The 57,671-nt window shown below is 68.6% G+C and carries 49 protein-coding genes and 1 pseudogene (1 of these 50 only partly in view); 33 read left to right on the top strand and 17 right to left on the bottom strand.

What is annotated here, in order from left to right:
- The first annotated feature begins 141 nt into the window (after positions 1 to 141).
- Positions 142 to 2,730 (top strand): ATP-binding protein, encoded by a 2,589-nt coding sequence (locus LI336_RS17105; protein WP_227134378.1) that lies wholly within the window; start codon positions 142 to 144, stop codon positions 2,728 to 2,730.
- A gap of 786 nt (positions 2,731 to 3,516) precedes the next feature.
- Here LI336_RS17105 and LI336_RS17110 read toward each other — a convergent pair.
- Positions 3,517 to 4,917 carry an ATP-binding protein gene (locus LI336_RS17110; protein ID WP_227134379.1) on the bottom strand — a complete coding sequence of 467 codons (1,401 nt, stop codon included), beginning with the start codon at positions 4,915 to 4,917 and terminating at the stop codon, positions 3,517 to 3,519.
- Positions 4,918 to 5,461: 544 nt separating this feature from the next.
- On the opposite strand from LI336_RS17110, the pseudogene LI336_RS17115 reads away from it, so the two are divergent.
- Positions 5,462 to 5,920: pseudogene (locus LI336_RS17115) on the top strand (RNA-guided endonuclease InsQ/TnpB family protein); the annotation flags it as partial.
- Between the two features lie 11 nt (positions 5,921 to 5,931).
- Here the strand turns inward: LI336_RS17115 and aglM are convergent.
- Entirely contained in the window at positions 5,932 to 7,230 is a 1,299-nt protein-coding gene (gene aglM / locus LI336_RS17120; protein WP_227134380.1) for a UDP-glucose 6-dehydrogenase AglM, read from the bottom strand.
- A 117-nt stretch (positions 7,231 to 7,347) separates the two neighbouring features.
- On the opposite strand from aglM, the gene aglF reads away from it, so the two are divergent.
- From aglF to glmS, 4 genes are all read left to right on the top strand, one after another.
- Positions 7,348 to 8,100, top strand: a complete 753-nt coding sequence (gene aglF / locus LI336_RS17125; protein ID WP_227134381.1) for a UTP--glucose-1-phosphate uridylyltransferase AglF — start codon at positions 7,348 to 7,350, stop codon at positions 8,098 to 8,100.
- A gap of 316 nt (positions 8,101 to 8,416) precedes the next feature.
- Positions 8,417 to 9,628, top strand: a complete 1,212-nt coding sequence (gene glmU / locus LI336_RS17130) for a bifunctional sugar-1-phosphate nucleotidylyltransferase/acetyltransferase (protein ID WP_227134382.1) — start codon at positions 8,417 to 8,419, stop codon at positions 9,626 to 9,628.
- Positions 9,629 to 9,785: 157 nt separating this feature from the next.
- A complete protein-coding gene (locus LI336_RS17135; RefSeq protein WP_227134383.1) occupies positions 9,786 to 10,943 on the top strand; it encodes a sugar phosphate nucleotidyltransferase in 1,158 nt (385 codons plus the stop codon).
- 3 nt (positions 10,944 to 10,946) lie between these two features.
- Positions 10,947 to 12,968 carry a glutamine--fructose-6-phosphate transaminase (isomerizing) gene (gene glmS, locus LI336_RS17140; RefSeq protein ID WP_227134384.1) on the top strand — a complete coding sequence of 674 codons (2,022 nt, stop codon included), beginning with the start codon at positions 10,947 to 10,949 and terminating at the stop codon, positions 12,966 to 12,968.
- A gap of 122 nt (positions 12,969 to 13,090) precedes the next feature.
- Here glmS and LI336_RS17145 read toward each other — a convergent pair whose 3' ends face one another.
- Entirely contained in the window at positions 13,091 to 13,504 is a 414-nt protein-coding gene (locus LI336_RS17145) for a JAB/MPN domain protein-containing protein (RefSeq protein WP_227134385.1), read from the bottom strand.
- A 90-nt stretch (positions 13,505 to 13,594) separates the two neighbouring features.
- Here LI336_RS17145 and LI336_RS17150 point away from each other — a divergent pair, with 90 nt between their 5' ends.
- Positions 13,595 to 14,422: an undecaprenyl-diphosphate phosphatase gene (locus LI336_RS17150; RefSeq protein ID WP_227134386.1), complete on the top strand. Its 828-nt coding sequence runs from the start codon at positions 13,595 to 13,597 to the stop codon at positions 14,420 to 14,422.
- Positions 14,423 to 14,449: 27 nt separating this feature from the next.
- Here LI336_RS17150 and LI336_RS17155 read toward each other — a convergent pair whose 3' ends face one another.
- Both LI336_RS17155 and LI336_RS17160 read right to left on the bottom strand, forming a co-directional pair.
- The gene (locus LI336_RS17155) at positions 14,450 to 15,118 is read right to left on the bottom strand and encodes an MBL fold metallo-hydrolase (RefSeq protein ID WP_227134387.1); all 669 of its coding nucleotides are present in this window, start codon (positions 15,116 to 15,118) and stop codon (positions 14,450 to 14,452) included.
- A 97-nt stretch (positions 15,119 to 15,215) separates the two neighbouring features.
- A complete protein-coding gene (locus LI336_RS17160) occupies positions 15,216 to 15,428 on the bottom strand; it encodes a hypothetical protein (protein WP_227134388.1) in 213 nt (70 codons plus the stop codon).
- Between the two features lie 177 nt (positions 15,429 to 15,605).
- Between LI336_RS17160 and LI336_RS17165 the strand changes: the two genes are divergently transcribed.
- On the top strand, positions 15,606 to 16,112 hold the full coding sequence (locus LI336_RS17165) for a hypothetical protein (RefSeq protein WP_227134389.1): 507 nt from the start codon (positions 15,606 to 15,608) through the stop codon (positions 16,110 to 16,112).
- A 31-nt stretch (positions 16,113 to 16,143) separates the two neighbouring features.
- Here LI336_RS17165 and LI336_RS17170 read toward each other — a convergent pair whose 3' ends face one another.
- Complete coding sequence (locus tag LI336_RS17170) at positions 16,144 to 16,521, bottom strand: DUF7969 family protein (protein WP_227134390.1); 378 nt, start codon at positions 16,519 to 16,521, stop codon at positions 16,144 to 16,146.
- 209 nt (positions 16,522 to 16,730) lie between these two features.
- Between LI336_RS17170 and LI336_RS17175 the strand changes: the two genes are divergently transcribed.
- The 4 genes from LI336_RS17175 (at position 16,731) to LI336_RS17190 (ending at position 19,583) form a co-directional block, all read left to right on the top strand.
- On the top strand, positions 16,731 to 17,915 hold the full coding sequence (locus LI336_RS17175) for an MFS transporter (RefSeq protein WP_227134561.1): 1,185 nt from the start codon (positions 16,731 to 16,733) through the stop codon (positions 17,913 to 17,915).
- Between the two features lie 85 nt (positions 17,916 to 18,000).
- Complete coding sequence (locus LI336_RS17180; protein ID WP_227134391.1) at positions 18,001 to 18,852, top strand: eIF2B alpha/beta/delta subunit family protein; 852 nt, start codon at positions 18,001 to 18,003, stop codon at positions 18,850 to 18,852.
- Positions 18,853 to 18,934: 82 nt separating this feature from the next.
- The gene (locus tag LI336_RS17185) at positions 18,935 to 19,318 is read left to right on the top strand and encodes a DUF7522 family protein (protein ID WP_227134392.1); all 384 of its coding nucleotides are present in this window, start codon (positions 18,935 to 18,937) and stop codon (positions 19,316 to 19,318) included.
- A 121-nt stretch (positions 19,319 to 19,439) separates the two neighbouring features.
- Positions 19,440 to 19,583, top strand: a complete 144-nt coding sequence (locus LI336_RS17190; protein WP_227134393.1) for a hypothetical protein — start codon at positions 19,440 to 19,442, stop codon at positions 19,581 to 19,583.
- Positions 19,584 to 19,665: 82 nt separating this feature from the next.
- On the opposite strand, the gene LI336_RS17195 is transcribed toward LI336_RS17190, so the two are convergent.
- The gene (locus tag LI336_RS17195) at positions 19,666 to 20,757 is read right to left on the bottom strand and encodes a DUF7350 domain-containing protein (RefSeq protein WP_227134394.1); all 1,092 of its coding nucleotides are present in this window, start codon (positions 20,755 to 20,757) and stop codon (positions 19,666 to 19,668) included.
- Positions 20,758 to 20,792: 35 nt separating this feature from the next.
- Here LI336_RS17195 and LI336_RS17200 point away from each other — a divergent pair, with 35 nt between their 5' ends.
- From LI336_RS17200 to LI336_RS17210, 3 genes are all read left to right on the top strand, one after another.
- Entirely contained in the window at positions 20,793 to 21,287 is a 495-nt protein-coding gene (locus tag LI336_RS17200; protein ID WP_227134395.1) for a halocyanin domain-containing protein, read from the top strand.
- 87 nt (positions 21,288 to 21,374) lie between these two features.
- Entirely contained in the window at positions 21,375 to 22,685 is a 1,311-nt protein-coding gene (locus LI336_RS17205) for a right-handed parallel beta-helix repeat-containing protein (protein ID WP_227134396.1), read from the top strand.
- A complete protein-coding gene (locus tag LI336_RS17210) occupies positions 22,685 to 23,131 on the top strand; it encodes a hypothetical protein (protein ID WP_227134397.1) in 447 nt (148 codons plus the stop codon). Before LI336_RS17205 ends, LI336_RS17210 begins: the two co-directional genes overlap by 1 nt.
- A 160-nt stretch (positions 23,132 to 23,291) precedes the next feature.
- On the opposite strand, the gene trmB is transcribed toward LI336_RS17210, so the two are convergent.
- Complete coding sequence (gene trmB, locus LI336_RS17215) at positions 23,292 to 24,356, bottom strand: HTH-type sugar sensing transcriptional regulator TrmB (RefSeq protein ID WP_227134398.1); 1,065 nt, start codon at positions 24,354 to 24,356, stop codon at positions 23,292 to 23,294.
- Positions 24,357 to 24,512: 156 nt separating this feature from the next.
- On the opposite strand from trmB, the gene LI336_RS17220 reads away from it, so the two are divergent.
- A complete protein-coding gene (locus tag LI336_RS17220) occupies positions 24,513 to 25,064 on the top strand; it encodes an HAD family hydrolase (protein WP_227134399.1) in 552 nt (183 codons plus the stop codon).
- Between the two features lie 7 nt (positions 25,065 to 25,071).
- Here LI336_RS17220 and LI336_RS17225 read toward each other — a convergent pair whose 3' ends face one another.
- Positions 25,072 to 25,563 carry an Lrp/AsnC family transcriptional regulator gene (locus LI336_RS17225; RefSeq protein ID WP_227134400.1) on the bottom strand — a complete coding sequence of 164 codons (492 nt, stop codon included), beginning with the start codon at positions 25,561 to 25,563 and terminating at the stop codon, positions 25,072 to 25,074.
- 223 nt (positions 25,564 to 25,786) lie between these two features.
- On the opposite strand from LI336_RS17225, the gene LI336_RS17230 reads away from it, so the two are divergent.
- Complete coding sequence (locus LI336_RS17230) at positions 25,787 to 26,869, top strand: CNNM domain-containing protein (RefSeq protein WP_227134562.1); 1,083 nt, start codon at positions 25,787 to 25,789, stop codon at positions 26,867 to 26,869.
- 37 nt (positions 26,870 to 26,906) lie between these two features.
- Here the strand turns inward: LI336_RS17230 and LI336_RS20440 are convergent, their stop codons facing one another.
- Positions 26,907 to 27,263: a DUF5822 domain-containing protein gene (locus tag LI336_RS20440; protein ID WP_368408397.1), complete on the bottom strand. Its 357-nt coding sequence runs from the start codon at positions 27,261 to 27,263 to the stop codon at positions 26,907 to 26,909.
- A gap of 114 nt (positions 27,264 to 27,377) precedes the next feature.
- Here LI336_RS20440 and LI336_RS17240 point away from each other — a divergent pair, with 114 nt between their 5' ends.
- Together LI336_RS17240 and LI336_RS17245 are read left to right on the top strand one after the other, a co-directional pair.
- Positions 27,378 to 30,248, top strand: coding sequence for a penicillin acylase family protein (locus LI336_RS17240; protein WP_227134401.1), 2,871 nt, complete (start codon positions 27,378 to 27,380; stop codon positions 30,246 to 30,248).
- Between the two features lie 134 nt (positions 30,249 to 30,382).
- Positions 30,383 to 31,165 carry a M14 family metallopeptidase gene (locus tag LI336_RS17245; protein WP_227134402.1) on the top strand — a complete coding sequence of 261 codons (783 nt, stop codon included), beginning with the start codon at positions 30,383 to 30,385 and terminating at the stop codon, positions 31,163 to 31,165.
- A 36-nt stretch (positions 31,166 to 31,201) separates the two neighbouring features.
- Here the strand turns inward: LI336_RS17245 and LI336_RS17250 are convergent, their stop codons facing one another.
- Entirely contained in the window at positions 31,202 to 32,026 is an 825-nt protein-coding gene (locus LI336_RS17250; RefSeq protein WP_227134403.1) for a hypothetical protein, read from the bottom strand.
- Between the two features lie 157 nt (positions 32,027 to 32,183).
- The gene (locus tag LI336_RS17255) at positions 32,184 to 32,633 is read right to left on the bottom strand and encodes a UPF0179 family protein (protein WP_227134404.1); all 450 of its coding nucleotides are present in this window, start codon (positions 32,631 to 32,633) and stop codon (positions 32,184 to 32,186) included.
- 134 nt (positions 32,634 to 32,767) lie between these two features.
- Here LI336_RS17255 and LI336_RS17260 point away from each other — a divergent pair, with 134 nt between their 5' ends.
- A complete protein-coding gene (locus LI336_RS17260) occupies positions 32,768 to 33,973 on the top strand; it encodes a sensor histidine kinase (RefSeq protein WP_227134405.1) in 1,206 nt (401 codons plus the stop codon).
- Positions 33,974 to 34,079: 106 nt separating this feature from the next.
- On the opposite strand, the gene LI336_RS17265 is transcribed toward LI336_RS17260, so the two are convergent.
- Positions 34,080 to 34,511, bottom strand: coding sequence for a DUF5820 family protein (locus LI336_RS17265; protein ID WP_227134406.1), 432 nt, complete (start codon positions 34,509 to 34,511; stop codon positions 34,080 to 34,082).
- A 447-nt stretch (positions 34,512 to 34,958) separates the two neighbouring features.
- Here LI336_RS17265 and LI336_RS17270 point away from each other — a divergent pair, with 447 nt between their 5' ends.
- The 5 genes from LI336_RS17270 to LI336_RS17290 all read left to right on the top strand — a co-directional run bounded on the left by LI336_RS17270 (position 34,959) and on the right by LI336_RS17290 (position 43,104).
- Entirely contained in the window at positions 34,959 to 37,028 is a 2,070-nt protein-coding gene (locus LI336_RS17270; protein ID WP_227134407.1) for a PrkA family serine protein kinase, read from the top strand.
- A complete protein-coding gene (locus LI336_RS17275) occupies positions 37,028 to 39,325 on the top strand; it encodes a PrkA family serine protein kinase (RefSeq protein ID WP_227134408.1) in 2,298 nt (765 codons plus the stop codon). The genes LI336_RS17270 and LI336_RS17275 overlap by 1 nt, the downstream gene beginning before the upstream one ends.
- Positions 39,316 to 40,629, top strand: a complete 1,314-nt coding sequence (locus tag LI336_RS17280) for a YeaH/YhbH family protein (protein WP_227134409.1) — start codon at positions 39,316 to 39,318, stop codon at positions 40,627 to 40,629. Before LI336_RS17275 ends, LI336_RS17280 begins: the two co-directional genes overlap by 10 nt.
- A 37-nt stretch (positions 40,630 to 40,666) precedes the next feature.
- Positions 40,667 to 42,661 (top strand): SpoVR family protein, encoded by a 1,995-nt coding sequence (locus LI336_RS17285; RefSeq protein WP_227134410.1) that lies wholly within the window; start codon positions 40,667 to 40,669, stop codon positions 42,659 to 42,661.
- A 149-nt stretch (positions 42,662 to 42,810) separates the two neighbouring features.
- Positions 42,811 to 43,104, top strand: a complete 294-nt coding sequence (locus tag LI336_RS17290; protein WP_227134411.1) for a hypothetical protein — start codon at positions 42,811 to 42,813, stop codon at positions 43,102 to 43,104.
- A gap of 48 nt (positions 43,105 to 43,152) precedes the next feature.
- On the opposite strand, the gene LI336_RS17295 is transcribed toward LI336_RS17290, so the two are convergent.
- Both LI336_RS17295 and LI336_RS17300 read right to left on the bottom strand, forming a co-directional pair.
- A complete protein-coding gene (locus LI336_RS17295) occupies positions 43,153 to 44,823 on the bottom strand; it encodes a DUF7827 domain-containing protein (protein WP_227134412.1) in 1,671 nt (556 codons plus the stop codon).
- Positions 44,824 to 44,992: 169 nt separating this feature from the next.
- Positions 44,993 to 46,999, bottom strand: a complete 2,007-nt coding sequence (locus LI336_RS17300) for a hypothetical protein (protein WP_227134413.1) — start codon at positions 46,997 to 46,999, stop codon at positions 44,993 to 44,995.
- Between the two features lie 115 nt (positions 47,000 to 47,114).
- Here LI336_RS17300 and LI336_RS17305 point away from each other — a divergent pair, with 115 nt between their 5' ends.
- Entirely contained in the window at positions 47,115 to 47,504 is a 390-nt protein-coding gene (locus LI336_RS17305) for a secondary thiamine-phosphate synthase enzyme YjbQ (RefSeq protein ID WP_227134414.1), read from the top strand.
- Between the two features lie 110 nt (positions 47,505 to 47,614).
- Positions 47,615 to 49,108, top strand: a complete 1,494-nt coding sequence (locus LI336_RS17310; RefSeq protein ID WP_264475525.1) for a DASH family cryptochrome — start codon at positions 47,615 to 47,617, stop codon at positions 49,106 to 49,108.
- Between the two features lie 141 nt (positions 49,109 to 49,249).
- On the opposite strand, the gene LI336_RS17315 is transcribed toward LI336_RS17310, so the two are convergent.
- Complete coding sequence (locus tag LI336_RS17315; RefSeq protein WP_227134415.1) at positions 49,250 to 49,954, bottom strand: glycerophosphodiester phosphodiesterase; 705 nt, start codon at positions 49,952 to 49,954, stop codon at positions 49,250 to 49,252.
- Positions 49,955 to 50,014: 60 nt separating this feature from the next.
- Positions 50,015 to 50,680: an SdpI family protein gene (locus LI336_RS17320; protein ID WP_227134416.1), complete on the bottom strand. Its 666-nt coding sequence runs from the start codon at positions 50,678 to 50,680 to the stop codon at positions 50,015 to 50,017.
- 165 nt (positions 50,681 to 50,845) lie between these two features.
- Between LI336_RS17320 and LI336_RS17325 the strand changes: the two genes are divergently transcribed.
- From LI336_RS17325 to sod, 6 genes are all read left to right on the top strand, one after another.
- A complete protein-coding gene (locus LI336_RS17325; RefSeq protein WP_227134417.1) occupies positions 50,846 to 51,907 on the top strand; it encodes a phosphotransferase family protein in 1,062 nt (353 codons plus the stop codon).
- 327 nt (positions 51,908 to 52,234) lie between these two features.
- Positions 52,235 to 52,813, top strand: a complete 579-nt coding sequence (locus tag LI336_RS17330; RefSeq protein WP_227134418.1) for a hypothetical protein — start codon at positions 52,235 to 52,237, stop codon at positions 52,811 to 52,813.
- Positions 52,814 to 52,897: 84 nt separating this feature from the next.
- Positions 52,898 to 54,322 carry a cryptochrome/photolyase family protein gene (locus LI336_RS17335; protein ID WP_227134419.1) on the top strand — a complete coding sequence of 475 codons (1,425 nt, stop codon included), beginning with the start codon at positions 52,898 to 52,900 and terminating at the stop codon, positions 54,320 to 54,322.
- A gap of 170 nt (positions 54,323 to 54,492) precedes the next feature.
- A complete protein-coding gene (locus tag LI336_RS17340; protein ID WP_227134420.1) occupies positions 54,493 to 56,184 on the top strand; it encodes a histidine kinase N-terminal 7TM domain-containing protein in 1,692 nt (563 codons plus the stop codon).
- Between the two features lie 256 nt (positions 56,185 to 56,440).
- Complete coding sequence (locus LI336_RS17345; protein ID WP_227134421.1) at positions 56,441 to 57,328, top strand: UbiA family prenyltransferase; 888 nt, start codon at positions 56,441 to 56,443, stop codon at positions 57,326 to 57,328.
- Between the two features lie 153 nt (positions 57,329 to 57,481).
- A protein-coding gene (gene sod, locus LI336_RS17350; RefSeq protein ID WP_227134422.1) for a superoxide dismutase [Mn] crosses the window boundary here: on the top strand, positions 57,482 to 57,671 show its 5' portion. The gene runs 422 nt beyond the window's last position; 190 of the gene's 612 nt are visible here — the first part of the coding sequence; it begins with the start codon at positions 57,482 to 57,484; its stop codon lies off the right edge, out of view.

Genomic DNA, 57,671 nt, shown 5'->3' on the forward strand with positions numbered 1-57,671 from the left:
GATCTTGCTGGCGCGCTCTCACAGGTCAGTCGGACGACCTACGAAGCCACAGGCCGCGTCCTGACGGGATCGAGCGCACAACGTGCCCTGGGAGACGTCCGGGAGCGAGAGACACACGAGCCGGCGTACAGTCGCTTCGGAGTGCGGCCATGGGGGCGTTCGGAGAGTCGCGGGCTCGTTCTCGACGACCAGGAACTCGGGGGGCTCACCGTCGTCGACGGGACGGCGCTCACGGACGCCGGCGAGCGGACAGTCGAACCCACGCCTGGTGAGAACCACTCCATCCAGCGACCACCACCCACCATCCTCGAACAGTACAGACAGACCGGGCTCACGCTCGGGCACCCACTCACCGAAGACAGGGACGCCGAGACGGAACCGATCGCGCTCCCGGAGGACTTGCAGCCGATGCACGTGGCGTGGTTCGGGAAGACCGGGTCAGGGAAATCCACGGCGTTGACGTCGGCGATGCTCGACAACCACCAGGCGACAAACGGCGCCAGCATCCTCATCGACCCGAAGGGTGACGGGATGGCCACAGACTACATGCGGGCACACTACGCGACGTACGGCCACCTCAATAACGTCCTGTACTTCGATTGTGCACGGACGCTCCCCGCGTTCTCGTTCTTCGATATCCGCGACCAACTCGACGCAGGCGTCCCACGGACGACCGCGGTCGAGGATAGCGTCGACCACTACATCGAGATCCTCGGCCAACTCATGGGCACGGACCGCTTCGAGCGCGCCGTCCGCTCCCCGGACATCATCCGGTACATGGTCAAAGCCCTCTATGACCCCGTCAGTGGCGACGACGCGTTCTCCCATAGGGACCTCCACGACAGTATCAGGAAACTCCACGAACGCCAGAGCGCCCCCGCGGTCTCGGACGACCACCTCGAACGCATGCTCGCGGGCGTCACCGCGAACAGCGCGCGCTCGTTCGACGAGATCATGCAAGGCGTCGCCAACAGAATAGAGAAGATCCCCATCGACCAACGCTTGGCCGCCATCTTCGACCACGTCCCGCGAGAAGAAGACCCACACTTCGACCTCATCGAGTACCTCGACGAGAACGTCGTCATCATCCTCGACACCGGCAGTCTCCGCCCCAGCGCACAACGCGCCCTCACCCTCGTCGTCCTCTCGAACCTCTGGACCGCACTCAAACGCCGCCGCAAACACACCGACGGGGAACTCTCACTGGTGAATCTGTACGTCGAAGAAGCCGCGAGCATCGCCGCCTCCGACCTCCTCAGCGAACTCCTCGCCCAAGCCCGGAGCTTCGGGTGCTCACTCACACTCGCGATGCAGTTCCCCGCCCAACTCGAACACGAAGACAGAATCTACGACGAAATCCTGAACAACGTCTCAACCATCGTCACCGGGAACGTCCCGAGCGACCGCGAACTCGCCATGCGACTCGCCACCGACGACATGAACGCGAAACAGGTCGGGAATCGACTGCGCGCCCTCCAACGCGGGCAATGGCTCGTGAAACTCCCGAACGCCTACGGCCAGCCCGAACCACGACCATTCAGTATCGAATCCGTCACCCCACCCGCAGGCCACCCCGCTCACGACCACACGCCACCGCGCACCGACGAATGGGCGTTCCAGGACACTCTCCTCGACGTCCACGAACGAACCACCGAAACGTGTGGACTCACCCTCGACGCACCCACCACGACGAGCAACGACGACAAGCCCACAAGCGACGACCCCTCCGACGACGCGGACGACACAGAAACCAGTCCCGACCGCGTGCGCGTCGACTCCGCCCTCCCACACACGAACCGCATGCCCCCGACGGTCACCTACGAGCACACCACCCACGCACTCCGCTGTACTGAATGCGAGAACCGCTACAACCCCACCATCACGGGCATGAAACGCGCCATCTCCTGCTGCGATACCCTCGACAATATCGACCGCGAGGACGTCCCCATCTGCGACCTCAACCTCAAACTCACCCCCGAAGAACGCGCCGTCACCGACTGGACCACGAAACAACTACTGTTCCTCCAAGCCGTCTACAACGCCCAACAACTCCGGTACGACCCACTCGAATACGACCTCCTCCGAGACTCCATGATCCGCCTCCAGGAATACGTCGACATCGAAAGCAACGCGATCCAAGACCTCATCGACGCCGACCTCCTCCGACACGACACCGACCACCCACACCGCCTCTACACCGTCCCCCCAGACGGCAGAACCATCATCGGCGAAAGCTACCGGCAAGGCGTCGACTACGGCCACGGCCACGGCGACCTCGAAGAATCCAGCCTCCACGTCCTCGCCATCGAAGTCGCCCGCCAATACCTCAACCAAGAATACGTCGAGAACCCAGAATCCGAAGTTACACAGACGATCCCGTACTACGACATCGACGAACGACGCCGCCTCGACCTCGCCGGCATCAACGACAACGGCGAAGTCATCGTCGCCGTCGAAGCCGAACGCATCAACCACGACATCCACCACGCCGTCCCAGAAGACTACGACAAAATCGCCGACACCAACGTCGACGAAGCCATCTGGGTCGTCATGAAACAAGCCGACGCCCACAAAATCCTCGCCGTCCTCAACAACCCACCCGACGGCACCACCAGAATCGAGAAAACCTACGCCAAAACCACCCCACCACAACAGTTCCGCATCGACACACCCGGCCTCACCGCCATGTACCCCGTCGAATGGCTCCGCGACAAACTCCACGACTCATAATCACCGAACGCCCGCCAAAACGCCCCAGAACCAATCTAGCCCCCACAGCATCCCTCCCACAATCCTCATAATCAGCCCTCACACCCGCAAGAAGACCCCTCCGTGACTTACGTAATGGTGAACTAGACAACATCGACGAGGCCGAACCACCAATCACGAACACGCCAAACGGGGATTCAAGCCCTGAAACCCCTCCCCACAAGATTCACAACACACCCAGGACACCCAACCACCCATCGCTCACCCCCAAAACCCCCAGACGCGAACCGATTATGAAAACTCCAACCCACCTCAACACCACACACCCCCACACACACCCAGCACCCCCGAACACCACCACAAACCACCCACACAACACCCCACCCCCCCACGAATCACGTCACACCCCCATCCCGAACATCCCAGTACTAGTCTCACCTCCACCATCGCCACGCCGTCTCTTGCGGTGAATTCCTCTGATTATGGAAGCGATGATAGTCGTGCTGTGGTCTCGATATCGCCAACGCTCGCTTCTCGTTGCGTGATTGGGAGTAACTGACGCCTGCATCAGGGGCCTTGAGCGGGCGGCGGCGACGAAGCCCGGGCGCGTCCTCGCGTCGGTACTGGCTCCACCGGAGCCGCCGGAACCGGGAGCAACACGGGACGCCAACGCGAGCGAAAGGGAGGACTCAAGAGACGACGCCGACGACGAATGATAACGCCTGCGGATTGTAGCACTCGACGCCGTCGCATCGGGATGTAGCCCTGGGATCGGAGTCTTGGGACGAGAGGGTCTCGAACGGTCTCCTAGCGCTCGTCTGCCGTGAGCGCGGTCACGACGTCGGTGACGGTGAACAGGCGGAGGTCGTCTCGTTCGTCGGCTGCTTCTTCGACGGAGGGCTTGAAGCCACTTCGAGAGAAGAGTGCGTATTCAACGACCCGGTCGCTACCGTCCTGTGGCGACCAGCGGAGTTCGTCGGCGTGACCGTGGAGGTTCGACAGCGCGCCATATCCGAGTGGGGACTGTTGGAACTTGCACTCGCCGACGATCAGCGTCTCGCTGGTTGTCAGGCCGACAACGTCGATCTCGTGCTCGCCGTACCACCACTGTCCGATGTTCGGTATCGTGTGCTCGGGGTAGAGCGTTCGGAGTGCGGAACAGCACAGGTCTTCGAACGAGTGGCTGACGAAGTCGGCGAGTTCCGGCTCGATGAGTGCGTCGTAGGCGTCGGTGCCCAGTTCGTCGTACTGCTCGCTCGTTCCGTACATGAAGTGGAACCAGAACCGGAAGAAGGGGTCACGGATGCGGTATCGACTGCGCTTGCTGCGTTCTTTCCGTTCCGTGATGGGGACGTGCTGGTCGATGAGGCGGAGTCGGGACAGGCGGTTGAGGTACTTCGAGAGTTGGTTATAGTCTATACCGGTTCTCCCCGCGATTTCGTTCCGGCTGGTGTTCCCGCCGGCGATGGCTTCGAGGATCGAGAAGTATCGCGTCGGCTCGGTGAGTTCCATCCGGAGGACGTAGTCGGGTTCGTCGTGGAGTGTCCCGTGCCGGGAGAGGATCGTGCGCTGGACGTTCTCCCCGAGCGTTGCATCGGGCGAGACTTCTTCGAGGTAGTACGGGACGCCGCCGAACACGCCCCACGTTAGGACCTGTTCCTCGGGTGTGTACGTATCGTCGAAGAACGCCATGGCGGCGGTGAATGGAAGTTGCCTGACGTCGAGCTTCACTGACGAGCGACCGTAGAGCGGGCTGTTTCCGAGGAGGGCTGCATCTTCCATCATGCTGATTGACGACCCGACGAGTACGAACGTGGGAGCTGAATCGTCGAGTTCGTGGTCGAACATCGCCTGAAACACGGATGGGAGGCTCTCGTCTTGTTCGACGAGGTACGGGAACTCGTCAAGGACGACGATGGCGTCCTGTTCGGCGAGATAGCCGAGGATCTCCTCCCAGTCTTCACGGATTCGCGCCACGCCGGGATATGGTTCTGCCGCCGTGTCGATGAACTGCTGGAGCTGGAGCGCACTCGTCTTCTGTTTTGCCTGGTAGACGATCGAATCGTCCCGTCGCTTCAATGATTCCTTGACTAGGGCAGTCTTTCCGAGACGACGACGGCCAAAGATAACGGCGAGCTCGGCATCGTCCGAAGCGTAGAGTTCACGGAGACGGGCGAGTTCCTCCGTCCGGTTCACGAAATCGGGCATACAACACGGACGAGCAGGCCAGTAATAGTACTTTCTATAATCATACTTGAGAGTACGATACTTCAGAGTATCATATCTGTGTTCTGTGGCTACATGCAAACCCGTCGTTTGGCCACTGGGTTGGATCGGCGTCGGGGACGGCTGGCTGTTCGTGGAGTCGAGGGCCTCTTCGTCGGTTTCCCGTTGTGTTCTTGCGCACGTTGCCAGTTCTTCCGAAAGTGGTCCTGTAGCGTCGCTGGTGTCCCAAGAGGGTCGATAGGCGTAGATCGTCGTCTCCGCGGACAGGGGGTTCGACCGAATCGAGGGACTCGATGTCGAGAACCACCGCGAGATGTACTTAGTGAGAGTCGTCGTTGCCCCTCTGTCGTCAGCTATCGAGTCGAGGGCGAACGACACGTCGAGACACCCTATGGATTCCCGGTGTGGATACCTCCAAGTCGTCGTGGGTCCCGGTGAGTGAGTGAGTGAGTGAGTGGCTGCGTGTTACCTGAATTGAGGCGCTAAGGCCCCTCCCTCAACGAACGAGCGAAGCGAGTGAGTAGGACTCTCGAACTACTACGCCACCGAGTACGACCTTGTGGCAGTCGAGGACTTGGACGCGAAGGGGTTAGTCGAACTACCTGGCAACTCACGGAACCGCGCAGGAGCGGGGTGGGGGACGTTCCTGCGGATGCTTGAGTACAAATGCGAGCGGGAAGGAACGCACTTCGTCGCCGTGAACCCGAGAGGGACGACCAAAGAGTGTGCGTCCTGCGATGTCTCGACGGACAAGCCGCTGTGGGTCCGTGAACACTCGTGTCCGGCGTGTGGATTCGAGGCGGATAGAGACGTGAATGCGGCATCGAATATCCTTTCTCGCGGTATCAAGAAGCGGTTAGGAGCGGGACGCTCCGAATCAACGCCTGTGGAGACTGCGCTCCCTGTGGATACGTCCGTATCTGCAAAGTGCGTCGTGGAAACAGGAAGCCCCACCCTCAAGCACGAGCCGTCAGGCGAGCGGTAGGGTGGGGTAGTTCACCAGGTCAGGCCTTCGTACGTCATGCCGTCGCGCGGTTCGACGCCCCGTCGACCATCGATGACGATCTGTGAGTGCATGGTGTCGAATTCGTCGTCGAGTGCTTGGAATTCGTCCCAGTCGGTGGTGACGAGGGCGGCGTCGGCGTTCTCGAGTGCGCTGGCGGCTGAGTCGGCGTAGTCGAGGTCGGGGAAGTGTTCGCGCATGTTGTCGGTGGCGACGGGGTCGTAGGCGACGACGGTGGCGCCGCGTTCTTGGAGGCCGGCGATGACGGGGATGGCGCGGGAGTTGCGGACGTCGTCGGTCCCGGGTTTGAACGCGAGGCCGAGGACTGCGACGCGTGCGCCGTCGACGTCGACGTGTTTCTCGAGGAGTTCGAGCATGCGTTCGGGCTGGTTCTCGTTCACGGTCACTGCGGCGTCGAGCATCGCGGGTTCGTAGCCGTGTTCGCGGGCGGCGTGGATGATGGCGGCGAGGTCTTTCGGGAAGCAGCTGCCGCCCCAGCCGAGGCCGCTGCGGAGGAATTTCGCGCCGATGCGGTCGTCGAGCCCGATGGCGTCGGCGATCTCGTAGGTGTCGATGCCGTATTCCTTGCAGATGTTCCCGATGTCGTTGATGAGGCTGACCTTCGATGCGAGGAACGCGTTGTTCGCGTATTTCACCATCATCGCTGTGGGGACGTCGGTCTCGACGATGGGGACCGCTTCGCCGTCGGCGGTGCGGGCGTCGAGGAGTGGCGCGTAGCACTCGTGGAGGGCGTCGAGTGCGCGTTCGTCGCCGGGACGGGTGCCGAACACGAGCTTGTCGGGGTGGAGGAAGTCGTGGACGGCGCTGCCTTCGCGCTGGAACTCGGGGTTGGTGGCGACGGAGACGCGGTCGTCGGCGTGCGCTTTGATGCGGGGGGCGAGTCGGTCGTCGACGACGTCGGGGAGGACGGTGCTCTTGACGACGACGACGTGCTCTTCCACGTCGGCGAGGGCGTCGCCGGTCATCTCGCTGGCGGCTTCGAGCGCGCTGGTGTCGATGCTGCCGTCGGCGTTCGAGGGCGTCTGGATGGCAAGGAACGTGAGGTCGGTGTCGGGGAGCGCTTCGTAGTCGGTGGTCGCTCGCAGGCGGCCGCCGGCGTGCTCCGCGACGAGGTCGTCGAGGCCGGGTTCGTGGATGGGCGAGTCGCCGGCGTTGATCGCGTCGACGATGCCCTGGTCGATGTCGACGGCGACGACGTCGTGGCCGAGGTCGGCGAGGCAGGCCGCGATGGTGGTTCCGACGTACCCGCTCCCGACGACGCTTACCTTCATACGTGTGAGGGAGTCGACGCTTGCTGTTAATTATGCCGGTCCTACCGGCGGGATTGCGCCCCTGGGTGTGGTGGTAGCGGGCGCGTAGTAATGTCCCAACGCGGGCCTGTGTGGGGTATGAAAGCTGTCGTGCTCGCGGCGGGGAAGGGGACGAGATTGCGTCCGTTGACCGCGGACAAACCGAAGGCGCTCGTCGAGGTGAACGACCGACCGATCCTCTCACATTGCTTCGACAGGCTCGGGGAACTCGGCGCGGAGGCGTTCGTGACCGTGATCGGGCATCGAGGCGACCAGATACGCGAGTACTACGGCGACGAGTACGAGGGCGTCCCCATCACGTACACCGAGCAGTCGGAGCCGAATGGGATCGCCGACGCGCTGCTCTGTGCGGAGCCGTACGTCGACGGCGACTTCATGCTGATGCTCGGCGACAACGTCTTCCAGGCGAACCTCGCCGACGTCGTGAACCGCCATCAGGAGTCGCGCGCGGACGCGGCGTTCCTCGTCGAGGAGGTGCCGTGGGAGGACGCCTCCCGGTACGGCGTCTGCGATACGAACAAGTACGGCGAGATCACGGACGTCATCGAGAAGCCCGCGGACCCGCCGAGCAACCTCGTGATGACGGGGTTCTACACGTTCACGCCCGCGATCTTCGACGCGTGCCGGCTCGTGATGCCGTCTGATCGTGGCGAGTACGAGATCAGTGACGCCATCGACCTCCTCATCCGGAGCGGCCGCACCATCGACGCCCTCCGACTGAAGGGCTGGCGGGTGGACGTCGGCTACCCCGAGGACCGCGACAAGGCCGAAGCCCTCCTCCGTGGCGAGGTCGACCCTGCGAGCGAGGAGCTCGTGGAGACCGCGGACTAGTCGTGCGTGCACTCGGAGCTGGTTCGTCCCCGGCGAGCGACCGCCTCGCCGCCATCGAGCACGGTCCTGCCGGCACGGGCAACGTTGGATTCGAATCCACCTACGAGCGCGGATCCACGTACGAGCGCGGCGCTGCGTGCGAGCGTGGATTCACGTGCGAGCGCGGCGCTGCGTGCGAGCACGGATTCACGTGCGAGTGCGGCGCTGTGACCGCGAGCAAGGGTGTGACTTTTGTGCCGCCGGTTGGATTTGGAGATATGAACGAAGTCGGGTGGTCCCTGCTTGGCGCTCGGTCCGCGGTGGAGGTGCGTCGCTCGTGAAGGCGGTCGTCGTCGCAGCGGGCGAAGGGACGCGGATGCGGCCGTTGACGCACAGTCGCCCGAAGCCGATGCTCCCGATCGCCGGGGCGCCGATGGTCGAGCGCGTGCTGGACGCGTGCGAGCCGTCCGTGGACGGGTTCGTGCTCGTGGTCGGCTACGAGGCCGAGGCGATCCGCGACCACTTCGGCGCCGAGCACGCCGGGCTCCCGGTGGAGTACGTGGAGCAGGGCGAGCAGCTCGGGACGGCGCACGCCATCGGGCGTGCCGCTGGCGTTGTCGACGAGCCGTTCGTCGCGCTGAACGGCGACGTCGTCGTGGACGAGGCCCTCGTCTCGGCGCTCGCCGCGGCGGCGGCGGACGGCGAGAACGCGGTCGCGACGATGCACGTCGCGGACCCGCGGAACTACGGCGTCGTGGACGTCACCGACGGGTACGCGACGGGTATCGTGGAGAAGCCGGCGGACCCGCCGTCGACGCTCGCGAACCTCGGGCTGTACGCGTTCGACCCGAGCGTGTTCGCGTTCATCGACGAGACCGGGCTGTCCGAGCGCGGCGAGTACGAGATTACGGAGACGATAGAGCGGATGCTGGACGCGGGCAAGGACTTCCGCGTGGTCGAGCACGACGGCGACTGGCTGGACGTCGGTCGCCCCTGGGAGTTGCTGGACGCCCAGGAGGTCCTCCTCGCGGACCTCGAACGCGACGTGCGGGGGACCGTCGAGGACGGCGCGACCGTCACGGGACCGGTCGTGGTCGAGGAGGGTGCGACGATCCGGACGGGGAGCGTCGTCGAAGGGCCCGTGGTCGTGAAGGCCGGTGCGACGGTCGGGCCGAACGCGTACGTGCGAGGGTCGACGGTCCTCATGCCGGGCGCGAAGGCGGGGACGTCCGTCGAGGTGAAGAACTCGATACTCATGGAGGACGCGACGGTCCCGCACCTGTCGTACGTCGGTGATTCCGTGCTCGGTCGAGACGTGAACCTCGGCGCGGGCACGCAGGTCGCGAACCTCCGGCACGACGACGCGAACGTCCGCATGGGCGTGAAGGGCGACCGCGTCGACACCGGCCGGCGGAAGCTCGGCGTCGTCGCCGCGGACGGCGTGAAGACGGGTATCAACGCGAGCCTGAACGCCGGCGTGAAGCTCGGCGTCGGTGCGACGACGAGACCCGGCGAGAGCGTGACGCGCGACCGGGGAGAAAACTTATGACCGATACTTGTTGTGGATTTGATAACGTGAGAGACGTCTGGGGACCGAAGCGAAGGACGACGGGCGGGGACCGATCGAGGGAGGACGCTGACGCCCGAGGGGGCGGTCGACCGAAAGGTAGTGAAGGGCACGTGACAGCGAGTGGGGGTGCCAGGGCGTGAAGGCGGTCGTGCTCGCCGCGGGCGAGGGCCGCCGATTGGAGCCGCTGACGAACCGGCGACCGAAGCCGATGCTCCCCATCGCGGGGAAGCCACTCCTGGAGTACGTCTTGGAGGCGATAGTGGACGCTGGGATCGACGAGGTGGTGTTCGTCGTCGGGTACGCGCGCGACCGCATCCAGACGCACTTCGGGGACGGCGACGACTGGGGGGTCGACGTCGAGTACGTCGTCCAGGAGAAACAACTCGGGACGGCGCACGCGGTCGCGCAAGCGGAGGCTGCGGTGAACGACGCGTTCGTCGTCCTGAACGGCGACCGCATCATCGAGCCGTCGGCCGTGACGAGCGTCGCCGAGCGCCTGGCGCGCGACGGCGGCCCGGTGATGACGGTGACGCGCTCTGCGGACCCGGGTGCGTACGGCGTCGTCGAGCTCGACGGCGACCGCGTCGTCGACATCGAGGAGAAACCGCGCGAGGCAGCATCCGAACTGATCAACGCGGGCGTGTACGGCTTCGAGCGGTCGGTGTTCGACGCGATCTCGGAGACGCCGCCTGACGACGCGGGCGAACGAGGGATACCCGATACGCTCGCGGGGTTCGTCGCGGACGGGGGCGTATCTGCGGTCAGGTACGGTGGGCTCTGGGAGGACGTCTCGCATCTCTGGGACGTCACGCGCGTCACGGGACACGTCCTCGACCGGGACGGGAGTACGCGCGACGGCGACGTCGCCGAGACCGCGTCGGTCGCGGACCCGGTTCACGTCGGTGCGGGGACGTCCGTGGACGCGAACGCGACCCTCCGCCGCGGGTGTTCGCTCGGCGAGAACGTCTCCGTCGGGGCGAACGCGGTCCTGTCGAACGCGGTCGTGCTCGCGGACGCGGTCGTCGAGGACGGGGCTGTCGTCCGGGACGCGGTCGTCGCGGAGAACGCGCACGTCGGCGCGAACGCGACCGTCGTCGGCGGCGAGACGGACGTCCTCGTCGACGGCAACCTGTACGCGGACGTGCGCCTCGGCGCGGTCGTCGGCGACAACGCCACCGTCGGTGGTGGCACGACCGTCGCCGCGGGAACCGTCCTCGGGGACGGTTCGACCGTCGAAGCGGGCTGTACAGTGTCCGGACGCGTTCCGAGCGACACCGAAGTCAGGAGGGGATAACGCATGTGTGGTATCATCGGGTACATCTCGAACGAAGACGGGGGGAATGGACGCGACGACGAACACGGCGGCGGCGAACGTGCAGACGGCGGGCCGACTGGTGGCGGCCGGGCGCTCCCGGTGCTCGTGGACGGCCTCCGGAATCTCGAGTACCGCGGGTACGATTCGGCGGGCGTGGCGCTCGTCGAGGACGACGCGGTCGCGGTCCACAAGCAGCAAGGCGTCATCGACGACCTCGCCCTCCCGGACGCGCACCCAGCGACCTGTGGCGTCGGGCACACGCGCTGGAGTACCCACGGGAAGCCGACGGACGCGAACGCCCATCCCCACACTGACTGTACGGGGGACGTTGCGGTCGTCCACAACGGCATCATCGAGAACTACGACCACCTACGCGCCGAACTGGAGGCGGCCGGGCACGCGTTCTCGAGCGAGACCGACACGGAGGTCGTCCCGCACCTCCTGGAGGCCGAACTCGCGGCACGACGCGAAGCGGCGACCGACGGTGGCCGCGTCGACGAGGACGGCGACGCCGGCGGCGCCGAGAGTGCGGCCGACGGCGACGGCGAACCCGTCGACGACGTTGGTCCGTATCGGACCGCGAGCACGTCCGGCGGGTTCGGTGACGTCGACGTCGTCGCGGCGGTCGAGGCGGTCGTCGACCGCCTCGAGGGGAGTTACGCGGTCGCGGTGACGGTCGCGGGCCGCGAGGAACTCGTGGTCGCACGCCAGGACAGCCCGCTCGTGCTCGGGCTCGGCGACGGCGCGAACTTCGTCGCGAGCGACGTGACGGCGTTCGTCGAGCACACGCGCGAGGTCGCGTACCTCGAGGACGGCGACGTGGCCCGGGTCACCGGCGACGCGGTCGACGTCCGGCACGACGGCGCGTGGGTCGAGCGCGACCGGAAGACCGTCGACTGGGAGGCCGAAGCCGCCGAGAAAGGCGGGTACGACCACTACATGCTCAAGGAGATCTACGAGCAGCCGGGGGCGCTCCGGCAGACGCTCTCCGGGCGCATCGACGAGGTCGCGGGCGACGTCGACCTCGACGTCGACCTCCCCGCGGACGTCCTCGCGGACGTCGAAGAGATCCAACTCGTCGCGTGCGGCACGAGCTATCACGCCGGGTTGTACGCGCGCCGGCTCCTCGAAGAGTTCGCGGACGTCCGCGTGACCGTGGAGGTGGCGAGCGAGTACGAGTTCACGGGCGGCCGGGACCCGTGGGAGACGCTCGTCGTCGCGGTGACGCAGTCCGGGGAGACCGCGGACACGCTGTCGGCGATGCGGAAGGCCGCGAAGGCTGGTGCGCGGACGCTCGCCGTGACGAACACCGTCGGCTCGACCGCCGCGCGGGAGGCCGACGACGCGCTCTACATCCGCGCCGGCCCCGAGATCGGGGTCGCGGCGACGAAGACGTTCGCTGCGCAGGTCACCGCACTCAGTCTCCTGACGGTGCACGTCGGGCGGCGGCGCGGTGCGCTCTCCTCGGAGCGCGCGAGCCACCTCCTCGAGAACCTCCGTGGCCTCCCGGGCGCCGTCCAACAGCTCCTCGACGCCTCCGACCGCCTGCAGGCGGTTGCGAGCGAGTACGTCGACGAGGACGCGTACTTCTTCGTCGGCCGCCAGCTCGGGAGCGCGGTCGCACTCGAGGGCGCGCTGAAGCTCAAGGAGATCGCGTACGTGCACGCCGAAGGGTTCCCGTCGGGCGAACTGAAGCACGGAACGCTCGCGCTCGTCACCGAGGACACGCCCGTCCTCACCGTCCTCACCGAGGGCGCTCGCCCGAAGGAGACGCTGAACAACGTGAAGGAGGTCGAATCACGGGGTGCGCCCGTGATCGGGTTCTCGTCGTACGACGCCGCCGCGAACTACCTCGACGTCGAGATACCCATCCCGGACCTGGGCGTGCTCGAACCGCTCGTCGCGAACGTCGGCCTCCAGCTGTTCGCGTACCACGTCGCGAACGAACTCGGGCGCGCCATCGACAAACCCCGGAACCTCGCCAAGAGCGTCACGGTCGAGTAAACTGCCCGCAAGAGCATCCGGCGGCCGCCAAGCCGCCGGTTCTCGATCTATTGATTCGAGTGAACTGACCGTACGAGGGTCCGGCGGCCGCCGGGCCGCTGGTTCCGCGCGGTGGTCGAGGGCTAGATCTCTGCTTCTGGTGGTTCGGCGTCGACGACGACGAGTTCCTCGCGGTTGCTCCAGCGGTCGTAGACGGCGACGTTCTCGGGCGTCCACGGTGGGACGGCGACGAAGACGGTCGCGTGCAGGTCGTCCTCGATGGATATCTCGGGGTTCCCGTCGGGGTGGGAGACGAATCGGCCCTGGGTCTGCGCGGAGGGCGTGGAGAGGTCCATGCCGAACACGGCGGTGATGCTCTCACCGGTCTGGGGCAGGTAGAAGTCCGTGAAGACGGGCGTCTCGGGGCTTGCGTCGTCGACGTCGCCGTCGAGGTTGCCGGCTGCTGTCGTCGCCAGGGTGGCGGTGACGGAGTTCGGTTCCGCGTCTTCGGCGAACTCGCAAAGCACCTCGAGGAGCCCGCGGGTCGCGTATATCACGCGTCACTGTACGAGGTGGTGACGTGTAAGGCCGTCGGGCGGTCGCCTGGAACCGTGGGGGCTATGTAGTCGCCGCGGCGACGCGGTGGTATGGCCGGAGAGTTCGTTGTGGCGTTCCTCGTCGGGCTCGTGCAAGGCGTCTTCGAGTGGCTGCCGATATCGAGCGAGGGGAACGTCGCCATCGCGCTCCGGGCGCTCGGGCGGTCCCCGGAGGACGCGGTCGGGTACGCGCTGTTCTTGCACGTGCCGACGGCGATAGCGGCGACGGCGTACTATCGCGCGGAGTTCCGCGAGGTGCTCGCTGGCGCGCTGGACTGGCGGCCGGCGTCGGCGTTCGACGAGCACGCCGTCCTCACGTACCTCGTCGGTGCGATGGCGGTCTCGGGAGTCGTCGGTATCGTGGCGTACGCGACCCTGGAGGCGGTCGTGAGCGAACTCGCGGGCGGTGCGTTCGTCGCGCTCGTCGGCGTCCTCCTCGTCCTCACGGGCGTCGTCCAGCGGTACGCGAGCCCGGAGATAGACGCCGGCGAGAAGGACCCGGACGCGGTCGACGCGGTGTTCGTCGGCGCGATGCAGGGACTGGCGATCCTCCCGGGCGTGTCGCGCTCGGGGACGACCGCGAGCGCGCTCCTGTTCCGCGGGCACGACGGCGAGAACGCGTTCCGGCTCTCGTTCCTCCTGTCCGTGCCCGCGGGCCTCTCCGCGGGCGCGCTCGAAGTCGTCCAGCAGGGCGGTCTCCCCGGTGTCGCGCTCGCGCCGACGCTCCTCGCGCTCGTCGTCGCCGGCGTCGTCGGCTACCTCACCATCGACGCCCTCATGCGCGTCGTCGAACGCGTCTCGTTCTGGCTCGTCTGCGTCGCACTCGGCTCGCTCGCCATCGTCGGCGGCGGCATCCTCTACGTCGCGTTCCCAGCGTAAGTCGACCGCTCGAGAAGTCCAGGGTCGTCAGGAGAGCGCGCTCTTCAGGGTCTTCGCGTACAGCCCGAACATGCGTTTCCGCGAACCGGAGAGGGCATCCTGGAGCGCGCCGGTCGCGCCCTTCGTGATGCCGGCGCCGTGCGCGCAGTAGAGCTCGCCCGGCGAGAGGTCACCGAGCTTCTTCCGGGGCGGGACCGCCCGCAGCATCGGGTGGACGCCGAGTTCCTCGTCACCGGTCGTGTAGTAGTCGACCGTCCCGACGGCCTCGCTCACCCAGAGCTCGCCGGATTCGTCGTCCCAGAGCGCGATCTCGTTCCAGAACGGCCAGTTCACGACCGGGATGACGCTGAACCGGTCGAGGACGCCCCGGAGCGGTTTCGTCTCCGCGTCCAGGCTCGTCTTCCCGAAGAACTCGGGGACGAACACGGGGACGTCGTGGCGACGCGCGACCGCCGCGCAGTCGCGCTCGTGGCGGTCGAGCGTGAGGACGACGCCGGCGACGTCGCCGAGCGCCGCGAGGTGGTCGTCGAGGTCCGCGATGTCGACCGGGTCGATGACGTACACGCCGTCGTCCGTCCGGAACGCGTGACTCGCTCGCTGCATCCCCTCTTCGGGGTACGCGATCCAGCCGAAGCCGTCGTCGTCCTCGCGAACGACCTCGTAGGCGTCGGCCGTCCCCGACTGTTTCATAGGCATACCCGTTCATAGGATGGGGACCGGCATAAAGCGCCGCCTCGCGGCACGACTTCACGGCGGCGTCGCCCGAACTCGTCGTCGGTGTGCCGACGACCGGTCACTTAACGCGGAACGGGTTCTCGTCGTCGCCGTCGTCGTCGCCGCCGTCGCCGAACGGTTTGCGTGCGGTGAGCGTGAGCGTCGCCTCCGGGGCGTCCCCGTCCTCCCACGGCGACTCGTACACTGACACCTCCGCTTCCGTGACGTCCCACCCGCGGTCTTCGAGGAGTGCCACCAGTTCTCGCTGCTCGTCGAGCACGTCGTCTCGCATACCGGACTCCAGGGCTGGCGGGGACTTGGGTTCGTCGGGTGTCACGCTCGCCGTCGATGGGTGGCGTCGGCGGGTGGCGGCAGCGGTTGGCGTCGGCGGGTAGGGTCGTCGGAGTACGTCGGGAGTCGGCTGGCGTCGTCGCGGCGGATTCTTCCGTGGCGCGCTCGGAGGGACGGTATGGACTCGCTTTCGGACCCTGGCCGGCTCTACGATGACGATGCCGTCGACTGGCGCGACCGGAGTCACGCGGTCGACGCGGAGCGCTTCGACGGGATCCGCGACCAGGTGGACAGTCACGCCGTCGTCGGCATCACGGACGGTGACGGGCGCGTATGCTGTCACGACGACGGCGTGCACGGGTGGACGCTCCCCGCGACGACCGTTCCGGACGGCGGGGACTGGGCGGTGACTGCGCGCCGCGACCTCGGCGAACTGCTCGGTGTTTCGCTCGCGCTCGGATCCCCGGAACGCATCCGGCACGTCGCGTTCACGGTCGACGACGCCGAGGACGCCCGTCGCGTGGACACCTTCGACGTCGTCTTCCCCGCACGCGTCGACGCCGCGGACGCGTCGCCGACCGCGAGCATCGACACCGAGGGCGACGCCGCACTCGCGTGGTTCGACGACGTCCCACCGGGTCAGGACGGCGAGCTCGTCGACGACGTCCGACTGTTCCTCGAGTAGGCGTGCTGGCTGACCGTCGAGGACCCGGAGTTCAGGGCGAGAAGTCGAACCGCGGTCGGTCGATGTCGGGCGTCCGATGGTCGACCTCCGTCCCGTCGGCGTACTTCACGTAGTTGAGGTAGAACGTTCGCCCGCAGCCGTCCTCGTCGGGCCGCGGGTCGTTCGCGCCGCCCTCGCCCGCGGGCATCGCGCCCGCTGGGGGCGTGGCGTCCGTCGCGTCGCCGTCGCGGGCGCCGTCGCCGAGGCAGACGAACCGGATGCCGTCGCCGTCCTCGACGTCGTCCGTGGTGTCCGCGTACGTCCAGCCGTCGAGCGGTTCTCGCGTCACGCACTTGTCGTTCATGTACGCGTCGCGCTCGACGCCCGTGACGGCACCGCAGTACGGACAGTGGTAGGTGACCCAGACCATCTCGTCGATACGTAGGCGCCGAACGGATTTATGTACCGTCCCGAACGCGACCGTCGAGACTGCCGGGGTTCGCGGGACGCGTGCCGTCGGAGTCGGTGGAGACCGACAACCTCGTAGGACGGCGACGCGTACTCTCGCTCGTGACCGACACGGCCGCCGGTGCGGAATCCGAGGGCGTCGAGAGCGCGCGCGGCGCTCGCGGCACGCGCCTGGACCGCGTCCGCCTCGGGCTCGTGGTGTGGGGCGTCCTCGTCTCGCAGGTGTTCCTCTACCCGGGCCTCGAGGAGACCGTCGCGGCGGTCGGCGGCGGCGACGGTATCCTCGCACCGACGTGGTTCCTCGTCGCCGAGTTCGCCGCGTTCGTGACGTTCGCGGTCGCGTGGGGGCTTCTCAGTGACTCCGTCGGCCGGCGCGTGCCGTTCGTCGTCGTCGGCGCACTCGGCGGTGCCGCGAGCTACGTCGCGGTCGCACTCGCGCCGAGCGTCGGCCTCGACTTCGGCGTCGTCCTCGTGCTCCGCGTCGTCGGCGGCGCGTTCACCATCGGCGCGTTCTCGCTCGCCATCACGATGCTCATGGACCTCGCGGGCGGGAACGGCCGGAACATGGGTGCCGCCGGGACCGCCATCGGGCTCGGCGCGGCCCTCGGCGCGGTCGTCGGCGGCCAGCTCGCCGCCCGCGACCCGCTCCTCCCACTGTACGGCGGCGCGGCCGTCCTCGTCGCGGCAGCGGCCCTCGCGGCGACCGTCCCCGACCGCGGCGGCGGTGGCGGCCTCCCCGTCGCGACCGTCGTCGACCGCGTCCGCAATCGCCCCGCGCTCCTCGTCCCGTACGCGTTCGGGTACGTCGACCGGTTGACTGCCGGGTTCTTCGCGCTCGCCGGGGTCGCGTACGTCCGCGAGGCGTTCAACGTCGACGCGGCCACCGCCGGCCTCACGCTCGCGTTGTTCTTCCTGCCGTTCGCCGCGCTCCAGTACCCCGTCGGGTCGCTCTCCGACCGCATCGGCCGCTACGTCCCGGTCGTCGGCGGGAGCATCCTGTACGGCGTCGCCATCGTCGCCGTCGGCCTCGCCCCCTCGTACGCGGTCGCGGCCGCACTCCTCGTCGCCGTCGGCGTCTGCGGCGCGTTCGTCGCTCCGGCGACGATGGCGCTCGTCACCGACGTCGTCCCCGCCAGCGAGCACGCGTCCGCGATGGGTGGCTTCAACGTCTTCGGTAGTCTCGGGATGCTCAGCGGGTTCCTCGTCGGCGGGCTCGTCACCGCCGAGTACGGGTTCCTCGCCGCGTTCCTCGTCGCCGGTGGCCTCGAGATAACGATCGCGATCGTCGCGAGCACCGCCATCGCTCGCATCGCGGACCCGTCGACGCGTTCGGGCGCGAGCGCCGACGGTAGCTGAATCGACCCCCTCGCTTCTCGCGTCGAAACCGGGGCGGGTCGGCGAGGTGGAAAGGCCTATGCCGTCGGTGGGCGACGGTGCTGGCATGATAGACGAGACCGTCGAAGAGATAGCGGAGATGCAGACGCACTCGTCGTCGGTCGTCGCCGTGAAGGCTGCGCGAGCGCTCGCGGACCTGACCGAGCGCGAGTTCGCGACGGTCGAGGAGTACGAGCGGTCGCTCCAGCGGAACGCGCAGGCACTCCGGCGTGCGAACCCGAGTCACGCGAGCCTCCACAACGCGATGGCTCACGTGGTCGCGGGCGTCGAGGACGCCGACCCCGGGGACGTCGCGGCGGCGAAGGCGGCGACGACGGCCGCCATCGACCGCGTCGTCGACACCATCGAGGCCGGGAAGCACGAGGCCGCGGAGAACGCCGCGACGTACCTCGAGGACGGCCAGACGGTGCTCACGCACGACTACTCGTCGACGGTCCTGGAGGCGGTCGAGAGCGCGACACGGGACGGCAAGTACCTGGAGGCGTACGTGACCGAAGCGCGACCGCGGTACCTCGGCCGGAAGAGCGCGCGCCAGCTCGCGGCGTACGACCGCGTCGACACGCACCTCCTCACGGACTCGGCAGCCGGCTACTACCTCGAGGAGTGCGACCTCGTCGTCGTCGGCATGGACTGCATCGTCGGCGACACCCTCTACAATCGCGTCGGGACGTTCCCCATCGCCGCGACCGCCGCACGCCTCGACGTCCCCGTCGTCGTCGTCGGCTCCGACGCGAAGATCATCGAGGACGGGTTCGTGTTCGAGAACGAGTTCCGCTCGCCGAGCGAGGTGATGCGTGAACCCGCCGAAGGGTTCAGCGTCGAGAACCCCGCGTACGACGCCACGCCCGTCGACCTCCTCGACGCCGTCATCACCGACGAGGGCGTCCGGTCGCTGTAACGGCCAGGCACCGCCCCCGACCGCTCCCAGGCCGTGGGAATCAGTGTCATGGTTCTTCTGTCGAGGGGGCGACGGTTCGCGTATGTCGCCCGACCTGCTCAGCGACGCGACCGAGACCGAGCTCGTCCGAACCACGCGCACCGTCGTCGGCGACGGCGTCCGCAGCGTCACGTACTTCACGCCCGACTACGTCGAACAGCTCTACCTCCGCGACGACCTCGAACCCGACGCCGACGTCGCCGGGTTCGCCGACACCGAACGCCTCGGCTTCCGCTCGCAGACCGACTACGACGACAGCGAACTCGGCGAGTACACGTTCACCATCCGCGTCTTCGACCACGGGTACCTCACGCGCGTCATCCACGACGACCACGGCGTCTTCGTCACCACCGACCCGTTGACCCGGGACCACTTCGAGGAGCTCGCCGCCGCGCTCCACGAGGAGCTCCGCGCGCTCGCGGACTGACCGGGCGCGTCGACGACCGACCGCCCACGGCCGACGCATGAGGTGCGTCGACGACCGACCGTCCACGACCGACGCATCCGTCCCCAACAATCAACTACCCGACCCGAGAAGCGCCGGGTGCATGCTCGACGCCGAACCAGTCGTCTGCATCGACTGTGGGAACCTCCACATGGAAGGCGGACAGGGACCGGAAGACATCGACGCGTGCGTCGTCTGCGACGGCGACGTCGAGGACGTCGAACTCGACGACGTCATCGGCCTCTAGCCGCCGTCGAACCCCGTCTCCTCGTTCGACTCGACGACCCGAGCAGTGCCGACAGTGGCGGATCGGACGCGGATGCCGGGGGTCAGTCGACGGTGACGCGGACGGGTTCGACGTCGAGGAACGCGGTCTCGTAGCCCTCGTGGCGTGCGACCTGTGGTGGGGTGAGCGGCTCGATGCCGACCGCGGTCGCGTCCACGAGGCCATCGACGCTGGCTCCGTAGTGGTAGCCGAGTTCGGGGTCGAGCGTCCGGTCGAGGATGCGTTCGGTCGTCGCTCCGTCCTCGCGTTCGACGGTCGCGCGCAGGCCCATCGCGGGGAGGACGAGGTCGTTATACGGCGTGTGCGCGAGCACCGCGAGGTAGGCGGCGTCCGCGGGTGCGTCCGCGTCGACGCGCTCGGTCGCCGCTCGACCCGTGAGAGCGCGGACGTCGAACGCGACGTCGGCGGTGGTCGCTCGCCCGAGCCGGCTGCCGGGCGGGTCGGCCGGGACGGCCGCGGCAGGCATCGACCCGGGCGGGGTCGTCGGGAGCGCACCGCGCGTCCCCGGGTCGTCGGCGCGGACGACCTCGAGCGCGTCCCGGTCGCTTCGCGCGTACTCGAACGCGAACGTGTGACTCGCCGGCTCGCCGAAGCGCCCGGCGAACGCGCCGGTGCGTCGCCCCTGGAGGCCGCCAACGGCGACCGTCGCCGCGTACGCGCCGTCGCCGTCGAGCGCGAAGTTGTCGCCGTAGTGGAACCCCATCCCCTGCGACACCATCGCGTACACCGCCTCCTGTGCGACGAGGGCGTCGTCGCGCGTCACCTCGACGGTCAGGCCGACCTCGGGGAGGACGACGCCCGTCTCGGGGTCCCACGCGAGCGCGACCAGGTGCACGTCGTCCTCGGATTCGACCGCGCGACGGTACGTCTGCTCGCCGACGACCTCCCAGAACCTGACCGGTGGGCCGTACGCGAGCGCCAGCCGGAACGGGCCAGCGTCCGCGACGCCGACCGTCCGCAGTCGCGGCGCCGCGACCGGTCGGTACACTCCCTGCGGCGGGTCCTCGACGCGCGGCGGCGGCACGTAGTCGTCGCTCCCGGTGGCGAGACAACCCGCGCTGGCGGCGGTCCCGGTCGCGGCGACCGCGACGCCGGCCGTGCGAGCGACGCGAGCGAGCAGCGAACGACGACGCATAAGCGTTAGTACGAGACCCCCCTACAAAACCGAACGTGCAAACCCCCGACTCGACGAGCGACGACGTACCCGGCGACGACGAGCAGTCTGGACGACGTCCGCGGCGAGCGGTACTGGCGATGACTGCCGGGACCGCGGCCGCGGCGCTCGCCGGCTGCCTGAGCAGCGGCTCGGGAGGCGACGATGGCGACGGAGAACTCGACGACTGGCTCGGTGCCCTCGAGGCGTACGACGGTCCCGTGGACCGCACCGGCGAGGACGAGGTCGCGGTGACGGTCGGCGCGGAGAGTGACGGCCTGGCGTTCGACCCGCTCGCGGTCGCGGTCGACGTCGGGACGACCGTCGTCTGGGAGTGGACGGGGCGGGGCGGCCGGCACAACGTCGTCGACCGCGACGGCGCGTTCGCGAGCGAGTACCACGACGACGAGGGCGCGACCTTCGAGTACACGTTCGATGAGACGGGAACGTTCGCGTACTACTGCGATCCACATCGGGCGCTCGGCATGAAGGGCGGCGTCCGCGTTCGCTGACGCGACGCCACCCAGCCAATCGCCTAGGTTTAGGTCCGACCCCGTCGAAGCGTGTGTCATGTCCCCAGTTAGCACGGAGTGGTCGGCGTGACCCGGCGCCGCGACGTCCTCCGGGCGGTCGGCGGGGCGGGCGCGCTCGGCGCGACCGCAGTCGCCGCAGACGCGGTCGTGGGAAGCGCACTCGCTGGCGCCGCCAGCGAGTCGGACGACGACTTCCCCGCCGCACAGCCAGAGCGCGGCGAGCCACGAGCGTACGAGGACTACACCGTCCACCGCGTGCCCGAGGCGTACGACACCATCCAGGCCGCGGTGAACGCCGCCGACCCCGAGGACCTCGTCCTCGTCGCGCCCGGCACGTACCACGAGGCCGTCGAGGTCACCGACACGCCGCGGCTGACGATACGGGGCACCGACCGGAACGAGGTCGTCCTCGACGGCGAGTTCAAACGCGAGGACGGCGTGCTCGCGACCGTCGACGACGTCGTCGTCGAGAACGTGACCGCGCGGAACTACGTCCGGAACGGGTTCTTCTGGTCGGGCGTCTCCGGCTGGCGCGGGTCGTACCTCACCGCGTACAACAACCAGGTCTACGGCGTGTACAACATCGACAGCCAGCACGGCCGCTACGAGCACTCCTACGCGTCCGGACACACCGACTCGGGGTTCTACATCGGCCAGTGCAAGCCCTGTCACGCCATCATCGCGGACGTCCGGAGCGAGTACAACGCCATCGGGTACTCGGGGACGAACGCCGGCGGCTACCTCACCGTGAAGGACTCCGTGTTCCGACGGAACATGGGCGGGGTCGTCCCGAACTCGCTGGACAGCGAGGCCGACCCCCCGCAGGATAGCGCGCGCATCGAGAACAACCTCGTCGAAGCGAACAACAACGCCGATGCGCCCGACGAGTCGTTCGGGTACGCGGCGTTCGGCACCGGCATCAACGTCGCCGGTGGCACGAACAACGAGATCGTCTCGAACACCGTCCGCGACCACGTGAACTTCGGTATCGTCGCCGTCCCGATGGTCGACGAGAACGTCTACCCGCCGACGGGGAACGTCTTCCGCGAGAACGACGTCTCGAACTCGGGGCGCGCGGACCTCGCCCTCGGCGCCCCCGAGGACGGCGGGAACGTCTTCGAGGACAACCGCGCGGGACGAACGCGCCCCGCGGGTCTCGGGGATGGCTCGAACCTCCTCGACGGCGACCCGTGGGTGACGCTGGTGCTCTTCGAACAGTTCACGCAACTCGACCGCGGCGAAGCCCCCCGCGGCGACTGGCAGAGTAGCCCCGAGCCGCCGTTCGACGAACTCGAGTCGATGCCCGACGCCGAGACCGCCCCACCGCGCGAAGCGGTCCGGAAGGACGGGGACGACGCGGAACGGAGGGCGGCCTGATGGCGACCGAACCCGCGCTCCGCGACCGCCTCGCGCGCGCCGTTGGCGACGGCCACGACGCCCCCACGACCGCGTTCGTTCTCCTCACCGCGGTCGCCCTCGGCACCGTCCTCGCCTGGACGAGCGCCGACCTCGTCGGCCGCCTCCCCGCGTTCACCATCGGCGTCGTCGCCACCGCCGGCCTCCTCTACACGCGCACCACGCGCCGCGACGTCGCCGCCACCGCGTGCTACGCGCTCGCCGCACTCCTCGCACTCGTTCCCGTCGCGTACGAACTCCCCATCGCTCTCGGCACCGACACCCCGCTCGCGCACGTCCTCACAACCACGGACCTCATCCTCTTCCTCGCGTTCCTCACCCTCGCAGCAGTACCCGCAATCGTCGGCTACCGCATCGCCACCGGGCCGTTCATCCCACGCATCCACACGCGACTCACCGACCGCTGAACACGACCAGCAAGACCAGGAACGACCGCCTCCCGGCACCAAAGAAACGACCGCCTGGCGGCGGCCGTACGCCAGAAGAGTTGGTCAGTCGAATGCCCGAGGAGTCAATCGCCCCCGGAAACGGCCGCCTGGCGGCGGCCGTATGCCCGATGAGTCGGTCTTACTCGAGTTGTTTCGGGGGACTGTCCCGCCCGATGCGGATCTCGTGGGCTTCGACGTCCTCGAACGCGGCGACCTGCCCGCCGACGGTCACGGTCTCGTCGGTGTCCTCGTCGGTGAGCGTGAGCGTCGCGACCTCCTCGGTGGTCTCGAACGCGACGTCGCTTACCTTCCCGCTGACGACGCGTGGCGTCCCGTTCTCGACGTCGCGGCCGTCGATGGTCGCGTAGAACTCGCCGCCTTCCGCGACGATGTCCTTCACGCACCGGCGGATGCTCGCGTACCGGCGCGGGTACGGGCGGTCCTCGCCGTCGGCGTACAGCTCTTCGGCGGTCGTCCAGAGGACGGTCCCGAAGAACCCGGAGACGAGGAACCCGAGCGCGGACCGGTTGAAGATGACGCCGTAGCGGTCCTGGTCGTCGCGCAAGGCGTCCTGGGTGGCGTAGATGGAGTACTCGCCGTCGGCGACCGCGATGACGGGCGTCGTGATGCCGCGGCGCGCGCGGACGTTCGTCGCGACCTCCGCGTAGTCGAACTCGTCCGCGTCGGGCGCGCCGGCGGCGGGCGTGACGAGGAGTTCGATGCTGACGCCCTCGTGGTTGCGTTGCTTGAGGAGGTCCGAGAAGCGGTCCAGCAAGTCCGGGGTGAGCGAGAGCGCGAGCTCGTAGTCCGCGGCGTCGATGACCTCCTCGAGGTACCGGAGGATCGTGGAGCGGGACTTGACGAGCGAGACCGCTTCGGTGTCGCGAGCGGGCGCGGTGTAGCGCGCCTCGAGTTCGTCTATCATCTCGTCGAGCGACGACGTGACGTCCGCGAACGCGTCGTCGGGGTCGACCGCGATGATCTTCATCGGACGGGACTCCCGCAGTTCGACGAGTCCACGGTCCGAGAGCGACCGCACGGTGTCGTACACCCGCGGCTGCGGTATCTCGGTTCGGTCCGCGATCTCGCTCGCGGTGAGCTGCCCGTGCTCGAGGACGGTGAGGTACGCGTCGATCTCGTACTCACCGAGGTTGAACCGGTCCCCCACGCGCTCGATGGTGTTCCGGAGGTCGTCGCTTGGCATATCACCGAACACGGCCTCCTGCATTAAACAATTTACTGAAATCCGAGTAGCACCTGGTTTCGGAAAACGGTACGTTCCGGCGGGCGGTCGCGAGCGCGCGAGACCGACCACCACCCGACCGATAGCAGTAACACGCTCCCTGTCCTACGTCCGCGTGTGCTCGAAGACTACGCTGGCGTCGTGTACGACCTCGACGGCACGCTCGTCGGCCTCGACGTCGCCTGGGACGCGGTGCGCGCGGACGCCGCGGTCGCGTACCGCGACGCGGGCGTCGACCCGGACGGCCGCGACCTCTGGGCGCTGATGGCCGACGCAGACGCGAACGGACTCAGCGCGGCCATCGAGACCGTCATCTCCCAACACGAGCGCGACGGCGCGCACACCTCGACGCGCCTCCCGCTCGCGGACGCGCTCACCGCCGAGACGCGCCCCGTCGGCGTCTGCACGCTCAACTGCGAGGCCGCAGCGCACGTCGCGCTCGACGTCCACGACCTCGCCGACGGCGTCGACGCCGTCGTCGGCCGCGACACCGTCGCGAACCACAAACCACACCCCGAGCCGTTGCTCGCGACCATCGAACGCGTCGACGCCACCCTCGACCCCGCCGACGTCGTGTTCGTCGGCGACAGCGAGCGCGACGCCGAGACCGCCACCGCCGCCGGCACCGCGTTCGCATGGGCCGAGGACGTCCACGACGCCTGGAACTGACGAGCGCTCAATCGCCGCCGTCACTGCCGTCGACGCCGTCCGCGTCGAACCCCGCGTACGGACTCCGGTGCGTGGCGCGGATCAGGTCCTCGTCCGAGACGTGCAGTCCCAGTTCGTCGAGGTCCTCGCCGATGCGCGTGAGGTCGTCGCCGTCCTCGCCCACGGCGCGCACGAGGACGTTCGCCTCGCCCTTCATCACCTCCTGGACCTCGACGACGCCCGGGACGTCCGCCGCGGCCGCCGCGAGCGCCTCCCGCTCGGGTATCGGGGCCGTACAGACGATGAGCGTGAACAGCTGGTAGCCCGCGGCCTCGTAGTCGACGTCCGCGTGATACCCGCGGAGGACGCCGTCGGCCTCGAGCCGCTGGATGCGGTTCCTGACCGTGCTCGCGGACACGTCGAGTGACTCCGCGACGTCCGTCGACGACGTCCCGCGCGCCTCCGCTTGCAGGCGATGCAGTATCTCCCTGTCCAACTCGTCGAGCTCTCGAAGAGCCATCTGTCCGCGAGTTACCCCGCCACCCGAATAACTCTGTCCACGAGGTACTGTCGGGGTAGCAATATAGGGCAACTATCCCGCGGTTCCGATAGCGGCCTACTTATACAGTTTGTCGGAACTTTCTAATGGCTCGGGCGGCGAGTCGTCTGGTGCGACCATAATGAATCCACTCGAGCTAGCGTTGCGTCTCGTCGCCGATGGGCTGGTTCCCGCTGCGACCACGATGAACGTACCCGAGATAACGTTGCGTCTCGTCGCGGGCGTCCTGCTCATCCTCGCGAACGGCTTCTTCGTCGCCATCGAGTTCGCGCTGACGCGAGCGCGCCAGTTCACCGAGGACGAGTTCGTCGACGGTGACGCCAGACTCGAACGCGCCTGGGAGATGACCCAGGAGCTCGAACTCTACCTGACGACGTGCCAGGTCGGCATCACCGCGTCCAGTATCGCGGTCGGTATCGTCGCCGAACCCGCGCTCGCCGCGCTGTTCGAGCCGCTGTTCCCGGAGGGCTCGACGCTCGCGACCATCGGCGCCGGTGCCATCATCGCGTACTTCATCATCAACCTCGTGCACCTCACGCACGGCGAGCAGACGCCGACGTACCTCGGCGTCGAACGCTCGCGGTTCGTGTGCCGGTACGGCGCAGCGCCCCTGCACTGGTTCTACGTCCTCATCTCGCCGCTCATCACGCTCGGCGACTGGGTGGCGAAGATGACGCTGCGCCTGTTCGGCGTCGAGATGACGGGCGCGTGGCTGGAGACCGAGGAGGACGTCATCGAGTCCCGTGCACAGCTCCGGAACCGCGTCAACTCGCTCCTCGAGGAGGGCGAACTCGCCGAGGAACGCCGCGACGAGGTCCTGAACGCCATCCAGGTCGGCGAACTCCCCATCAGGGACGTCATGGTGGACGCGAGCGACATCGTCGCGCTGTCGACGAGCGTATCCGCCGAGGAGAACTTCGAGCGCATGCGGAACACGCCGCACACGCGCTTCCCGCTCGTCGGCGACGACCTCACCGACTTCCGCGGCGTCGTGTACGCGCCCTCGATCATCGACGACTTCGAGGCGCTGAAGGCCGGCGACCGCTCGTTCGAGGACATCGCCGCGCCGCCGACGACGCTCTCCCCGGAGACGACCGTGAGCGACGCGTTCGACCAGTTCCAGGCCGAGGACCAGGAGCTCGCGCTCGTCCTGGAGGACGGCGAGGTCGTCGGGCTGCTCACGGCGACGGACGCGCTCGAAGCCGTGATGGGCGAACTCGAGGACCCCCTCGACCGGCGCGCGGCCACGGACGAGGCGGCTGCCTGACCGCTCGCGGCGCGACGTTCGGCGAGCGCCCACCGGGTCAGGTCCGGCGGCGCTCGCGGACGTACAACGCGACGGCGGTGAGGAACCAGATGCCAGCGCCGACGCGCACCACGAACGACAGTATCTCGCCCCACCCGTCGAGCGGGACGAACAGCGAGAGCACGACGACGGTGGGCACGCCCAACAGGAGCGTCAGGACGAACGTGAGGTTCATCACGTGCTCGGTGTCGACGCCCTCCACTTGCGTCGTCTCGTCCGCGTCCGACTGCTCCTCGCCCTCAGCGTCCGCGTCCGACTGCTCCCCGTCCGTCCGCTCGGCGGCCACCGTACCCTCGTCGGGCGCGTCGTCGGGGTTCGGGGTCGTGGGGCGGGCCGCGTCGTCGTCGTCCTGCACGGGCAAGCCGTGGGAGTGCCGGAGTAAGGACCTGCCGGTTCGGGGACGCACGGTTCCGCGGCAAGGGTGTAGCCAAGCCGGAACTTTACGCCATGTCGTCTGTTACCGTTGGTCATGGCATCGAGTGACAGGGACAAGGACAGCCACGACGAATCGACGTTCCCGCGGCGACGAGTGCTACAGGCGAGCGCTGGCGTCGCCGGACTCGGCACGGTCGCGAGCCAGACAACGCTCTCCGCACCCAGCACGGGCGAGGTCGACGTGGACGTGGAGGTGACGGTGAAGCGAGACGAGTACGGCGTCCCGCACGTCTACGCCCGCGACGCACCCGACCGGACCGCGGTGTTCTTCGGATTCGGATACGCCACTGCCGAGGATCGCCTCTACCAGCTCGAACTGTACCGGCGCTACTACCACGGCACCGTCGCCGAAGTGCTCGGGCCCGACTGGGTGCAGTTCGACCGCGAAGCCAGGCGATCGACCGCACCCGGCATCGGGCTCGACGAGCAACTCAACGAGCAGATCGACGACGACCAGCGCGCCGCGATCGAAGCCTTCGCCGACGGCATCAACCGCTACATCCAGACGGTTCGAGACGACGACGACCGCTCGTTCCACGACGGGTTCGCGGAGAACGACTTCGAGCCGTCGACGTTCGACGCCGTCGACGTCGCCGGCATGTACGTCGCGAGCATGGCGTACTTCAGCGGCTTCCAGCTCGAAACGCTCGGCGCGGCCGTCCTGGACGGCCTCACCGCCGCGACTGGCGGCGAGAGCGACGCGATGGACCTGTTCGGCGACCTGAACTGGGGGAACGACCCCGGCGCGCCCACGAGCGGCGTACAGCCCGAAGACGTCTACGTCCCGCCGTACACGGAAGCCGGCGAGAACTCGCCCGCGCCGTCGAGCACGACCACGAGTTCGTCCGCGGGTGCGTCGGGAGACGTCCCGGAGCGCGGGCGGACCGGCGTCCAGCACACGCCCTCGAATCGCATCACCGGCGGCGACTACCGCATCCCGACCGACCCCAAGCGCGTGCACGACGCCGAGATGGAGCGCGTCAGCACCCTCGCAACCGGGCTGAAGGACCTCGGACTCCCGATCAAGTACGGGAGCAACGCGCTCGCCGTTCAGGGCGACGTCACCGAGAGCGGCGACGCCCTCATCATGGGCGGCCCACAGATGGGATTCTCCACGCCCTCGGTGATGTACGAGGCCGGCCTGCACGGCCCGGACTTCGACGTCGCCGGCATCACCGTCGCCGGCTACCCGTTCGTGATGTTCGGCCACAACCAGCACGGCGCGTTCACGTCCACCGCCGGTATCGACAACTGCCTGCAGACGTTCGTCGAATCCATCGACACCAGCGGCGACGAGCCCACGTACGAGTTCCAGGGCGAGTCCCTCCCGGTCGAGGAGGAGACCCAGACGATTCCAGTCGCGGGCGACGACGACGTCGAGTTCACGCTCCGATCCACGCGCCACGGCGTCGTCACGGACTGGCGGCCGGACGCCGGCGAGGCCATCACCCAGACCCAGTCCTACGCCGGCCGCCACATGAACTCTTGGAAGGCGTTCTTCGAGAGCCAGTTCGCGGACTCGACGGACGCGTACGTCGACGCCGCCCAGGAGTGCGACTACGCGCTGAACTTCATGTGGGCCGGCAAATCGGGGGACATCGCGTACGTGCACCTCGGCCGGTACCCGGACAGCGAAGCCGTCGACTGGGACACGCGCCTCCCCGCCGACGGGACGCAGTACGAACTCAACGACGAGGACTACCTGCGAGCCGCGGACGGCGAGGTTCCGTTCAGCGTCAACCCGCCCGCGGGGTACTCCGCGCAGTGGAACAACAAGCCCGCACCGGAGTGGAACAACGGCGACCTGAGCTACTCCTGGAGCACGGACCACCGCGTCCAGCGCATCATCAACCTGACCGAGAACCGACTGGCGACAGAGGGCGCGGTCGACTACGCGTTCCTCAAGGAGGTCGTCTACGACCTCTCGTTCGTCGACCTGCGCGCCATCCGCTTCCTCGACCCGCTCCTCGCGGCGCTCGACGACGCGGACCTCTCCGACCGCGAGCAGGCAGCGCGCGCGGAACTGGAAGCCTGGGACCTGTACGGGCAGGGCGACGGCGAGTCGTTCTCCGGCACGTACCCGGCGGGATACACCATCTGGGACGCGACGTTCGGGAACGTGATCCCCGAGCTGTTCGCGGACGACTTCGGCGACCTCTACGGGCCGGCGTCGTACTTCCTCACGTACCGATACGGTCGCGGAACGCTCATGCGTGCGCTCGAACCGGACGCGACGGCGCTCGACCTCGGCGGGGACTACGGCGACCCCGACGAGGCGTTGGTCGCGGCGTTCCGCTCGGCGGTCGCGACGCTCGACGAGGAGAACGACGGCCCACCCGCGGAGTGGGGGTCGAGCGCGGCGGTCGACGGACTCGACAACGCCTCGCTGTTCGGCGTCCCGATCGGCGTCGGGGACGCCGGCGACCTGCCCGCGATGAACCGCGGCACCGAGAACCACTTCGTGCGCCTGAGCGACGACCCGCGAGCGGAGAACGTCCTCCCACCGGGCAACAGCGGGTACGTCGCACCCGACGGCACGCAGTCGCCGCACTACGACGACCAGCTCGAGTTGTTCGTCGACTTCGAGTACAAGGACCTGCTGTTCGCGGACGACGCCGTCGACGCCAGCACCGAAGCGACGACCACCCTCACAGTGGACGTCGACACCCCCGCGACGGCGACGCGCACGACCACCACCGGAACCGCCGACACGACGACCCAGGACGCAACGACGACCGCGGACGAGGCAACGACCGGGGACGGCACGACCGCCGGGAACGAGACGACGACCGCGAGCGACGGGTCGCCAGGGTTCGGGGCGCTCGTCGCGGGCGGAGCCGTCGGTGCAGCGACGCTCGCGCGATGGCTCAGCCGGGACGACGACGAGGAGGGAGCCGACCGGTAGGTCACGCACGGGCCGACGACTCGGCGACGACCGACCCGTTCACGCGGCGAAGGCGAGGGCGAGCGGTTCCCGCTGAGACACCCGGGCAGACCTTCCGAACCCCTTTTGTCGTCGGCGGTGTTTCGATTCATCCAATGCGTGTCGAGACGCTGGGGGACGGGGAGCCGGAGGTTGCGGTCGTGGCGGCCATCCACGGGGACGAACCCTGTGGCGTGCACGCCGTCGAGCGACTGCTCGCGACCGACCCGCCGGTCGACCGACCGGCGAAACTCATCGTGGCGAACGAGCGCGCGCTCGACGCCGGCGTCCGGTACCTCGACGAGGACATGAATCGAGCGTTCCCGGGCGCGCCCGAAGCCGACACGCACGAGGCGCGACTCGCGTACCGCCTCGGCGAAGCGATCGACGGCTGTCGCGTCCTCGCGCTGCACTCGACGCAGTCGACCGCCGAACCGTTCGCGGTCGCGGACGGCGTCCACGACTTCGCGCGACAGATCGTCCCGCGACTCCCGGTGGCCGCGCTCGTCGACAGCGCGAACTTCGTCGAGGGCCGCATCTTCGCGTCCGCGCCCGACTGCGTCGAGGTGGAGTGCGGCTACCAGGGGTCGGTCGGCGCGGCCGAGAACGCGTACGACATCGTCCGCGCGTTCCTGAAAGCGCAGGACGTCATCCCCGGGCACACCCAGCCGCGAGAGGTCCCCGTATTCCGGTTGTTCGAACGCGTCCCGAAGGAACCAGGGACCAGCCACGAGGTCCACGTCGAGAACTTCTCCCGCGTCGACCCGGGGACGACGTTCGCGAGCGTCGACGACCGCGCGCACGTCGCCGACACCGAGTTCTATCCCGTCCTGATGTCCGCGCACGGCTACGACGAGACGTTCGGGTACTCCGCGGAACGCGTCGGGTACGTCGGGTGACCGACGCCGGCGGGCGTCCGCTGTCGCGGTCGCGTTCTAGTCGCTGGCGAGCACGCCGATGAGGTGTTCGAGCGGAATGTCCGCGAGGTCCGCGACGGCGTGCGGGTCGGCGTCGAGTTCGGTGACGGCGAGCGTCGCACCCTGAACGACGAGGAGGTGTTCGAGGGCGTCGTGGTCGCGCTCTCGGGGGTTCATCGCGGGGGTGTCGCCGCGGGCGAGCGCCCGGTGGTGGTCGGCGAGCGCGACCTCTCGACAGAACCACTCGGGGAGCGGGTCGTCGGTCGCGGCGGCACCGGGGTCGCGGTCGGCGGGCGCACCGAGGCCGTCCTCGGCGAGCGCGAACAGGGCGGCGGCGAGCGCGAGCACGACGCTCGCGTGCTGCGCGAGGTCGCCGTCGTCGGTTTCCGCTGCGACCTCGAGGTCCGCGGCCGCGCGCTGGAGGTGCCCGGCGGCGGTCGCGAGCACGAGGTACTCGCGGGGCGACTCGGGATCCCGGGAGAACTGCCCGAGGAGTCGTCCCTGGAGGCGGCCGGCGCGTCGGACGAGGAACGACGTCGCTCGCGCCACTGGCTCGTCGACGGGAACGTCGTCGGCGAACGCGCGGACGCCCGCGGGCGTGAGGTCCTCGAGACCGAGGCGTTCGGCGTGGTCGGTCGCGCTCGTCCGGTACCGCTCCTCGAGCGGCCGCGACCGCACGTCCTCGACGAGCACGCGCGGTTCCGGGAGTGCGACGAACGCGCTCGCTCGCGACGCCAGGTCCCGGATGGACGCCAGTTCCTCGGCGAGCACGACGCGCGCATCGAGGGCCTCGGGACCGGGGTCGCTCCCGTCCGCGCCGGCGCGCTCGGAATCGTCAGTCATGACCCAATCTCGCGGTGGACGGGAGAAAAGTCGCCCGGTCGCCAAACCAGCGAACGCGGTCACCGTCGTGCAGTCGCCAACCCAGCGAACGCGGTCACCGTCGCGCGCAGTCAGTCGTCGCGGCGACGAGTCCGTCACTCGTCCTGCGACGAATCGGTTACTCGTCGGGGGATTCGAACTCGACCATGGTGAGGTCGCGGTCGAGGTAACAGAACTCGTGGGGTGGGTCGCCCTTCGTGCGCTTGATGCGGTACTCCTCGTCGAGGCTCGCGCCGTCGGGCTCGCAGAACTCGTGGCTCGGGCACTCCGTGTACGGACACTCGCCGGCGAGCTGGGTCTTCGAGCCGGCGTACGCGTTCGCGCTCGGGACGTTCGCGACGACCGTCGCGGGCTCGACCTCGACGGCGCGCACGCCCTCGTCGTGGACCGCGCACTCGAGGGTCTGCGCGCCGTCGCGGACCGACGTCACCTCGTACTTCACGCCCGCGGTGAGGTTCAGGCACTGGTTGCGGTACGGGCACCCCTCGCAGCCGGGGGCCTCGCCGTTGTAGACGAACTCGGCGCCCTCCTCGACGAGACGCGACCCGAGGAGCGTGACGGTGGACATGGTCCACCGTAACGCGCGGAGGCGTATTACGCTGTCCCCACCGCCCGTGCACGGCGGCGCGTGCGACGAGTGCGATGGCGTGGCTGGCCGCGCCAGCCGACCGGCTTTTCAGGCTGGTCGCCGTCGTGTCACGCATGGAATCGGGTCGGGAGGAGACGCTGAAGACGTTGCACGCCGCGGCGATGCGGATACAGGCGTGCGATACCGTCGAGGCGGCCTGCGAGCGGACGGTCGCGGCCGCCAGGGACGTCCTCGAACTCGAGATGTGTAGCGTCCTCCTCCACGAGGACGGCTGGCTGGAACCGCTCGCGGTGTCGTCCGGCGCCCCCGCGGACGGCGTGCGTCGCCTCCGCGCCACGCAGGGGCTCGCGGGGCGGACGTTCCAGTCCGGCGAGTCCGCGACCGTCGACGAGATACGGCCGAGCGACGAGACCGACCCGGCGAAGGAGTTCTACCAGTCCGGGCTGAGCGTTCCCGTCGGCGACGTCGGCGTGTTCCAGGCGGTGTCCGCGGAGACGCACGCGTTCGACGACCGGGACGTCGAGTTCGCCGAGTTACTGGTCGCGCACGCCGCGCGAACGATCGACCGCATCCAGTACGAGCGCGCGCTGGAGGAGCGCCAGGGGACGCTCGAACGGCAGAACGAGCGCCTGGAGCGGTTCGTGGACGTGGTGAGTCACGACCTCCGGAACCCGCTATCGGTCGCCATCGCCGAACTCGAGCTGGCGCGAGAGACGTGCGACAACGAGCACCTGGACGCGGTCGCGCACGAGCACGACCGGATGACGTCGCTCATCGACGACCTCCTGTCGCTCGCGCGCGACGGCCGCCCCGTCCAGGACCGAGAACCGGTGGCCATCGAGGCACTCGCCAACTCGTGCTGGACGCACGTGGAGACACCGACGGCGACGCTCGTCGTGGACGCGACCCTCACCGTCGACGCCGACCGTGGACGACTCCAGCAGCTGTTCGAGAACCTGTTCCGGAACAGCGTCGAGCACAGCTCGACTAGCTCCCAGACACAATCTGGGAACAGCGTCGAGCATAGCTCGACTAGCTCCCAGACGCAGTCGGAGAACAGCGTCGAGCACGGCTCGACCGAAGTGACGGTGACCGTCGGCGACCTCCCGGACGACCGCGGGTTCTTCGTCGCTGACGACGGTCCCGGTATCCCCGCGGCCGACCGGGATACCGTCTTCGAGCGCGGGTACTCGACGCAGACCTCCGGGACGGGATTCGGGCTGGCCATCGCCCGCGAGATCGTCGAAGCGCACGACTGGGACATCACGGTCACCGAGAGCGACGCGGGCGGTGCGCGGTTCGAGATCCGGGTCGCGTAGGACGTGCGTCGAGAGCTGAGCGCGGTGAACGTCGGTCGTCAGGTGTCGCTCTTTTCTTGGTCGCTACGGTCGTCAGGTGTCGGCCGTTTCGTCGTCGCTACGGTCGTCAGGTGTCGGCCGTTTCGGCGTCGCCTGCTTCGTCGTCGTCGCCGGTGAGTTCGTCGAGGGCGTCGAAGTAGTCGGGGCGCGGGACCTGGTAGACGTCGCGGGGGTCGACGTCGCCGGCGTGGAAGTCGGCGGCGAGCGCGTAGGCGGCGTCGATGGCGGCGTCGCGGTCGGGGTACCGCATGGTCTCGTCGAGCGAGACGTCCGGTTCGAAGTAGAGGCGGACGAACCAGTCGCCGGTCGCGGCCTCCGGGCGGTCGACGCCTGGGCGGCGGTGGTTCCTGCGGCCCTGGGAGACGTACAGCGTCGGGAGGCACTCTGGGGGGTGGTCGGTGGTGTTGAAGACGTCGGGGCGGTACGCGAGGACGGCGCGGCCGTCCGGGTCGACGTTCCACACCGTCCAGCCCGACGGTGGGTCCGGGAGGTCGCTCATACCGGTGGGGTGGAGCGCGTGACCTAAGGGTATCTCGGTTCCGCGGTCCGGGTGCCGTGACGTGGCGGCGAGTCCGGGGGTCGCCCTGGCGGACGTGTCACCCGCAACTCACGAGACGATATCGATGGTATTTATAAGAGTAAATTCGATGTTATATAAGTGTTGGAGGCAGACTTATTGCTGACGAGTCCAACCGTTATCATACGACTCGGTCGACCGACCGGCTGCCGCCCCCGCTCGCACCCTTCGGCCCTCGACGCGCAGCACGCCTCGACGGCCACCCGCGCCCGCGAGCATGACAAATGCCCACAATGACCACGTAATGGTGGGGCGTCGCGGGCACCCGCCCGCGCGACCACCACCACGGCACCGGTCGACGCCCGAGGACAGCGAGCACCACCGACCCAGGACGTGGGGGCCCGGTCGAACGTGCTCGCCCGTGAAAGCATGACCAAGAACACGAGACTAAGCGACCTCAGCCAGGACTACAAGGAGTCGATGCCCGCAGACCTGCGGGAGACCAAGAGCTTCCAGTGGTACCTCGACGAGTGCTACGCCGACCCGAAGGTGGCGCGCAACGCCCACCAGCGAGTCGCCGACATGTTCGACCACTACGGCACCGAGTACGACGAGGAAGCCGGCGTCGTCGAGTACAAGCTCGCGAGCGAAGACCCCCTGAACGACGGCGAGAACACGTTCTTCGGGCGCGTCATCCACGAGAGCATCCACGAGTTCGTCAACAAGGTCAAATCCGGCGCACGCCGACTCGGCCCCGAACGACGCATCAAACTCCTCCTGGGGCCGGTGGGGTCCGGGAAGAGCCACTTCGACAAACAGGTCCGCGAGTACTTCGAGGACTACACGCTCCGGGACGACGGCCGGATGTACACGTTCCGGTGGACGAACCTCACCGACGTCATCCACGACCAGGACCCCGCGGACGCGACCGTTCGCTCCCCGATGAACCAGGACCCGCTCGTCCTCCTTCCCCACGAGCAACGGAAGGCCGTCATCGCGGACCTGAACGCCGAACTCGACGCGCCGTACACGATCCGGAACGAGCAGAGCCTCGACCCCGAATCGGAGTTCTACATGGACGAACTCCTCGCGTACTACGACGACGACCTCGAGAGCGTCCTCGAGAACCACGTCGAGATCGTTCGACTGATCGCGGACGAGAACAAGCGCCAGTGCCTGGAGACGTTCGAACCGAAGGACAAGAAGAACCAGGACGAGACCGAGCTCACGGGCGACGTCAACTACTCGAAGATCGCGATCTACGGCGAGAGCGACCCGCGAGCGTTCGACTACTCGGGCGCGTTCTGTAACGCGAACCGCGGCCTCTTCTCCGGCGAGGAGCTCCTGAAGCTCCAGCGGGAGTTCCTGTACGACTTCCTGCACGCCACCCAGGAGATGACGATCAAACCGAAGAACAACCCGCGCATCGACATCGACCAGGTGATCGTCGGGCGGACGAACATGCCCGAGTACAAGGACAAGAAGGGCGACGAGAAGATGGAAGCGTTCAACGACCGCACGAAACGCATCGACTTCCCGTACGTCCTCGGGTACGAGGAGGAGGCCCAGATCTACCTGAAGATGCTGAACAACGCGGACGTCCCGGACATCAACATCGAACCGCACGCGATGGAGATGGCGGGCCTGTTCGCGGTCCTCACCCGCATCGAGGAGCCCGACAACGACACCGTCGAGATGCTCCAGAAGGCGAAGGCCTATAATGGAGAAATCGACGATGGCGACGACATCGACGTGAAGAAGCTCCGCGAGGAGGCCGAAGCGAAGGCCGAGATCGGCGAGGGCATGGAGGGCGTGAGTCCGCGGTTCATCGGCGACGAGATCGCCGAAGCGATCATGGACTCCAAGCACCGCAGCCGCGGGTTCCTGTCGCCGTTGACGGTGTTCAACTTCTTCGAGGAGAACCTCGAGCACCACGGCTCCATCCCCGAGGAGAACTTCGAGAAGTACTACCGGTACCTCGAACTCGTCCGCGAGGAGTACAAGGAACGCGCCATCGAGGACGTCCGGCACGCGCTGGCGTACGACGTGGACGAGATCCAGCGGCAGGGCGAGAAGTACATGGACCACGTGATGGCGTACATCGACGACGACCGCGTCGAGGACGAGATCACGGGCCAGATGCAGGAGCCCGACGAGACGTTCCTCCGGAGCGTCGAGGAGAAGCTCGACATCCCGGAGGACCGCAAGGACGACTTCCGGCAGGAGGTCAGTAACTGGGTGAGTCGGCGCGCTCGCACCGGCGACACGTTCGACCCGACGGACAACGAGCGCCTGCGCCGCGCGCTCGAACGGAAGCTCTGGGAGGACAAGAAGCACAACATCAACTTCTCCGCGCTCGTGTCGGCGAACGAGAGCGACGACGACGAGCGGAACTCGTGGGTCGACGCGCTCGTCGACCAGGGATACTCGCGCGGCGGTGCGAAGGAGGTCCTCGAGTTCGCCGGCGCGGAGGTCGCCAAGTCCGAGATGAGCGACTGATGGCGGGCGGCGAGGACTTCGTCTCGGCGGTCGACCGCGAACTCGAGGCGACCTACGAGGCGCCGATGCGGATCGACGAGTACGTCGACCGCGTGCTCGAGCAGCCGACGGTCGCGAGTCACGCGTCGAAGTACCTCCTGGAGGCGATCGAGTCGATGGGGACGCGTTCGGTCGTCGAGGAGGGCGAGGAGACCGAGCGCTACCGGTTCTTCGACGACCCGCACAACGACGGCGAGCACGCGGTCCTCGGGAACACGCAGGTACTGAACGCGTTCGTCGACGACCTCCGCACGATCGCGGCCGGTCGTGGGAAGCACGAGAAGATACTGTGGTTCGACGGGCCGACGGCGACCGGGAAGTCCGAGCTGAAGCGCTGTCTCGTCAACGGCCTGCGGGAGTACTCGAAGACGCCGGAGGGCCGTCGGTACACGCTCGAGTGGAACGTCGCGAGTGCGAGTTCGGGCGGTCGCGGGCTCGCGTACGGCGAGGACGCGAGCGCGTCGGCGGCGGCGGCCGAGGAGAACTGGTACGAGAGCCCGGTACAGGTGCATCCGCTCTCGGTGTTCCCGGAGTCGGTGCGCGCGGACATCCTCGCGGCGGTGAACGACGAGAGCGAGGACCTCCCGATCCGGGTCGAGGAGCGCCTCGACCCGTTCTCGCGGGAGGCGTACGACGTCCTCGAGGAACGGTACCGCCGGCAGGGTCGCGACGCGCTGTTCTCCGCGATCAGTGACCCCCAGCACTTGCGCGTGAAGAACTACGTCGTGGACGTCGGGCACGGCATCGGCATCCTCCACAGCGAGGACGACGGCAGTCCGAAGGAGCGCCTCGTCGGGTCGTGGATGCGCGGGATGCTCCAGAAGCTCGACTCGCGGGGGCGGAAGAACCCGCAGGCGTTCAGTTACGACGGCGTCCTCAGTCAGGGGAACGGTCTCCTGACGGTCGTGGAGGACGCCGCCCAGCACGCGGACCTCCTCCAGAAGCTCCTGAACGTCCCCGACGAAGGGAGCGTGAAGCTCGACAAGGGCATCGGGATGGACGTCGACAGCCAGTTGCTCATCATCTCGAACCCGGACCTGGAGGCGACGCTGAACCAGCACGCGGACCGACAGGGCATGGACCCACTGAAAGCACTGAAACGCCGGCTCGACAAGCACGAGTTCCGGTACCTGACGAACCTGAGTCTGGAGACGGAGCTCATCCGCCGCGAGCTCACCGGGGAGACAGACGTGTGGACGGCGTCGACGTACGACGACCTCGAGGCGCGCATCCGCGAACCGGTCGTCATCTCGGTGAAGAGCGGTGACGGGGAGCTCGTTCCGAAGGAGTTCGCGCCGCACACGGTCGAGGCGGCGGCGCTGTACGCGGTCGTCTCGCGCCTCGAGGACGGCGACCTGCCGAGCGACCTCGACCTCGTCGACAAGGCGGTCCTGTACGACCGCGGGTACCTCCAGGACGGCGATACGCGCCGGGAGGCAGCGGACTTCGAGTTCGTCGACGGCGACGAGGACGGCAAGCACGGCATCCCGGTGACGTTCACGCGGGACGTCCTCGCGGACCTCCTGCACGAGGAACGGGACCGCCATCATCCGGAGTACGACGTCGCGAGCGTGGTCATGCCTCGCGACGTCCTGAACGCGATGGTGGAGGGCCTCTCGGAGGCGCCCGTGTTCTCGGCGGGCGAACGCTCGGAGTTCGAGTCCCGGGTCGCGGCCGTGAAGAACCACGTGTTCGGCGAGCAGGAGACGGACGTGCTCGACGCCATCATGCACGACCGTCGCGTCGACGAGGCGACCGTCGAGGAGTACGTCGAGCACGTGTACGCGCTGGAGACCGACGACCCGATCACGAACGACCGCGGGGAGCGCGTCGACCCGGACCCGCTCCTGATGAAGGTGTTCGAGGTCGAGCACCTCGGGCGGTTCGACGACGGCGACTACGGACCGGGTGGCGACCCGAGCGAGGACGTCGTGGCGTTCCGCCGGGAGAAGGTCATCACGGCGCTGAACCGGTACGCGTGGGAGCAACGCGGCGACGACTTCAGCGTGAGCGACGTCGAGCTGACCGCGATCCCCGTCATCAAGGCGGTGCTTGAGGAGAACGACTGGGACGACGTCCGGCGGACCTACGAGGACTTCGACCCCCGCCAGTGGGAGGACCCACCGAGCGGGACGGAGACGGAGCGAGTGAAGGACCGAACGATAGACGCGCTCGTCGAGCACTACGGGTACTCGGCGGCGTCCGCGGAACTCACGAGTAGACACGTCATGGGACAGGTGGCTTACAGATGGGACTGAAAGACGACCTCGACCGGTTCCGGGAGGTCGGTGAACAGCGCCGCGAGGACCTCGCGGAGTTCATCCAGTACGGTGAGCTCGGCGCGAGCGGACGGGACGACGTCCGCATCCCGATCAAGATCGTGGACCTGCCCGCGTTCGAGTACGACAAGCTCGACCAGGGCGGCGTCGGGCAGGGCGAGGGCGCCCAGCCCGGTGACCCGGTCGGGCAACCCCAGCCTCAGCCCGGTGACGGCGACGAGGAGGGCGACCCCGGCGAGGAGTCCGGTGAGCACGAGTACTACGAGATGGACCCCGAGGAGTTCGCGGAGGAACTCGACGAGGAACTCGGCCTCGACCTCGACCCGAAGGGCAAGCGCGTCATCGAGGAGAAGGAGGGACCGTACACGGACATGACGCGCTCGGGACCGAACTCGACGCTGGACTTCGAGCGGATGTTCAAGGAGGGCCTCAAGCGGAAGATGGCGATGGACTTCGACGAGGCGTACCTGAAGGAGGTCCTGAAGGTCGACGGCGTCGGCCCGCAGACGGCGTTCGAGTGGGCGCGCGGCGAATCCATCCCAGTGAGCAAGGCGTGGCTCGTGGACGCGTACTCGAAGATCCCCGACGACGAGAAGACCACGTGGGCGAGCATGGAGGAGATGGCCGGGAACGTCGACCGCGAACCCATCCAGGCGAAGATTCAACGCGAGGGCATCAAGCACGTCCCGTTCCGTCGGGAGGACGAACGCTACCGGCACCCGGAGATCATCGAGGAGAAGGAGAAGAACGTCGTCGTGGTGAACATCCGCGACGTCTCCGGGTCGATGCGCGAGAAGAAGCGCGAACTCGTCGAGCGCGTGTTCACGCCACTGGACTGGTACCTCACGGGGAAGTACGACAACGCGGAGTTCGTCTACATCGCGCACGACGCCGAGGCGTGGCAGGTCGAGCGCGAGGAGTTCTTCGGCATCCGGAGCGGCGGCGGGACGAAGATATCGAGCGCGTACGAACTCGCCCAGGCGCTCCTCGAGGAGTACCCCTGGAGCGAGTGGAACCGGTACGTGTTCGCGGCGGGCGACAGCGAGAACTCGAGCAACGACACCGAGGAGAACGTGATACCACTCATGGAGCAGATCCCGGCGAACCTGCACGCGTACGTCGAGACTCAACCGACGGGAACGGCGATCAACGCGACGCACGCCGAGGAGGTACAGAGTCACTTCGGGGACAGCGACAACGTCGCCGTGGCGTACGTCTCCGGCCCCGAGGACGTGACGGACGCGATATACGACATCCTCTCCACGGAGGACGATAGCGAATGACGACCGACGACCGCGGTTCGACGGAAGGTGAGGCAGTATGAGCGAGAAGGACCGGTTCAACAAGCAGCGGATCGCGGGCGAGCTCGAGGAGCCCGTCGAGGAAGCCAGGAACCTCGCACTGAAGCTCGGCCTGGTGCCGTACGACGTGAACTACTGGGTCGTCGACTACGACGAGATGAACGAGCTCATCGCGTACGGCGGGTTCCAGCACCGCTATCCCCATTGGCGGTGGGGGATGCAGTACGACCGCCAGCAGAAGCAAGGACAGTACGCTGGCGGGAAGGCGTTCGAGATCGTGAACAACGACGATCCGGCGCACGCGTTCCTCCAGGAGTCGAACACGATCGCGGACCAGAAGGCGGTCATCACGCACGTGGAGGCGCACAGCGACTTCTTCGCGAACAACGAGTGGTTCCAGTTGTTCGGGGAGGGCGCGGACGCGGCGGCGATGCTGGAGCGGCACGCGAACGCGATATCGGCGTACATGAGCGACCCGGACGTCGAGCGTGCGGCCGTCGAACGTTGGATCGACAACGCGCTCGTGCTCGAGGACAACATCGACCAGCACGAGCCGTACGCGCCCGTGGAGACCGAGGACGGCGGCGACGAGGTGGCGGTCGACGACGAGGTGAAGGACAAGCTCGCGGACCTCGACCTCTCCGAGGAGGTGCGGCGGCAGGTGTTCGACGAGGAGTTCCTCGCGGACGACGACGACGAGCCGGTGTCGTTCCCGCCGACGCCGGAGAAGGACGTCCTCGGGTTCCTCCGGCGGCACGGGAAGCGGTTCGACGAGGACGCGGGTCGCGCGATGGAGATGACGGAGTGGCAGACGGACGTCCTCGACATGCTCCGCGCGGAGGCGTACTACTTCGCGCCCCAGAAGATGACGAAGGTCATGAACGAGGGGTGGGCGGCGTACTGGGAGTCCCTGATGATGACCGACGAGGGGTTCGCCGGCGCGGACGAGTTCCTGAACTACGCGGACCACATGGCCAGAGTGCTCGGGTCGCCGGGTCTGAATCCGTACAAGCTCGGGATGGAGATGTGGGAGTACGTGGAGAATCGCGCGAACCGCCGCGAGGTCCTCGAACGACTCCTCAGGGTCGAGGGCGTGACGTGGCGGAACCTCGACGACGTCGTCGACTTCGACGCGGTCCTGGGGACGCTCGAACCGCCGGAAGCGCTCGCGAGCATCACGCCCGAGTCCCTGGGCGCGCTCGACGACGTGTCCGACGAGTACGTCGACGCGGACGCGCTCGCGGCGGCGAAAGCCGGGGACGTCGACGTCGAGCAGTACCCGTGGAAGGTCCTGACGACCGACGGGTTGGCGCGCCGGCACTTCTCGCTCGTCAAGCGCGGGAATCGGACGTTCCTCTCGCGAGCGACCCAGAGCGAACTCGAGCAGATCGGTCGGTACCTGTTCGACGACGCGCGCTACGGGAGCGTCGAGGCGGCCCTGGAAGACGTCGACTACTCGGCGGGCTGGGAGCGGATGCGCGAGATCCGCCAGAGTCACAACGACGTGACGTTCCTCGACGAGTTCCTGACCCAGGAGTTCGTGGATGCGAACGACTACTTCACGTACGAGTTCAGTCACGCGACCGGCCAGAATCGCGTGGCGAGCGTCGACGCGACGGACGTGAAGAAGAAGCTCCTGCTGCAGTTCACGAACTTCGGGAAGCCGACGATCGCGGTGTACGACGGGAACTTCGACAACCGGAACGAGCTCCTGCTCGGTCACCAGTACAACGGCGTGATGCTGGACGTGAAGCAAGCGAAGCAGGTCCTAGAGCGCGTGTTCGAGCTCTGGGGGCGGCCGGTGAACCTCCTGACCATCGTGAAGGAGCTCTCGGATCACGACCGCGAGGTGGCGCGCCGCCGGAACAAGGAGCCTGAGCCCAGCGAGCAGGGCAAGCGCTTCCGGTTCGACGGCGAGGAGTTCGAGGAGTTCGACGTCCCGTGGGAGCAGGTGAGTCACCTGGCGGCGGACGACGTGGACTACGACACGAAACCAGAGGAGTGGCTCGCCTGACCGTTCGTCCACGGACGCGCGTTCGTTCGGTCGCTTCGCGCTATTTTTCGTGATTTCACGGGGTAAGCTCGCGCTGAACGGCGGTTCGCTTGGCCGTCCGCAACCGTACGAGAGTCCTAACTAAGCCGTTAGCATGCCACATGCAGGGTATGTCCACGTCCGAGTCCGAGGCCGCATCGACGGCCAGCTGTCCGTGGTGCAACGGAACCAGGGCGGGCGGTCGAACGGTTACCGTCGGTCCGCCGCCGCACCTCGGTGACGCGCACGCCTTCGAGATGCACGTCGACTGCGTGCACGACTGGCAGGAGTTCGTCGCACGCGCCCGCCAGCTGGCGTCCGCCGGCGCTCGCCAGACCCTCCTCACGTACCCGCTCGAGAACGGTATCGGTCGGCTCGTCGAGACCGGCCGCGGCGGCACGCACCCCCTGACCGCTGGCGACTGACCGCGACCGCCCACCACGCCGCCTCAGTTCTGGGAGTCCACCACGCGATCAGTTCGACGACCGGTCGCGGCGTCGCGCGACCAGCGCGACTGCAGCGAGCGCGACGGCCGCGGCGACCGGACCGAACCCGGGAAGCGAGCCGTCCTCGTCGCTGCGGTCGCCGAGCGTCGGCCCGTCGTCCGCGTCGACGTTGCCGACGACGAGCGTCCCGGTCTCGCGCGACCCGTTCGCCTCGACGACGTACTGGCGAGACCCCTCGAGCACGCGCGACGCGTCGAACGACAGGTCGACGACCGTCCGGCCGTTCCCCGGGACGACGACCTCGCGTTCGGTGACGTGCCCGCCGATGGTGACCGAGACGGGGACGCTCCCGGTGCGTTCACCGCGGTTCACGAGCGTCACCGTGAAGTTCGCGACGCCGTCGGCGGGCACGCTCTCGGGGGCGGTGACGGAGTCCAGTGCGACGACCGGCCGGTCCGGTTCGGTCCCGGCAGCGACGACGCGGACGTTCACGTTCATCACCTCGTCCCCGGCGCGGTAGGGGTGGGCGCGCATGATGCGGAAGTCGACGTCGTACTGGGTGTCGACCGCGAGCGCGTCGGACCCGGGCGCGAACCCGACGACGATGCGGCCCTCCCGGACGTCGACGTAGTCCGCGGCGGTGAGTCGAACGCCGTCGTCGCCGTTCTCGGGCGTGATCGAGAGCACGACCTGGTCGGGCCCGACCGACCGGAGGTCGCGGGTCGCGTTCACCGCGCCGAACACGCCCTGGGTGTGGACGACGACGAACAGCCACTCGTCGGTCTCCACCTGCCCCGTCGACACTCGCTGCTCGAAGCTCGCTTCGGGCGACCCGGCCGCGGGCGCCTCGAAGACGTCCATCCGACCGGTGTAGAGCGGCTCCAGGTCGACGACGACGGCGCCGCGGTCGAGGACGGTGCCGTTCGCGCGGGCCGTCAGGTGGTATTCGCCTTCGCGGAGGAACCCGTCGAGGTCGCGCTCGCGGTTCGCGTCGACGACCGCGTCCTCGTCGGGCGTTCGGAGCGCGACAGCCCCGCGGCCGGCGTAGAACGTGTTCCAGTCGAGGAGGACCTCGCCGTCGCCGTCGCGGTCGACGACGGTCGCGGTGACGCGGTACCTGCCGCGGTCGCCGGCGAGGGAGACGGTTGCGCGGGTCGTCCCGTTCGGGAGCGACATCGGGATGGAGACGACGTCGGCGGGCTGGTCGACGGTCACCTCGGGGACGACCCCTGGTTCGTACGGTCCGCCGACGCCGAACGTCGTCGACACCTGCTCGCCGGCGTTCACGGCGACGACGACCACGCGATACGAACCGGGCGCGAGCGCGCCGAACGACACGGTCTCCTCGTCGGCGTCGAGCGACACCCGCTTTATCCCCTGACGCGTCCCGTTCGCGTCGTAGACGTACAGCGCGTAGAGACTGCGTTCCTGGCCGGTGATGGTGACGGTCACCGCTTCGTCGGGGGCGTACGTGGCGTTCGTCTCGACGGAGACGCCCTCGGCCTCGTCCCGCGGCCGGTCGAACGCGGCGGTCGAATCGAGCGTGGTGGTCGAATCGGACGCGTCCGTCGATTCGAACGCGCCGGTCGCGTCGCTGGCGCCGGTCGCGTCGCTGGCGGCCGCCGCCCCGCCCGTCGCCCCGGCGACCGCCGCACCGGCCAGCATCGTCGTCGCGAGCACCACCCACGCCCAACGCATGCGAGGGGCTTTCGTGGCCGCGCGAATGAATCCCACGCTTCCGACAGGCGACGCTCGCGGTCGGTTCGACCCGTCGTCGCCGGTCGCGGCGAGCGCGTGACGCGTCGTCGCCGGTCGCGGCGAGTGCGTGACCCGGCCCGTGCGAGACGGCTGGTCGTCCGGTCGTCGGTCAGTCGGCGTCGGCGCGGCGGGCGACGAGCGCGAGCGCGGCGGCGAGGGCGGCGACGCCCGCGGTCGCACCGAACCCGGGCGTGGGGCCGTCGTCGGTGCCGCGATCCGTGCCGGCGAGCGTCGGCCAGGGTTCGGTGCCGCTGGTCGCGGCCGGCGTCGTCGTGGGCGTCCGCGCCGTCGTCTCGGCGGGGACGACGAGGTGCGGGCGGCTCTCGGTGTCGCCGGCGAACGACACCGAGACGTCGACGCGTTCGCGGTCGGGGACCGCGTCGGGCGGGACCGTCGCGCTGACGGTGCGGGTCTCCGCCGCCGGGAGCGTCACGTTCCGGGTGACCGTGTGATTCCCGACCTCGAAGACGACGGTGGCGTTCCCCGGCGCGTTCCCGCGGTTCCAGACGTACGCGCGGAGCTCGTTCGCCGCACCCGCCAGGAGCTGGTCCTCGCCACCGTCGTTCGTCCGGAACGCGCGCAACTCGAGAATCGGTCTGGTGTCGACGACGACGGCGCGCTCGGCCAGCACGCGGTCGCCGGCGGTGACGACGACCGAGGCGTTCGTTCCGTCGGGCACGTCCGAGAGGTCGAGCGTCGCCCGGAACGGGTCGTCGTCGACGACGACCGCGTCGCGGGCGACGGTCCCGTTCGCGGTTCGGACGGAGACGTTCAGCGTCGTCCCCGCCGGGAGCGCGGATTCGCCGCCGACGGTCACGCGCTCGGTCGGGAACAGTTCGCCCTCGCGGACCGCCAGTTGGACCGCGGGGACCGCCTCGACGGTCGTCGCCGCGGTCGCGTTCCACGTCTCGCCGACCGCGACGTACGTGAATCGCGTCCGGTCCCTGGCTGCGTCGGCGCGGTACGCGTACCAGAGCGTCCCGGTCTCCGCGTCGAACCGTCGGGTCGCGTTCGCGAGGTCGACCGGACTCGCTTCGTCCTCGACGCCCGCGTAGAAGCCGTCGACCCTGACGGTCGCGTTCTCGTGACTCTCGGGGGCGACGAGCGACGCGTCCGATGGCAGCGTCGAGAGGGTGCCGTCGACGTCGAACCGCAGGACGACCCAGTCGTCGTCGACGACCTGGACCGGGTACCGTTCGTCGTGCGGGTCGCCGTCGCGCGCCGCCGCGAGCGCCCCGGTCGCGTTCAGGTCGTCATCGCCGGTGTAGACGTCGACCGTCGGTTCCGCGAACGAAACGGTCACGCGCCCCGTTTCGCCGATGCCGTCGGGCGTCGACGTCTGCAGGCGATAGTCACCGTACTCCACGACCCGTTCGACGCGCACGGCGTCGAGCGCGGTGCCGTCGCCGCCCGCGACCGCGTCGGTCGCCGGGCCGTCGACGTCCCAGCGAATCGACACCGAGCCGTCGTCGTCGACGTCGCGGACGGTCGCCGACCAGGCGGGGTCAGGGTCGCCGTTCGGGCCCGCCGGTGCGAGCGAGAGCGTCGTGCGGTCGACGCAGGGGTGGAGGCGAGCGTCCACGCGCAGCGTCTCGTTCCGCGTCACCCGCCGGTCGAGACGCTCCTGGGGGTCGCCGAGGGCGACGAGCGGCGTCGTTCGCTCGACGTCGACCTGCTTCGCGACCAGGACGTCGTCGTCCGGCGTCGCGAGACGCACGACGTACGACCCGTCGGGGTGGCACGCGCCGAAGCCGACGGCGACGGACTCGCCCGGGTCGACCGCGACCGTCCGGTTCGCGACCACGCCACCACCGAATCCCTCGAGTCGCACGACGAAGCGGCGGCGCTCCGTGGCGTCGCCGGGGAGCGACACCGTCGCGGTGAGGTTCGCCGCCCGGTTCCGCGAATCGGGGACCGACAGCGTCGGGTCGCCGGTCGCGGGGTCCCCGACCGAGGCTTCACCGACCGAGGCGTCCCCGACCGAGGCGTTCCCGTTCGCGCGCTCGGGTTCGGCGTCGAACGCGGCACCCGCAGCACCGGCAGCCGACACCGCCGCGACGGTGAGGGCGACGACGAGCGCGAGACCGACCGCGCGCCGGCTGACAGCGGAGGGCATCGTCCGTCCCTGAACGGAGCGAGTGTAAGTGTCTTGTCCCGCGAGCGCGAGCGGCGCGTTCGGCGGGTTCCGGCGGCCGAACGCTTAACCCGCGACCCCGCCAAGACCGTCCGTCATGGAGACGTTCAGGCTGGAGACCGACGAGCGCCTGACGACGGTGGACATCACGGACGAGGTCCGGTCGGCCGTCCCCGCGGACGCGTCGGGGGTGGCGACCGTGTTCGTCGGGCATACGACCGCCGGCGTCTGCCTCCAGGAGGACGAGCACCGGCTGCGGCGGGACATCGTCGACTTCCTCGGGGACGTCGTCGCGGACGAGGGGTGGACGCACGACCGTCTGGACGGGAACGCGGACTCGCACCTCCGCGCGACCCTCCTCGGCGCGAGCGAGACCATCCCCGTCGTGGACGGCGAGCTGGAGACGGGAACGTGGCAGTCCGTACTGTTCGTCGAGTGCGACGGCCCACGCAAGCGCGAGTTCCGCGTCCAGTTCGTCGGCGAGTAGCGGTCGTGTGGGCCCCTGGGCCGCCGCGAACTGGCGAGTTCCGCCGCCCGCGTCGTGATGGGTAACTGGTTCGGTTCCCTCCATTACTCCCCGCGGCCGCTACCGTACGTATGAGCGACATCGAGACGGCCCTCTGGTGGGCGCGTCGCGACCTGCGCGTCCACGACAACTACGCACTGACCCACGCCGCCCGCGCCAGCGAGTGCCTCCCCGTCTACGTCTTCGACCCCGAATCGTACGGGGAGCGCGAGTACGGCGGCCCCGCGTCGTTCGCGTTCGAGAAGACGGGCGCGCGCAGAGCGCGGTTCGTCGCCGAGAGCGTCCGCGACCTCCGGGAGTCCCTGCGGGACGCGGGGAGCGACCTCGTCGTCGCGCACGAGGACCCTGCTCACGCGCTCGCGCGACTCGCCGACGCGGTCGACGCGGACGTCGTGTACTGCGAGCGCTACCCGACGCCGGAGGAGCACGCGACCCGCGAGCGCGTCCGCGACGCGCTCCCGGAGGGCACGCGACTCGAATCCCGGTGGGGGTCGACGCTCTACCATCCCGACGACCTCCCGATGTCGGTCGAGGACGTCCCGGACACGTTCACGCCGTTCCGGCAGGACGTCGAGCACGCACCCGACTGCGAGCCCCGCGACCCCCTCGACGAACCATCGCTCCCCGACGTCCCGGGGGCGCTCGCGGACGGCGACCTCGACGCCGGCACGCGCCCGACACCGAGCGACCTCGGGGTCGCGGACGCCACCGACTGGAGCGCGGTCGCACCGACGGACGAACGCGCCGTCCTCCCCTTCGACGGCGGGGAATCCCGTGGCCTGGAGCGCGTCCGCGAGTACGTCTGGCAGCGCGACCGCCTCCGCCAGTACAAGGAGACGCGGAACGGCCTGCTCGGCGCGGACTACTCCTCGAAGTTCTCCCCGTGGCTCAACCACGGCTGTCTCAGCCCGCGGTACGTCCACCGCGAGGTCCAGGCCTACGAGCGCGAGCGCGTCGCGAACGACTCGACGTACTGGCTCGGGTTCGAACTCCTCTGGCGGGACTTCTTCCAGTTCCAGTTCGCGAAACACGGCAGCCAGCACTTCCGCCGGGAGGGCATCCGCGAGCGCGACGACATCGACTGGAGCGGGAACGACCGCCTGCTCGACGCGTGGCAGCGCGGCGAGACCGGCATCCCGTTCGTGGACGCGAACATGCGCGAACTGAACGCCACGGGGTTCATGAGCAATCGCGGCCGGCAGAACGTCGCGTCGTTCCTCGCGAACAACTGCCGGGTGGACTGGCGGAAGGGCGCGGCGTACTTCGAGACCAAGCTGGTGGACTACGACCCGGCGGCGAACTACGGGAACTGGGCGTACCAGAGCCAGGTCGGGAACGACGGCCGCGACTCGTACTTCAACGTCGTGAAGCAGGCCCGCCAGTACGACGCGGACGCGGACTACGTCAAGCGCTGGTGTCCGGAACTCCACGACCTCCCGCCCGAGTACGCGCACGCACCCTGGAAGCTGACGCCCGACGAGCAGGACGCCCACGGCGTCGTCCTCGGCGAGGACTACCCCGAGCCCGTCATCAACCTGGACGCGTCCTACGGGAAACTCCGCTGACGGGTTCGTCCTGCTGTCGCCTTCGTCCTGCTGACGCCTTCGTCCTGCTGACGCCTTCGTCCTGCTGACGCCTTCGTCCTGCTGACGCCTTCGTCCTGCTGACGCCTTCGTCCTGCTGACGCCTTCGTACTGGCGGAGCAGTCAGGGCACGCCGCGGTACTCGGGGAGGGAGACGTCGGCGATGAGGCCGTCGACGCCGCGGTTCGCGACGACGCGCGCGACCCACGGGCTGTCGAGCGTCCACGCGTACACGTCGAGTCCGACGTCGTGCGCGCGATCGACGAGTTCGCCGGCGAGGACGAGGTCGTACGCCGGATGGACGGCGGTACAGTCGAGGTCGCGCGCGAGAGCGACCGGGTCCGTGCGGCGCGTTCCGGTCAGGAGTGCGGTGTCGAGCGCGGGACCGTCGGCCGTGGCGTTCGCGTCGGCGACCCGCGAGAGCGCGTCGGCGTCGAACGACGACACCCAGACCGCGGTCGTCGGCAGCGCGGCGTCGTTGACGACGTCGACCGCCGCCTCGGTCACCGCGGTCTCCTTGACCTCGACGTTCACCGCGAGCCCGCGGTCGCTCGCGGCGTCGAGGACGGCGGCGAGCGTCGGCACGCCTTCGCCCGATCCGAGGACGTCCAGCGCGGCGAGTTCGCTGGTGTCAAAGTCCGCGACCTGTCCCGCGGCGTCGGTGACGCGGTCGACGGTCGCGTCGTGGACGACGACGGGCGTTCCGTCGCTGGCGGCGTGCACGTCCACCTCGACGGCGTTCGCGCCCGCGTCGGCGGCGTACGCGACCGCGGCGAGCGTGTTCTCGGGGGCTTCGCGAGCGAACCCGCGGTGAGCGACGAGTTGCACGCGGCCACCGAGGGACGGAGCGAGGAAGTACGTTGCGCGTCGGCGCGACGCCGTCCCGCGTCAGCGCGTCGTCGACTCGCCGTCGGGATGCCGGCGGCGGTAGAGGACGTAGGAGTGCGCGTACGTGAAGACGGCGACGGCGAGGATGGTCCCGACGACGAACCAGACGCCGTAGGCCGGCGCGAGGACGGTGCCGGCGACGGTGACGACGCCCGCGAGGACGAGCGCGACCGAGCCGACGGCGTGCGTGCGCTCCCAGACGGCGTCGTCCGAGAGCGTCCACGGCGTCCGGAACCCGACGATCCAGTTCCGGTCGACGCGACGCATCGCCACGCCGAGTGCGACGTACAGGACGCCGACGGCGACGTACGTGGCGTCGGCGGTGGGGACGTCGTACCCGAGGTTGTACGCGAGGACGAGCGCGTGGACGACGACGAGGAACGCGAGCGTCGCGACCACGAGCCCGTCGTAGGCGCCCTCGGACTCGCGGAGGTTCTCGCGGAGGGGGTCGACTCGCACGAGGCCCTCGAAGAGCGCGAGCAGTGCGAGCATCAGCGCGGGGATGAACGCGGCGGCCAAAAGCGGCGACGCGTAGTTGTCGGGGGTTCCGCCGGACCCGAAGTGGATGGCGGTTCGCGCGGGGAGGTCGGGGAGGGCGAACGCGCTCGCCGCGGCGGCGACGCCGGCGAGTACGAGACCGGCTGCGAGGCGGCGTTGGGTTCCCATGCCTCGGAATACGCCATCGCGGGATGTAAATCGTTCGTCAGGATAGCAGGGGTGGGACGGGGCGGCGCGAGCGCCCCAGCGCGCGCACTCGGTCGCGGTCGCGGGCACCGCCGGGTTGCTGCCGCTTGCCGAGGGTTTAGGACGCGGCGTCCCGACGCCTCGGGCATGACGGATTCGTACGCGGACCGGCTCGTCGACGAGGCCGCGCTCCGCGCGTACCTGGACGACGAACTCGGTGCAGTGGACGCGTTCTCGGTCGCACGGCATCGCGCCGGACACTCGAACGAGACGCTGTTCGTGACCCACGGCGACGACGAGTACGTGCTGCGGCGCCCGCCAGCGGGCGAGACCGCGGACAAGGCCCACGACGTGCTCCGCGAGTACAGCGTGATGGACGCGCTGCAGGGGACGCCAGTGCCACTGCCGGAGACCGTCCTCGCCTGCGAGGACGAGTCCATCGTGGGCGCCGAGTTCTTCCTCATGCGACGGCTCGACGGTGACGTCATCCGGGACGACGAGCCCGAGCGGTTCGCGGCGAGCGACCACCGCCAGCGTCTCGGTGAGGAGCTCGTGGATTCGCTGTCGGCGATCCACGACGTCGACCCGGCCGCGGTCGGCCTCGGCGAGTTCGGGCACCCGGAGGGGTTCGCGCAGCGGCAGGTCGAGCGCTGGAGCCAGCAGCTCATGTGGGCGTTCGACACCACTGCGGAGGAACGCGAGGTCGAGGCGCTCTACGACGTGATGGCGTGGCTCCAGGAGCACGCGCCCGAGGAGCACCCCCATACGCTCGTCCACGGCGATTACAAGCTCGACAACGTGATGTTCGCGCCGGGGACGCCCCCGGAGCTCGTCGGGGTGTTCGACTGGGAGATGGCGACGCTCGGCGATCCCCGCACGGACCTCGGGTGGCTGCTGTCGTTCTGGCGCGACCCCGACGACGAGCACACCGTCGCCGACGAGTTCTTCCCGGCGTTCCTCGCGCACGAGGACTATCCGACGCGTCGCGACCTCGTCGCACGCTGGGAGGACGCGACCGGGTACGCGTACGAGCACGACCGGTTCTACCGTGCGCTCGCCGTCTACAAGCTCGCGGGGCTCGGCGAGATGTTCTTCGCGCGCCACCTCAGCGGCGACGCCGACGACCCGCTCTACCCGAAGATGCGCGAGACGGTGCCGGCGCTCGCGGAACGCGCCCAGCGCATCATCGACGGGGACGCCCCGCTCTGAACGCGACCGCGAACCCGCTTCGGTGACGCCGCATCCCGCTCCAACACCTCGCCCCGGCTGTCGTGGAGCCGTCGACCGTGCGTGTGGCCTGCTCGCGAGCGCCGGGCTCGTCGTGCGTCGATAGAGAGCGCCGATTGCTGGACAACGTCGGTCTGGTTGTACGCCGTTCCTGACGGTGGCGTCTCGGTCGAGCCGGGACTCGTCGCCGAGCACCACTTCCAATCCCACGCTACCGACTTTGGATTACCAATCGCTATACGATGAATTCGTGATATTCAACGTGCACAACTAAGTACGCATGTGGAATGATTAAACCAGAGGGGGAAGATGCACGGAATCGCACTCAACACAGGTACCGACCCGTTCCTCGAACTGGTGGGGTACTGGGACGCGTTCTGGGCGCTCCCCGCAGCGTCACGAGCGATGACGGTCGTCGCGGGGACGGCCGTCCTCGCGGTGACCCTCGTCGGACTGTTCCCGGAGTACGGCGAACGCGGCGCACGGAAAGCACGCAGACACTCGATCACGACCACGTTCCTCGGAACCGTCGTCTTCGGTCTCTTCGGGGGATCGGTGGGCGCGCTCTGGTACGGCGCCAGTCGAAGCGAGGTCGCGTCGATGCTCGCCGCACCCATCCTGTTCGTGCTCGCGAGCATCGCGGTCGTCTGGACGGGCATCGGCCTCGTCGCACTCGGCGAGTTCGTCGCCGCGCGCCTCGGGCACGACGACGCCGTCTGGGGGGTCGCTACCGTCGTCGTCCTCGTCGGTATCGGCGCGGTCTACCCGCCCGTCGGCGCGGTCGTCCTCGCGCTCGCCGCACTCCTCGGGTTCGGTGCCGGCATCCGCACGAACCCGTTCGCGACCCCGGAGACGGAGCGCGTCGTCCCACCCCACCGTCGGAGCTGAGCGGGCACGCGAACACGTCGACGACTGGCGAGCCCCTAACCTGTTGGCACCACGCTCAGTACCCCACGGGTCCGAGGTCGACGTATGCAACTGCACTGGCACCGCGACGACCTGCGGTGCAGCGACAACGTCTCGCTGTCGGCCGCGGCGACGAGCGCCCCGGACCGCGGCGTCGTCGTTCCCGTGTTCGTCTTCGACGACGACGTCCTCGCGCACGCGTCCCCGAACCGCGTCGCGTTCATGCTGGACGCCCTCGACTCGCTCCGCGCGGACTACCGCGAGCGCGGCAGCGACCTCCTCGTGCGTAGCGGCGACCCCCGCGAGGTCCTCGTCGACCTCGCGACCGACCTCGACGCCGAGCGCGTCGTCTGGAATCGCGCACACTCCGGACTCGGCCGCGAACGCGACGCCGACGTCCGCGGCGCCCTCGCCGACGCCGACCTCGAAGGGGACGACTTCGAGGACGCCATCTGTCACGAGCCCGGGAGCATCACGACGAACGACGGTGACCCCTACCAGGTGTACACGTACTTCTGGAAGAAGTGGCGCGACCGCCAGAAGGACGCGCCCTACGACGCCCCGGACGAGCGGTCGCTCTGGAACCCCGACGACGCGCCCGTCGACCCCGGTGGCCTTCCCACGCAACGCGACCTCGGGTTCGAGGACGCGACCGCCGACCTCCCCGAAGCGGGGACCGACGCGGCACGCGACCGCCTGCTGTCCTTCCTCGACGCCGACGTCTACGAGTACGCCGACCGCCGAGACTACCCCGCCGCCGACTGCACGAGCCACCTCTCCGCGGACCTCAAGTGGGGGACCATCGGTATCCGCGAGGTCGACGAGGAGGTGCGCGTCGCGCGCGACCTCGCCGACGACGAGCCCGCCCGCGAGAGCGTCTCCGAGTTCCGGAGTCAACTCGCGTGGCGCGAGTTCTACACGCACGTCCTCCACTACAACCCCCGCGTCGTGTCGTCGAACTACAAGACCTACGAGCACGAGATCGCGTGGCGCGACGACCCCGACGAGCTCGCGGCGTGGAAGCGCGGCGAGACCGGGTACCCCATCGTCGACGCCGGGATGCGCCAACTGCTCGAGGAGGGGTACGTCCACAATCGCGTGCGGATGATCGTCGCGTCGTTCCTCACGAAGGACCTCCAGATAGACTGGCGCGAGGGGTACGCGCACTACCGCGAGCACCTCGTCGACCACGACACCGCGAACGACAACGGCGGCTGGCAGTGGGCGGCGAGCACGGGCACGGACGCCCAGCCGTACTTCCGCATCTTCAACCCGATGACCCAGGGCGAGGACTACGACCCCGACGCCGAGTACATCCGCGAGTACGTCCCCGAGCTCCGGGACGCCGACCCCGACGAGATCCACTCGTGGAACGAGCTGTCGCTCTCGGAGCGCAACCGCGCCGCACCCGACTACCCCGCGCCCATCGTCGACCACGGCGACCGCCGCGAAGCGGCGCTCGCGATGTACAAGTCCGCACGCGGGGAGTGACCGTCGGGACCCTGCACCGGTATCCCCGACCACCAGATGGGGAGTCCGTCTCGTCCGACCGGCGTTCCGGAGGCAGCCACACCGAAGCATGTTGGCGGATAGATATTTACGCGGGCGGCGAGTGATGGTACTATCATGGGACGTGGGATGGAAACCGGGGTGGTGAGGTGATGCTGCAGGTACCGCCGGTGACGTGGTTGGTCGCGCTGGCGGCGACGCTCGCTCTCGGCGTGGGCATCGCGGTCCGGTCGTATCGGTCGCGCGAGCGCCCCGGCGCGATGGCGTTCACCGTGGAGATGGTGGGTATCACGATCTGGTGTGGCGCGTACGCGCTCCAGTTGTTCGCGACGACCGACGCGACGTACCTCACCTTCCTCCGCATCGAGTACCTCGGCACCGTCTTCGTGCCCGTGGCGTGGCTCGTGTTCGTCCTCGAGTACACGGGGCGAGACAACCTGGTGACGCCCCAGTCCGTCGCCGCCCTCCTCGTCGTCCCCGTCGCGACGCTCGTCGCGGTGTGGACGAACCCGATGCATCACGTCATGTGGGCGGAGCGCTCGCTCGCCACCGCCGGCGGCCTCGGCGCGTCGACGCTCAACGCGGGGTTCTGGGTGTACTTCGCGCACCAGTACTTCCTGCTCGCGGGGTCGCTCTGGTTCCTCGCGGAGGTCGTCATCGACCCGGAATCGCCGTATCGGACGCAAGCGGCCGCGCTCGTCGTGGCGACCCTCATCCCGCTCGCATTCCAGGTCGTGCACCTGCTGGGGGTCGCGTGGGCGCCGACGGTGAACCTCACGCCGTTCTCGTTCGTGCTGTCGGGCGTCGTCGCTCTCGCCGTCCTCGAACGGTTCTCGTTCCTGGAGTCGGGGCCGGTGACGACCCGTATCGCGGACGATCGCGTGGTCGCGGAACTCGACGACGGCGTCCTGACGGTGGACGCCACGGGGACCGTCCTCGAAGCGAACTCCACGGCGGCGCGACTGCTCGGAGAGACCGCCGAGACGCTTCAGGGTCGGTCGGTCGAAGCGGTCGTGCCGACGGCGTCGACGGTGGACGAGCTCGCGGCGTTCGGCGCGGAGACGGCGACGCTCTCCGTCGACGGCGAGGACCGGCACGTGAAGGTGTCCGCGTCGACGGTGACGACGTCCCGCGGGAAGCACTCCGGGTGGGTGGTGACGCTCCACGACGCGACGCCGGAGTTACGGCGACAGCGCCGGACGGAGGTCCTGAATCGCGTGCTCCGCGAGACGCTCCGCGACGAGATGGACGTCGTGTCGACGCGCGCCACGGAAGCGGCGTCCGACGGGGAGCCCGTGGCGACCGCGGAGATCCGCGAGCACGCGGAGAACGCGCTCGCGGTCGGGGACGTCGCCGAGGAGTTCGACGCGCTCCTGGCGGCCGGCGGGTCCTTCGAGCCGGTGGACGTGGTTCCGGTCGTGCAGGCCGAGGCGGACGCCGTCCGGGAGTCGACGCCCGAACTGGACGTGACCGTCGACGCGCCGCTGGGCGAATGGGCGTACTGCGAGGGGCTGTTCGAGCCGACGGTTCGCGCGCTCCTCCGGTTCGGGGCGACGCACGCGACGGAGAGCGAGGACGCGACCGGTATCGTCGTCGACATCCAGGTCGTGGACGAGACCGCGGTCGACGTGACGCTCTCCGTGCCGGGTGCGTCGCCGGCCGCGACGCACCGTCGGTTGTTGACGGAGGGCGTCGACGCGGACGCGAGCGTGGACGTCGATTCGCCCGACGAGCTGGCGTGCTGGCTCGTCCACTGGGGCGTCGAACGTCTCGCCGGCGAGACGACGACGACCGAGGACGGCGTCTCCCTCCGGTTCCCGCGTCACGGCGACCCGAGCGCCTGACAGCGTGTCGCCGCGCCTTCTCTGTCCAGCGGACCCGGACGCCTGACAGCGTGTCGCCGCACCTTCTCTGCCCAGCGGACCCGGACGCCTGACCGGCCGGATCGCGTCCCGCGGCCGTCGCTCGTAGCAGCTAACCAATAGGAACTGGCAATATTTTCGACATCGGGGATTGAGTTCAGTTTTCGGTTCGTGGCCACCAGATGGAAACAACTTAACTCAAGAAATTGTTAAGTAGCTGGTGGTAATTTGTTTTGGTATGTCAACCGATGGCGAACGCGTCCAGCACGTCAACCCCAGTCTCGACCTCCCAACCCCGAGCGGCGTCGCCAGTGCCCTCGTGCACACGTCGACCGTCGACGCCGTCGTCGCCGCTGCGAAGGTCCTCACCGTCGTCCTCCTCATGGACCTCGCACCATCGCCCGCGGTCGCCGTCGGAGGCCTGATGGCGTTCGCGATCTACGCGTCCAACAAGCTCGTCGACGCGGAAGACGAGACGAACGCCCCGGCACGCGCACGGTTCGTCGCCCGGTACCGGCGCGAGCTCGCCGCCGCAACCGCCGTCGCGACCGTCCTCGCGCTCGCACTCGCCGCGACCGCCGGCCCGCTCGCGCTCGCGCTCACGCTCCTCCCGGCCGTCGCCGCAGTCGCCTACAGCGTCCGGCTCCCCGTCGTCGACCGCCGCCTCAAGGACGTCCTCGGCGCGAGCACGCTCCTCGTCGCCGTCAGCTGGGCGTTCCCGACCGTCGCACTCCCCATCGTCTGGGTCGACGGCGCGTTCACCGCCACCGCCGGCGTCGCGTTCACGTTCTACCTCGTCCAGACCGCCGTCGCCTTCGAGGTCCGGAACGTCCGCGACGTCGCCGGTGACCGCGCAGAAGGCGTCCGGACGTTCCCCGTCGTCTTCGGGACCGCGAGCACGCGTCGGCTCCTGTACGCCGTCGACGCGACCGCGCTCGCGCTGTACGCCGCCGCCACCGCCGCCGGCGTCCTCCCGCTCGCCGTCGGCCTCGTCTTCGCCGTCGCGACCGTCGCCTCCGTCGGCGTCACCAGGTGCGTCGACACCGGCCGGGACGACGCCCGCATCTGCCTGCTGCGCGACGCGAACTACGGGCTCGTCCTCCTCGTCGTCGCACTCGCCGCCTGACCGCGAGCCCGGTCGTCGTGGAACCGCGGGAAGCCTGCCACGAGTCGGTGGTACCCAGTCGCGATTGCACGCCGTTGCGCGCCACGTGCTAGCATACCTCTGCTAAACGGTTAAGTAGCTCACGCGAGATATATTCGTACGAGGTGAGACTTCATGTCTGAACATTCAAACCCCGAACTGCCGCCCCTTCCGTACGACTACGACGCGCTCGAACCGTCCATCAGCGAACAGGTCCTCACGTGGCATCACGACACCCACCACCAGGGCTACGTGAACGGTCTCCAGGCCGCCGAGGAGACACTCGCCGATAACCGCGAATCCGGAGACTTCTCGTCGTCCGCCG

Origin of the sequence: Halorubellus salinus (assembly GCF_020567525.1) — an archaeon.
Lineage (GTDB): Archaea > Halobacteriota > Halobacteria > Halobacteriales > Natrialbaceae > Halorubellus > Halorubellus salinus.

Coding starts and splice junctions, on each gene's coding strand:
- LI336_RS17110 (WP_227134379.1), bottom strand. CDS start 4,917: ATGCCCGATTTCGTGAACCGGACGGAGGAACTCGCCCGTCTCCGTGAA.
- aglM (WP_227134380.1), bottom strand. CDS start 7,230: ATGAAGGTAAGCGTCGTCGGGAGCGGGTACGTCGGAACCACCATCGCG.
- aglF (WP_227134381.1), top strand. CDS start 7,348: ATGAAAGCTGTCGTGCTCGCGGCGGGGAAGGGGACGAGATTGCGTCCG.
- glmS (WP_227134384.1), top strand. CDS start 10,947: ATGTGTGGTATCATCGGGTACATCTCGAACGAAGACGGGGGGAATGGA.
- LI336_RS17150 (WP_227134386.1), top strand. CDS start 13,595: ATGGCCGGAGAGTTCGTTGTGGCGTTCCTCGTCGGGCTCGTGCAAGGC.
- LI336_RS17155 (WP_227134387.1), bottom strand. CDS start 15,118: ATGCCTATGAAACAGTCGGGGACGGCCGACGCCTACGAGGTCGTTCGC.
- LI336_RS17160 (WP_227134388.1), bottom strand. CDS start 15,428: ATGCGAGACGACGTGCTCGACGAGCAGCGAGAACTGGTGGCACTCCTC.
- LI336_RS17165 (WP_227134389.1), top strand. CDS start 15,606: ATGGACTCGCTTTCGGACCCTGGCCGGCTCTACGATGACGATGCCGTC.
- LI336_RS17170 (WP_227134390.1), bottom strand. CDS start 16,521: ATGGTCTGGGTCACCTACCACTGTCCGTACTGCGGTGCCGTCACGGGC.
- LI336_RS17180 (WP_227134391.1), top strand. CDS start 18,001: ATGATAGACGAGACCGTCGAAGAGATAGCGGAGATGCAGACGCACTCG.
- LI336_RS17185 (WP_227134392.1), top strand. CDS start 18,935: ATGTCGCCCGACCTGCTCAGCGACGCGACCGAGACCGAGCTCGTCCGA.
- LI336_RS17190 (WP_227134393.1), top strand. CDS start 19,440: ATGCTCGACGCCGAACCAGTCGTCTGCATCGACTGTGGGAACCTCCAC.
- LI336_RS17195 (WP_227134394.1), bottom strand. CDS start 20,757: ATGCGTCGTCGTTCGCTGCTCGCTCGCGTCGCTCGCACGGCCGGCGTC.
- LI336_RS17210 (WP_227134397.1), top strand. CDS start 22,685: ATGGCGACCGAACCCGCGCTCCGCGACCGCCTCGCGCGCGCCGTTGGC.
- trmB (WP_227134398.1), bottom strand. CDS start 24,356: ATGCCAAGCGACGACCTCCGGAACACCATCGAGCGCGTGGGGGACCGG.
- LI336_RS17225 (WP_227134400.1), bottom strand. CDS start 25,563: ATGGCTCTTCGAGAGCTCGACGAGTTGGACAGGGAGATACTGCATCGC.
- LI336_RS17230 (WP_227134562.1), top strand. CDS start 25,787: ATGAACGTACCCGAGATAACGTTGCGTCTCGTCGCGGGCGTCCTGCTC.
- LI336_RS17240 (WP_227134401.1), top strand. CDS start 27,378: ATGGCATCGAGTGACAGGGACAAGGACAGCCACGACGAATCGACGTTC.
- LI336_RS17245 (WP_227134402.1), top strand. CDS start 30,383: ATGCGTGTCGAGACGCTGGGGGACGGGGAGCCGGAGGTTGCGGTCGTG.
- LI336_RS17250 (WP_227134403.1), bottom strand. CDS start 32,026: ATGACTGACGATTCCGAGCGCGCCGGCGCGGACGGGAGCGACCCCGGT.
- LI336_RS17255 (WP_227134404.1), bottom strand. CDS start 32,633: ATGTCCACCGTCACGCTCCTCGGGTCGCGTCTCGTCGAGGAGGGCGCC.
- LI336_RS17260 (WP_227134405.1), top strand. CDS start 32,768: ATGGAATCGGGTCGGGAGGAGACGCTGAAGACGTTGCACGCCGCGGCG.
- LI336_RS17265 (WP_227134406.1), bottom strand. CDS start 34,511: ATGAGCGACCTCCCGGACCCACCGTCGGGCTGGACGGTGTGGAACGTC.
- LI336_RS17270 (WP_227134407.1), top strand. CDS start 34,959: ATGACCAAGAACACGAGACTAAGCGACCTCAGCCAGGACTACAAGGAG.
- LI336_RS17275 (WP_227134408.1), top strand. CDS start 37,028: ATGGCGGGCGGCGAGGACTTCGTCTCGGCGGTCGACCGCGAACTCGAG.
- LI336_RS17280 (WP_227134409.1), top strand. CDS start 39,316: ATGGGACTGAAAGACGACCTCGACCGGTTCCGGGAGGTCGGTGAACAG.
- LI336_RS17285 (WP_227134410.1), top strand. CDS start 40,667: ATGAGCGAGAAGGACCGGTTCAACAAGCAGCGGATCGCGGGCGAGCTC.
- LI336_RS17290 (WP_227134411.1), top strand. CDS start 42,811: ATGTCCACGTCCGAGTCCGAGGCCGCATCGACGGCCAGCTGTCCGTGG.
- LI336_RS17295 (WP_227134412.1), bottom strand. CDS start 44,823: ATGCGTTGGGCGTGGGTGGTGCTCGCGACGACGATGCTGGCCGGTGCG.
- LI336_RS17300 (WP_227134413.1), bottom strand. CDS start 46,999: ATGCCCTCCGCTGTCAGCCGGCGCGCGGTCGGTCTCGCGCTCGTCGTC.
- LI336_RS17305 (WP_227134414.1), top strand. CDS start 47,115: ATGGAGACGTTCAGGCTGGAGACCGACGAGCGCCTGACGACGGTGGAC.
- LI336_RS17310 (WP_264475525.1), top strand. CDS start 47,615: ATGAGCGACATCGAGACGGCCCTCTGGTGGGCGCGTCGCGACCTGCGC.
- LI336_RS17320 (WP_227134416.1), bottom strand. CDS start 50,680: ATGGGAACCCAACGCCGCCTCGCAGCCGGTCTCGTACTCGCCGGCGTC.
- LI336_RS17325 (WP_227134417.1), top strand. CDS start 50,846: ATGACGGATTCGTACGCGGACCGGCTCGTCGACGAGGCCGCGCTCCGC.
- LI336_RS17330 (WP_227134418.1), top strand. CDS start 52,235: ATGCACGGAATCGCACTCAACACAGGTACCGACCCGTTCCTCGAACTG.
- LI336_RS17335 (WP_227134419.1), top strand. CDS start 52,898: ATGCAACTGCACTGGCACCGCGACGACCTGCGGTGCAGCGACAACGTC.
- LI336_RS17340 (WP_227134420.1), top strand. CDS start 54,493: ATGCTGCAGGTACCGCCGGTGACGTGGTTGGTCGCGCTGGCGGCGACG.
- LI336_RS17345 (WP_227134421.1), top strand. CDS start 56,441: ATGTCAACCGATGGCGAACGCGTCCAGCACGTCAACCCCAGTCTCGAC.